The following is a 45,172-nucleotide window of genomic DNA, read 5'->3' on the forward strand; positions in this document are numbered from 1 at the left end:
TGTTCTGGCCATGGTGCATGGTCACCGGGTTCGGACCGGTGACCATGCAGGCTGGCCGGGCAAGTGTTCACGATGTTCTGAGACATAAACTGTTCACGATGTCCTGGGCTGGGACAGCCGGCTCTAAGCGGCCGCAACGCTCACGAGTCAGTTATTGGCGATGAACTGTCCGGCGAAGGTCCGCCCTTGGGAAATCGCGTTGTCGTGGCTTTCGATCGGCGATACCTGGGAGTTCTTGAAAACGATGTAGGTTACCGGGCCCGACGTGCCGCCGGTCGACGGATCAGGGTCGATGCCCAGCGACTGGGCCGTCGCATAGGACGCCTCGCCGATACTGTCGTCCGGGCCTTCGTCACCGAAGACGGCGTATTCGACGTGGCCGTTGTAAATCACCGCGAGCACATCGCCGCCTTGAAGACCGGCATCCTGGTAGTTCCACCGACTGCTGGGCAACGGGATAACTACATAAGGCAACTGAGCCGCGTTCAAAGCTTGTCCGTCAGACTGATGGAAAGACGTGTCATTGTAGAAGCAGCAGTCAGTGTTCTCATTGCATTGCGTGGTCCGCTGACCATCGCAATCGACAGCCATCCCTGAGGTCCAGAAGTAGGCACCAGCAGCACCGCAGATCGGTGTCTGGCCGCCGTTCTTGTCCGAGTAGGTACCGTTGGACACCTGGTTGCACTGCGCGGTCTTGGCCAGGAGTGCGGCCGCCGACGGATCACCATCATCCGCTTGGGGCTGAACCTGGGCGACGTGCTCGGAATGCGGCCGAGCCGAAGCCTGGATGGGCGCAAGCAATGAACTCATAGCCACGAGTGCGACCACGAGCGCCTTTATCATCCTCATGCCTTACCTCCGATGGGATAAAAAAACAGCATCGACAGAACTGCGACACTCGCGGTGACGGAGGCTCAGAATGAGAACCGAAATGGGGACCGCGGTCAGGAATGCCAACAGTGACTAGCGCTGCACCTCATTCCACTAATGCACCTAGCGCATGTCGCATTTGGGTGTGACGTGGATCTCAGTTCGCCTCTTAGTTTAAGACGTGAAGACTCAGCGCGTCAACAGGTGATCTTCACCCGTATCTGAGCGTCGTTCACGTTCCCTCGGGGCCACCCTTGCGGCGTTGAACGCCACAAGGGTGGAACGTAAGGGTGTCCGGTGGTTGGTCGGTTGAGGTGATGGGTTCGGCTTTACTGCACCAAGGACCGGGGCGAGTTGGTGCATGCGCAAGGGGTTCGAGGGCCTGTCGCGTCGTGTTGTTGTGACTGGTGTCGCTGATGTGGCAGGTGTGACGTTGTGACGTGTCGTGTAGGCCACCTTCACGGCATAAGGCGCACTCAACTAGGCCTTGACACCGTCTCTGCCCCGCCGAAAGTGCCTTCAGGAGCCCCAACAGCTCAGACGCGACTGGCCTTCAGCTCTGCTACCAGCACCCACTCGCCCCGGTCCTTGCTGCTCTGGACAGAACCGACCACCCCGAACCCTTAAGTTCCAGGCATTGGCGTTTGAGCACCTAAGGTGGCCTAATGGGGTCTTTTGCGGCTGCCCAGGTGAGGTCGGGGCTCAGGCGGTGAGGGTGGAGAGGTAGGCACGCCAGGAGGGGGCGGGGAGGGTTAGGGCGCCTGCGGCGGGGGATTTTGAGTCTCGGATGGCGACGACGGAGTCGGTGAGGGCGACCTCGACACAGTCGCCGTTGGAACCTTCGCCGCCGCTGTAGGTGCTCTTTCGCCAGTTCGGGACGAAGGCGACCTCGACGCAGTCACCGTTTTCGCCAGAGCCGCCGCTGTAACTGCTCTTACGCCAGTGGGCGTTGGTCAGGTCCACGAAACTCGCCTCTTCCGGCTCGGTGTCTACATCCCGGAGATCAGTGCGAGGGAGTCCTGCTCGTCCAGCGCGACCTCGGCGAGATGCTCAAAAAGCAGCGTAGCAGCGCGGACCTCTTGCTCCTTTTCGATTTGCATCGAGCCGAAGCCGTACTCGACGTACGCGAGATCAACCTCGGCCGGTTCCGGGAAACTCACCACGATGAAGTTGCTGTACAGGCCATCATGCGAACCGACGTCTTGGGGAATCACCTGAACGGCGAGGTTCGGCAGGGAAGCCAGCTCGACGATGTGCTCGCGTTGCTGGCGGTCGCAAGTCTCCCGGTGCAGCACTGTTTCGTCGATGATGGCGTGCACGATCAACGGGCGTTCTTCGAAAAGCCGCTGCTTCCGGCGCAGGCGAACAGCGATCTGGTTCTCGAGTCGTTCGGCGCTGAGCGACTGTCGTGCAGCGTCGAAGGTGGCACGCATGTACGCCTCGGTTTGCAGCAAGCCGGGGACGAAACCCAGTTGGTAGGTCCGCACTGCCGAGGCGTCCGCCTCCACGGGCACAAACCCGCGGTCGTCCAAACCAAAAGCGTGCCACCAGCCTTTTTCCTTGGCGTAGTCGAACATCCGGACGTACGGTTCGTAGTCCGAGGTGATCACGCCGCAGCGGTCCAGCAGGGCCAGGAAGTCGTTAGACCCGGGGATGTAGCCCTGCTCGACCCGGCTCATCTTCGACTTCGAGAAGCGCAGGGGTCGACCCATCGCCTCCTGGCTCATGCCGATGCCCTCGCGCAGGCGGCGCAGTGTCCGGCCCAGCTGCCGCCGTCGGTAGTTCGGCCCGCTCTGCTCTGCCATCTCACTCCTCGCCACCACTTGATCACGAATGGTAAGCCGGGACCCGCCGAGCTGGGACTCCCAGTTCGGACCCGGAAGGCCCGTGAGTCGGCCGGTCACCCTGCGTCAATGGATCTTTGGGGCTATCCGCACGAACTCGAATATCGCCGCGAGGAGCGAAAGGGGTTCCGCGAGCACGAATACACCGAACTCGTCGACGACATGGGTTTCGTCTTCGAGCACCGCTCGGAGCTGTGGAAGAACTGGACCGTGCGCTATACGACCGCGTGCGCCCAGGACTTCCTGCAGCGCAAACACGCGCCGCGCGGGACGTTCGTGGTCAGCCTGTATCGGCTGTTCCCCGGCGAGCGCCGGCATGTGGTGACGATCCGGTTGAAGTGGCCGGGAAAAGTGGTCCGCGGTCAGACTTCGGTGCGGCTGGACGACGAAAAAGTCCCCTTCAGCTCGTCCTCCCCCGACAGAAGGACGAGCTGAAGGGGACACGGTCCCCCGACCTATTCGTCGGCGAGCGGTTCCGCACGCACCCGATTCAACGCGGGCGTGCAGACCGACGCCGCGAGGACAGCGACCCCGATGCCGAGCACGATCGGCGCCAGCACCCACGGGCTGAGCACGATCGGGCCTTCGTTCGCGGTGCTGAACAACCCGACACCGACAAGTACCCCAACCACGCCGGCTCCAATCGTCGCGACCAGCGCCGGCAACGCCGCCTCCATCCGCAACGCTCGTGCCAGCACCTTTACCGGCGTTCCCGCCGCGATCAGCGCGCCGAACGTCCGGCGCCGGTCCATCACCGAGCCCGCGGTCGCCACCGCCGCGCTGCAACCGGCGAGTACCGCTGCCGCGATCAACCCGATCACGGTTACCCGGCGAAGGTCGTCCAGCTGGGTCTGGTGGTTGCCGAGGTGCAGGTCGCGGCTCGACACCTCGGTCCCGCCGGAGGCGGCGACCAGCGCGGTGCGAACGGTCTCGTAGTTCGCCGGCGTCGTCGGCACGGCGACGGTGACGTTCGTCGTCGGTGAGTTCAGCACGCTGGCCGGTACCGCCGCCGGGTCGATGATCAAGGAACCGCTGAGGTCCTGGTCGGTCGCGATGATCGGCCGGACGACCGTCCCCGCGGCCAGCGGCGCGCCCGGGTCATCGTAGGTCGGTTTCACCTGCGTTCCGGCCAAATCGATCTGCTCGGTGCTGTAGACCGCAGGCCCTGGCCGGCATGTACCGGTCAACCTGAACCTGGTCAGCTGGTTGATCTGGGCGCAGTCCAGCACTAGCGCCGACCCGCCGTAGGTGGCGCCCTGACCGGCCGCACCGGAGGTGGCCAGCAGGACACCCGGGACCGAGACGCTCTTCTGCGAAATGCCGTACTTCGCCAGCGCCGCATCGGTCTTGGTGGCGATCTGCGCCGCCTTGTCCGGCGACGACACGGTGTAAAGCACGGAATCCTGGAACGACCGGCCGCCGCCCGAAAGCGATTCGAAACTCGGCAACAGCGTCAGCGCCATCGAACCGGCGAACACGGCGAGCACCACCCCTGCGGATGCCCGATACGCGCCCTTCGGATCGTCACGCAACCGACGTCCCGCCAGCAGCCCGGCCGGTTTGCGCCAGACCCGGACGAACGTCCCGCCGACCGCGGAAGTAACCCACGGACCGACCAAGGCCGCCGACGCGACGAGCATCGCGAGGCCGAGAAGAACCGGGCCGGGGCCACCGGACCTGCCGTTCGTGACCGCGTAGAGGAAGACCAGCCCGGCCACCGGCAGCGACAGCAAACGCCACCAGTGCAACGGTTTGCGGGCGTGCGAGGCCACCGCGCCCAGCGGCGTCTTCAGCACCCGGCGCAGACCGAACGCCGCGGCCAGCACAACCAGTACCGGCACCGCGATCACCAGCGTGATCGTCAACCCCAACGGCGGCGAGAAGTCGCTCGCCTGCCAGGTCCCCCCGGCCCAGGGCACGAACGTGGCGAGGCCGTGCAGCACGGGACTGATCAGCAACCCGACCACCGCACCGACGATCGCGGACACCGATGTCTCTGCCGCGACCATCCCGGTGACCTGGCCGGGAGTCGCGCCGGCCAGCCGGATCGCAGCGAGGCGGCGTTCCCGCCGAGCGGCGGTCAACCGCGCGGAGGAGGCGACGAGCACCAGGCTCGGCACCATCAGCACCACGATGCCGACGCCGGACAGCAGGACCAGCTCGGGATCGATCTGGCCAGGCCCGGACGCGAACCCCGGTGCCGGTACCGAGTTCTTCGGCATGTCGGCCGCGTTGTGACCGACCACAACGACGAGTTGCTCCGGGAAGCTCAGCGCGTCTTCGGTGAGCGAACCGACCAGCTTCGGTCCGAACCGGTCGGCCAACTGCCCCGCCGGGACGCTGTGCATGAGCTTGCCGAGGTCCGGCGAAACCAGCGTCTCGCCCGCCGCCGGCAGCTTCGGCATCCCGGTGGGTAGCAACACCGAGTCCGGGTTGCCCAGCGCGGCGACGTCGATCCGGGTGATCTTTTTGCCGTTGAAGTAGTCCGTGCTGCTGTCGAGCAGCACCTTCGAGGGGGCGCCCCCGTCCATCGCGTGGAAGGCGTTCTGCCAAACCGCCCGTTCGGCGCGGATCCCAGTCGCGAACGGCAGGCTCACCAGCAGCAGCACGAGCCCGGTCGCCACCGCGACCCCGACCGCGGTGAGGATCGCGGACGTCCTGGTTCGGCGGTCGATCCGGAGTACGCGCCAGGCCAGTTGGAGCGCGTTCATGCGGCGAGCCTGGTGGCGATCAGCCCGTCGCGGATGGCGACGGTCCTCGGCATCGACTCGGCGAGGTCGCGGTCGTGGGTCACCACGATCACCGCGGCGCCGGACTCCGAAGCGGCCCCGAGGAGCGCGTTCATCGTGTCCTGCCCGGTCCGCGTGTCGAGCGCACCGGTCGGCTCATCGGCGAAGATCACCTTCGGCTGGTGGGTCAGCGCCCGCGCGATCGCGACACGCTGCGCCTCACCGCCGGACAACTCGCCGGGGCGTCGGCTTTCCTTGCCCTCGAGGCCGAGCCGCGTGAGCCACTCCCTGCCGCGCGACAACGCCTCCTTGCGGCCGGTGCCCCCGAGCAGCAGCGGCAACGCGACGTTCTCCTCGGCCGTCAGCTCGGCGACGAGCATGCCGGACTGGAAGACGAACCCGAACTCGGTACGCCGTAGCTCACTGCGCTTCTTCTCCCCGAGCTGGTCGATCCGCTGTCCGCCAAGGAGGATCTCCCCGGCGTCCGCCCGCAGGATGCCCGCGAGGACGTGCAGCAGCGAGGTCTTGCCGGAGCCCGACGGACCGACGATCGCCACGGCGTCCCCGGCCATGATGTCGATGTCGACCCCGGCCAACGCGTGCTGGGTGCCGTAACGCTTCACCAGGCCGCGCCCGGAAAGCACCGGGGTGCCGGCGGTCGGTACAGCGTTCTGCGAGCGGTATTGCCGCGGATCCACGAGTTCTCCCTCTGGTTCTGGCTTGCTGTTGGGAAGGAGCCTCGCCGAAACAGGTGGGTGTCCACTTCGGGCAGACGGCCAGGCCTGGGGCCGCCGGTATCGGCCGATCGGCCGACCCGCCGTGGCCGACCGGCCAAGGTGCGAATGCCCGCGGATCCTCTAACGTCGTCTTGTGATGGACCGAGATGCGCTACTCGCCAAGGTGACCGTCCTTTGGCGACGCTTCGGGCCGCCAGGGGTGATCCTGCTCGCCGCGTTGCTGTGCGACGTGGGAATCGTGCTCGGAGCAGCCTTCGATTCGGTCGGCCCCAAGGGCATCGACCTGCTGTTGCTGCCCGGAATCGCGTCGATGGCCGCCTGTGCGGTCTGGGCCAGGACCCGGCCGGCGGTTGCCGCGTTCGCCGGCGCGGGCTCGTTGATCTTCTTCAGCATCCTGATCCGGTACTTCGACGTGCCGGCCTATTCGACGATGCTCGCCAACACCACCTTCACCGAAGTGGTCGGCGGCTGCGAACTCGTCTACTACGCCGTACGGCGAGTACGACCCGGCGTGGCGTTCGCCGCCGTGTGTTCGCTGGTCGTCGGCGCTCTCGTCGCCGTCGGCGGCCGGTCATACCACGCCCAACCGGGCTCCAGCAGCTTCGGCCAGTCGCTGATCTACGGCGTGTTGATGCTGTTCGCGGCGGTGCTCATCGGCTTGTACGGCCGGCGCCCCGACACCGAGCAGAAGACGAACGGGCTGCTGGAGCTCGTCCGCGACCAATGGCTGCTCATCGGCGGCTTGGCGTTCATGCTGTTCCTTGAACTCGCGTCCGGGCTCAACGACGGGCTGCGCGGGGTCCCGATCATTTTCTGCTCGATCGCCGCGGCCGGGTTGGCGGTGCTGGCCGGCCGCTATCCGGTCCGCGCGTCGCTGGGTATCGCCGCGGTGATGGCGTTCGGCGGACTGGTCGCCGCGGTGCTGGGCACCAGGAATTTTCCGCAGGTGGCGCCCACTCAGGTCCTCGCCGGGATGGCGGCGGTGACCTACCTCATCCGGTCCGCCGTGCCGGCCCGTGCCTGGGCGTGTATCGGCGTGATGTCCGCGGTCGTCGCGGTCGACACCGTGGTGGGCTCGTATCGGCAGTCCTACAGCGGTGGCCTCGCGGAGATCAAGCAGTCGTTCATCGGGGCTGTCCTGCTGCTCGGCATCTCGGTCGCGCTCGGCCTGTTCCTGCGTTCGCGGGAGTCGGAGCGGAAGACGGTCGTCAAGTCGGCGGTGACCGACGCCCAGACCTCCGAACGGATGGCACTGGCGCGCGAACTGCACGACGTCGTCGCCCACCACGTCACCGGCATCGTGGTGCAGGCGCAAGCCGCGCAGATGATGGGCGGCAAGGACCCGCAGATCGCGCTGGACGCGTTGGCGCGGATCGAAACCGCGGGCGGGGAAGCGCTCACGGCCATGCGGCGGCTGGTGCGCAGCATGCGGGGCGACGCGCCGGCCGGCAGCAGCGAGTTCAGCGAGCAGGCCACCACGGACCTCGCCGCGGACCTGCGGCGGCTGGTCGACGGGGTGAACAACGGCGTGCCGACGACGTTGGAGCTCAACCTGCCGGACGACCTGCCCCAGGAGGTCGGGCGTTCGGCGCTGCGGCTCGTCCAGGAGTCGCTCACGAACATCGGCAAACACGCGGCGGGCGTGCGCATGGCGACCGTGCTCGCCGAGGTCACCGGCAACGAACTACACCTGCTCGTCACCGATGACGGACAGGAAGAACGCCGGACCGCCACTGACGCCGGTGCCCGGCGCGAGGGCGGCTACGGTCTGATCGGCATGCGCGAGCGCGTCGAACTGCTGCACGGCAGGCTGTTCGCCGGACGCGGATACGACGGCGGCTGGCGTGTCGAAGCTTGGCTGCCCGTGGAGGGGGACGAATGACGATCCGGGTGCTGATCGCGGACGATCAGGAGATGGTGCGGACCGGGTTCCGGATGATCCTCGACGCGCAGGACGACATCGAGGTCGTCGCCGATGTCGCGGACGGGATCTCCGCGGTCGGCAAGGCGCGGGAGCTGCGGCCGGACGTCTGCTTGCTCGACATCCGCATGCCCGGGCTCGACGGGCTCGAGGTGACCCGCCAGCTGGCCGGGCCGGACGTGACCGATCCGCTGAAGGTCGTCGTCGTCACGACGTTCGACCTCGACGAGTACGTCCACGCCGCGCTGCGCAACGGCGCGAGCGGGTTCCTGCTCAAGGACGCCGGGCCGGCGTTGCTGATCGAAGCGGTGCGCGCGGCGGAACGCGGCGACGCGCTGGTGTCGCCGCAGGTGACCGTCCGGCTGCTCAAGCACTTCAACGGTGGTTCGGTGAAACGGAACGTCGCGCCGCCGAACGACCCGTTGACAGCGCGTGAACTCGACGTCGTCAGGGCCGCCGCGCGCGGGCTGACCAACACCGAGATCGGCACGGAACTGTTCCTGTCGCTGTCGACGGTGAAAACGCATCTGGCGTCTGTCCAGGGCAAGATCAACGCGCGAAACCGGGTCGAGATCGCGGCCTGGGCGTGGCAGAGCGGAGTCATGGACTGAGTCGTGGAGAGGGTCCGTAAGATCCTTCCATGTCTCGTCGTTACCGCGCCGCCGTCGTCCTGCCCGCCGATCCAGCCTGCTCGCTTCTGCGTGACGCGGTGGTCGACGTCGACGACAACGGCCGGATCACCTTCTGTGGAACAGCCTCCGACGCGGGCGACCCCGGTGATGCCCTGGTCACGGACCTGTCCGGCATCTTGCTGCCCGGTCTGGTGAACACCCACGCGCACAGCCCGATGGTGCTGCTGCGCGGGATGGGCGGCGACCTGCCGCTGCTGCGCTGGCTGCAGGAGATCATCTGGCCGGTCGAGGCGCGGATGGTGGCCGAAGACGTCCGCACCGGCATGCTGCTGGGGTCGATAGAGATGCTGCGGCACGGCATCACGACCAGCGCGGAGATGTACTTCCACGCCGAGCAGGTCGCCGAAGCGGTGCTGACCACCGGCGCGCGGGCGATCCTCGCGCCGCCGCTGATGGACCTGCCGGGGATGAACTGGCGCACGATGCTGAGCGACATCGACCGCTGGATCGACGCCGACGGACTGCGGTTCGGTCCGAGCGACCGGATCGAGCTGGGCTACGGCCCGCACGCGGCGTACACGCTGCCGGTCGAGGCGCTGCGGATGACGGCCGAGTCGGCCGCCGCGCGCGGCGCGCTCGTGCAGATCCACGTCGCCGAGGCGGCGGCGGAAGACACGAAACAGCGTGCCGAGCACGGTTCGGTGCCGAAGCTGCTGGACGAGGTCGGCATGCTCGCCGGGCGCACCCTCGCCGCGCACGCGGTGCATCTGTCCGACGAGGACATCGCGTTGTTCGCGGCGCGGGGGACCGGTGTCGCGCACTGCCCCGGATCGAACTCGAAGCTCGCGTCCGGCATCGCGCGGCTGGCCGAGCTGCGGGCGGCGTCGGTCGCGGTCGGCCTTGGCACGGACGGGCCGGCCAGCAACGACGACCTCGACCTGTGGGAGGAGATCCAGCTCTCCGCGATGCTCAGTCGGCTGGCGACGAAGGACTCGACCGTGCTGACCGCGGCCGACGCGTTCCTGCTCGCCACCCGCGGCGGTGCGGAGGCGCTGGGCCGCGACGACATCGGTGTGCTCGAAGCCGGCCGCTGGGCGGACATGGTGCACGTCGACCTCGACGACCCGGCGTTCGCGACCGGGCTGGACGTGTCGGACGAGCAGCTGTTGTCGAACCTCGTGTGGGCGGCGGGCTCGCGGCGCGTGCGAGACGTGTGGGTCGCGGGTGAGCAGGTCGTCGGCGACGGTGAATCGCTGCGCGTCGACCGCGCGAAGGCCCAGGCCGGCGTCGCCGAAGCCGCCGCCCGCCTCCGCCGCGGCTAACCCCTCCAAACAGCAACTCGCCGTCGAGTTGCGATCGTTGGTCATCCCAACTACCGCAACTCGACGGCGAGTTGCGAGGGCTAGGACGTGCGGCGGGGGCGGAGGATGACTTCCGTGAGGTGGGCGTCGGGGCTGGCGGAGACGGCGGCCAGGACGGCCATCGCCACCGAGTCGGGCCGCAGGAAGCGCTCGGCGACGTAGTCCCCGCCCTCGTCGGCGACGAGGGCGCGCTGCATCTCCGTGTCGGTCCGGCCGGGGAACACCGAGGTCACGCGCACGCCGTTGGACTCCTCTTCGGCCCGAAGCGCGTCCGCGAACGCGCGAGCCGCGAACTTGCTCGCCGAGTACGGTCCCCAGCCCGCGCTCGCGGCCAGGCCGGCCCCGGAGTTGATCACCACGACGTGCCCCTTCGCCGCACGCAGCGCCGGCAGCAGGATGCTCGTCAGCTCGGCTACCGCGACGACGTTGACCTCGAAGTTCTTCCGCCACGCCGACGCGTCGGCCTCCTCGATCGTGCCCAGTTCGGCGACTCCGGCGGAGTGAACGAGCACGTCGAGTGCACCGACCTTGGCCGCGGCCGCGGCGAGCGCGTCCGGGTCGGTGAGGTCGACCGGCCACGGCTCGGTGCCGGGAAGCTTCGCGGCGACCCGGGCGAGCGCATCGACGTCGCGCCCGCCGAGGAGAACCCGGTGTGTCGGTTCGAGCGCGTGCGCGATGGCGGCGCCGATCCCGCGCGAAGCACCGGTGACAAGGGCAGTGGGGAGATCCGTCATGGATCCACCGTAACTACCGGACGCCGATCCGGCCGACCAGCCCGAAGGGTCCCTTCTTCCACACGGCGACGATCGCCGGGCGTGGTTGCGAAGTGCCGCCGTCCGGCCAGTGCGACGTCGGATTCGCCGAGCTCGCCGCGTTTTCCCCGGGATGCTGGACCGCCACGAGCACCAGGTGCTCGGTCACGACGGGACCGCAGGTCTCAGCACCGACCGGCACCGTGAGGAACTGCTTGACGTGCCCTCGATCCGGGCCTTCGACGGGCACGGAGAACAGGCCGTCGTTGGCGCCGAGGGCGTTGCCGTCGGTTGCGATCCAGAGGTTTCCGCGGCCGTCGAACGCGACGTTGTCCGGGCACGAAATCGGGCTGACCTGCTCCTTAGGGAAGCCGCCGAAGTAGGTGTCCGCGGTCGCCGGATCTCCGCAGACGAGCAGCAGCCGCCAGCGGAACCTGGTCGACGCCGAATCGCCGTGATCCTCGTCCCACTCCAGGATGTGGCCGTTTTTGTTGTTCTTGCGGGGATTCACCTCGTCGATGCCCGCCTTGCCGAGCGCGCCGCGGTCGGTGTTGTTCGTCAGCGCGGCGTAGATCCGGCCGTTCACCGGGTTCGGCTCGATGTCCTCGGGGCGGTCCATCTTCGTCGCGCCCGCCTTGTCAGCGGCGAGCCGGGTGAAGACGTAGACGTCCTCCGCGGTGAATCCGTCCACAAAGGACGTGTTGCCGCTCGCCAGCGGGATCCACTCGCCGGTGCCGTCGAACTCGCCGTCGGCCGGGAGCAAGCCGTCGAAGTCGGGGCTGTCACCGGTGAACTTGGCCACGTACAAGGTTCCGTCGTCGAGCAAGGCCGAGTTATGCCTGCGCGCCAACGCACTCTGGCCCGGCTTGTACTTGCCCTTGGAGACGTACTTGTAGATGTAGTCGAAGCGCTCGTCGTCACCGGAGTAGACGGCGACGCGGCCGTCCGCGGTGATCTTGACGTTCGCGGCCTCGTGCTTGAACCGGCCGAGCGCGGTGTGCTTGACGGGCGTGGACTTCGGGTCGTGCGGGTCGATCTCGACGACCCAGCCGAATCGGTTGGGTTCGTTGGGCTCCTGCGACACGTCCCAGCGCTTGTCGAACCGCTCCCACTTGCGCGTGCTGGCGCCGGTGCCGACGCCGTAGCGCTTCAGGCGCGCAGCCGTGGTCGGCTCGGTGACCTTGTCCGCGTTGGCGAAGTACTGGTGGAAGTTCTCTTCACCGGAAAGCACCGTGCCCCAAGGAGTTACGCCGCCCGAGCAGTTGTTCTGCGTGCCGCGGACCTGCCGGCCGGACGCGTCCGCCGAGGTCTGCAAGTACTTCGAACCCGCGGCCGGCCCGCGCATTTCGAACACGGTGTCGAGGGTGATGCGGCGGTTGAGCCGGCTGGGGACCGAGCGCAGCGCACCGAACAGCGGGTCGCGGACGGTCTGCACCACCGAAAGCCCGTGCGCGGCCCACGCGATCTTGACCTGTTCCTCGGTCGGGTTCGCCGGGTCGTACTGGTCGGCGGGGAAGAGGTGGACCTCGGTGGTGTACTCGTGGTTGACCACGAGCAGGTTCCGGGTGCCGAGCGCGTCCTGCGGGATCAGGCCGACGAAGTCGTTGTTGTACCCGAACTGCTTCGCCTGCGCGGCCGCGGTCTGGTGGTGGAAGTCGAACTTCGGCGCGCCCGCCTCGACGGCGTCACCCCAGCGGATGACGACGCTCTGGCCGTAGCCGTCCGGGGTCGTCACGGCGTCGAACTTGTTCGGTGACACGGCGTCGAAGTCGGTCCCGGCGGCCGGGCGCACCGGACGTTGGGCCGCGGTGGTCGCCGTCGCCGTTGTTGCCGCGGCGGCCGTCCCGGACAACGCGGCGAAACCACCGGCGGCCGCTGCCATCACGGCGCCGGCCCTCAGCGCCCCTCGGCGCGAGACGACGCCCTTGACGACATCGCCGAAGTACTCGTTGCCGGACTGGTTGGGCTCGGGGTGTGCACACGCGTTGCCGCAGCGGTACTCGCAGGTGAGCGGCGAACGGCCGCCGGAATGCGAAGCGAACAAGGGCAGCACAGGGCCTCCAGTGGTGTCAGTCGGGGAACGAACCGACACTAAACGCCCAAACAGCCGATAACCACACTTTCAGGTGAACATCGGGCAAATCCACCGCCTACACGTCAGGTCTCGGTGTCGAGCTCGAGGAGTCGGTGCAGGGCGGGCAACGCCGCGTCGATAGCCGCGCGGTCGGCGTCGTCGAGCAGGGACAGCCGCGCGCGCAGGAACTCCTCGCGCAGGACGATCAGCTCGTCGTAAAACTCGCGCCCCTGTGATGTCACCTCGACGAGCACCGCGCGGCCGTCGGCCGGGTCGGGCGCCTTGCTGACCAGCCCGAGCCGTCCGAGCCTGCTGACGACGTCGGTCATCGACGGCATGCGGACGCCTTCGAGCTCGGCCAGCGCGCTCATCCGCCGGGGTCCGCGCTTGACCAGCTCGGTCAGGACCGAACCTTGGGTCAGCGTGAGCTGGACTTGCGGCGTCTCGCGGCGAACCACGTAGTACAGCCGGAAGACCAGTGGTCGTAGTCGATGCGCCAGTTCCGCCACTCCGGTATTCACTTAGCCAGGCTAACATATTTAGTTAGCGTAGCGAAGTAATCTCGTCCACAGCTAACCTGTCGTCCATGGAAGCGGTGGTTTTTGACCTCGACGGGGTACTGGTCGATTCCGAGCGGATCTGGGACGAGGTTCGCCGGTCGGTCGTCGCCGAACACGGCGGCACGTGGACGGACGAGGCGACCCGGGCGCAGCAGGGGATGAGCACGCCGGAATGGGCGCGGTACCTCGTCGACTCACTGGGCGCGAAGCTGACACCGGACGAGATCGCCGAGGTCGTCATCTCGCGGATGTCCGAGCGCTACGCGAGCGGGCCGCCGGTGATCCCGGGCGCCGTCGACACCGTCCGAGCGGTGGCCGCGCGGTACCCGGTCGCGATCGCGAGCTCGTCACCGACCGTGTTGATCGAGTCGTTCCTGGCGGCGACGGAGTTGGCCGGGTTGGTACCCGTCGCGCTGTCGAGCGAGCGGGTCGCGGCCGGGAAACCTGCCCCGGACGTCTACCTCGAGGCGGCGCGGCGGCTGGGCGTCGACGCGGCGAAGTGTGCGGCCGTCGAGGACACGACCAACGGGCTGCGCTCGGCGCTGGCGGCCGGGATGACGGTGTACGCCGTGCCCAACCCTCACTTTCCGCCGAACCCCGGCGTCGTCGCGCAAGCCGCGGCCGTCCTCACCGCGATCACCGAGCTGCCGGGGGCGCTGGGCATCGACTGGTGAGTATTCCGGCCGGTTCTAAGCGGCCGGAACACTCACGAGTCTTTAGGCGTCGGGCTCGCCCTTGATGAACGCTTCGACGGAGTCGCGCGCGGTGGAGTCGTCGTACTGCTCTGGCGGCGACTTCATGAAGTACGACGACGCCGAGAGGATCGGGCCGCCGATGCCACGGTCGAGGGCGATCTTCGCCGCGCGCACGGCGTCGATGATGATGCCCGCGGAGTTCGGCGAGTCCCAGACCTCGAGCTTGTACTCGATGTTCAGCGGCACGTCACCGAACGCACGGCCCTCGAGCCGGACGTATGCCCACTTGCGGTCGTCGAGCCACTGCACGTAGTCCGACGGTCCGATGTGGATGTTGCGCTTGCCGAGGTCGCGGTCGATCTGCGAAGTGACCGACTGGGTCTTCGAGATCTTCTTCGACTCGAGGCGCTCCAGCTCCTTCATGTTCAGGAAGTCCATGTTCCCGCCCACGTTGAGCTGCATCGTGCGGTCGAGCTGGACACCGCGGTCCTCGAAGAGCTTCGCCAGCACGCGGTGCGTGATGGTGGCGCCCACCTGGGACTTGATGTCGTCGCCGACGATCGGGATGTTCGCGTCGGTGAACTTCTTCGCCCACACCGGGTCGGACGCGATGAACACCGGCAGCGCGTTGACGAACGCCACGCCGGCGTCGATCGCGCACTGCGCGTAGAACTTGTCGGCCACTTCCGAGCCGACCGGGAGGTACGCGACGAGCACGTCAACCTCGGCGGCGCGCAGGGCGGCGACGATGTCCACAGCGGCTTCTTCGGACTCTTCGATGGTCTCGCGGTAGAACTTGCCGAGACCGTCATGGGTGTGCCCGCGCTGCACGGTCACCCCGAGCGGCGGCACATCGGCGATCTTGATGGTGTTGTTCTCCGAGGCGAAAATGGCCTCGGAGAGGTCGTGTCCGACCTTCTTCGCGTCCACGTCGAACGCGGCGACGAACTCGATGTCACGGACGTGGTACTGGCCGAACTGCACATGCATCAAGCCGGGCACGCGGGCGCCGGCATCGGCGTCGCGGTAGTACTGGACGCCCTGGACCAGCGACGACGCGCAGTTCCCGACGCCAACGATGGCCACCCTCACGCTGCGGCGGTGCTCGCCCATGCCGGTGTCTCCTTCAATTCGTTTAAGTGTGTAGGTGCCGGCCGAACCCGCGAGTCAGTGCTCCTGCTCACGTTGCTCGGCTTGTTCGTGCGCGATCAGCTCGTTGAGCCACCGCACCTCCCGTTCGCTGGTCTCCAGCCCTAGCCGGTGCAGCTCGCGGGTGTACCGATCGATCTTTTCCTCGGCCCTGGACATCGCGGCGCGCAACCCTTCGCGGCGCTCCTCGACACGACGGCGCCGTCCTTCCAAAATGCGCATCCGGACATCCGCCGGGGTCTTCGAAAAGAAGGCCAGGTGGACACCGAATCCCTCGTCGTCCCACGTCTGCGGGCCGGCGTCACCGAGCAGCTCGGCGAAGTGCTCCTTGCCCTCGGCGGTGAGCTGGTAGACGCGCCTCCCGCGCCTGGCCCAGGTCTTGCCGGGGGCCCGAGCCGCCGTTTTCGGCTGCTCGGTGGACTCGACCTCGTCCAGTTCTTCGACGATGAACCCGGCCCGCAACAGCCTCCGCAGGGTCGGATACAGCGACCCGTAGGAGAACGCCCGGAACATCCCGAGCGTCTCGTGCAGACGTTTGCGCAGCACGTATCCGTGCATGGGGGCTTCGTGCAGCAGCCCCAGGATCGCGAACTCCAGCACAGTGCACCCCCTTCCGGGAACAAAAGGCGCTCCGGGGCGTTGCCCGTAGTGCCTGTCTGGCCTAACGCAACCTACCGGTCAACTATATCGCGCCGATACATCGAAGTGGCGTAAGTAACCTTTCGTGGGTTCGCGGAACTCTCGAAAATCACACCGGTGTTATTCGCCGGAGCGTGCCGAAACGACCCGGCTGCCCGGATTCGGCGGGGGTCCGAAATCCGGCGGGCCATGGTCTACACAGGTGAAACCCGTAGTCTGTTGTCGTGCGAAACCAGCGGCAGGTCGTGGACTACGCGTTGCAGCGCCGTGCGCTGCTCGCCGGCGTCCATTCCGGACGCGTCGGTACCGGCGACGTCTGCGATGCGACTCCGTACCTGCTCAAGGCCGCCGCGTTCCATGGCGAACCGACCGAGCAGGCCTGCCCGGTCTGCCGGAAAGAGGCGTTGACCCAGGTGTCCTGGGTCTACGGTGACGAGCTGAAGCACGTCGCCGGCTCGGCACGGGCCCAGGATGAACTCACCAGGATGGCGGAGCTGTTCTCCGAGTTCACCGTCTACGTCGTGGAGGTCTGTCGGACGTGTCACTGGAACCACTTGGTGCAGTCATACGTCCTGGGAACAGGAGACCCGCGCACGCGGGCCCGCCCGGCGAAAACCGCGGGCCAATGACGGCGGACGAAAAAACCACTGTTGACCACAGAGCGGCGCCCCCCGAAGCGCCGGTCTGGGAGGCTCATTCGTGACCGACGATCACAATCGCTCCTGGCCTGGCCAGGAGCCTGATGCCCATCGCCATGCCCAGTGGCCGAGCGAGGACGAACCCGGGCCGCAGTGGCCCAGCGACGACCCGCCGCGCCGGCCACCGCGCCCGCCGCAGGGTCCCCCACCCCAGCGGCCGCCCACGCCCCCGCGTGGCGCGCCGAGGGCGGAGTCGCCGCAGTGGCCGACCGGTGACGACGTGCCACCCCGGCGTCCGCCGCAGCAGACCCCGCCCGGCGGACTGCCGCGGCGTCCCGGTCCACCGCCGCCCGGCGGCCAGCCGCCGGTGCCTCAGCACGGCGGCACCTATCGGCCACCGCCGCCGCAGGCCCCACCGCCGCCCGGCCCGCCCCCGAGGCGGCCGCAGGTAGAGCAGCCGACCGGGATGGTCCGGCCGGTGCTCGGGCCGAACGACCGTGAACCGGACCTGATCACGCACCACACGCACAACGGCACCGGTCCCGACGACTTCGACTACGACGATCCGTACACCGGCGAGCAGGCCTCGTTCAACGAGTTCGGCCCCAACGACGGCTACGGCACCGAAGACGAGTACGACGAAAACGGCAAGAAGATCAAACCGCCGTTGACCCCGCTGCAGCGGAAGAGGCGGGTCTGGCGGCGTGTCCGACGGACCCTCTACGTGCTGTTCGGCCTGGGCGTCATCGTGCCGGTGGTCGGCTTCGCGATCATCTACTTCAACGTCGATGTGCCCTCGCCGCAGAGCGTGATCGCGGCGCAGAGCCAGCCGGTCACGTACTACTACAGCGACGGCTCGGTCCTCGGCAAGGACGTCCCCGCCGGAGGAAACCGGCAGACGCTGCAGGCGGGCCAGATCCCGGACCTGGTCAAGCACGCCGTCACCGCGACCGAGGACGCGTCGTTCGACACCAACTCCGGTTTCGACATCACCGGCATCCTGCGAGCGGTCTACAACCAGGCCACCGGCGGCGCGGGTGGTGGTTCGACGATCTCCCAGCAGTACATCAAGCAGGCGACCAAGAACGACTCCCCGACGCTGAGCCGTAAGGTCACCGAGCTCGCGAAGTCGTTCAAGATGAACCAGACCTACGACAAACAGGACATCATCACCGGGTACCTCAACATCATCTACTTCGGACGTGGGGCATACGGGATCCAGGCGGCGTCGCAGGCCTTCTACAAGAAGGACGTCAGCCAGCTCAACGCCTCGGAAGCGGCGTTGCTGGCCGGCTTGATCCAGCAGCCGGGCCGGTCGGAAAACCCGACGGTCGCCCACGACCGCTGGAACACCGCGATGGACCGGATGCAGAAGAACGGGTACATCACAGCGGCAGCACGGGCCTCGGCCACCTTCCCGACTGTGGTCCCGCTCGACCAGTTCAAGCAGCAGGCCGTCGGTGAGCCCGACGCACACATCAAGGACCGTGTCCTCGCCGAGCTCGCCACTCAGGGCTACGACCAGGACAAGCTGTACAGCGGCGGGTACAAGATCTACACCACGATCGACCCGAAGGCCCAGCAGCAAGCCGTGGACACGGTTCAGGCCCACATGCAGGGCCAGACCGACCCCAAAATCCTCAACGCGCTCGTCGCCATCAGCCCGACGACGGGCGGGGTATTGGCTTACTACGGCGGCCCGAACCTGACGACGAACTCGTCAGGTAACCAGATCAAGGCCGCTGACCGAGCCAACCAAGCCCGGAACCCGGGGTCGTCGATCAAGGCGTTCGACCTCACGGCGTACCTGAAACTGGGCAAGGGCCTGGGCGACACCTTCGATGGAACCTCACCTCGGTCGTTCCCCGGCGTCCCGAAACCGATCAAGAACGCCGGTGAAGCGGACAGTTGTTCCAAACAATGCACCGTGGCCACGGCCATGGAGCGTTCGACGAACACGGTCTTCTACGACATGGTCTACAACATCGTCGGTTACCCGAAGGTCGACCAGGCCGCCAAGGACGCCGGCGTGAAGACGAAGGACCAGGGCGGGCTGTCCATCATGGGTACGGACAACAACATCGCGCTCGGCGGTGGTAGCACGGTGGCCACCCCCGCGGACATGGCGGCGGCGTACTCGACCTTCGCCGGGAACGGTATCCGGCACGACGCACACTTTGTCGCCAAGTTGACCAACTCCCAGGACGAAGTCGCGTACACGGCGCCAGCGCAGGGGACCCCCGCTTTCGCCAGCGATCCGGCCTTGAGCGCACAGATCGCCGGAAACGTCACGACCGCGCTGGAACCTGTCATCAAGTTCTCCCATCTGCAGTGCCCGGCCAACCACGAATGCGCCGGCAAGACCGGAACCCAGCAGTACGAGTTCCAAGCGGGCAACCCCAAGTCGTGGGCCGACGCCAACGCCCAGACCTGGATGGTCGGGTACACGAACTCGGTGGCAGTGGCGGTCTGGGTCGGCGGCGACGGCAACATCGCGCTGCACGACAAAACCGGGAAACCCCTTTTCGGGTCCACCCTCGCCGGCCCGATCTGGCAGGATTTCATGGGCACATATCTGAAGGACAAACCCGCGGAGAAGTTCCCGCAGGTCGACCCGATCGGTACGGCGGCCGCTAATCCGGATGCGCCGTCGACCACTCCGACGACGCCGTCGACGCCGACCACCCCGTCAACGCCCACTACACCGTCGACGCCGACGACGCCCTCAACGCCGACGACCAGCGCCACGTCGTCGACGTCGTCGACGCGCCCGGGACCGTCGCTGCCGTTCGGCGGTCCACCCGCTGGCGGTGGCGGTGGCGGTGGCGGTAAGCCGCCAGGGCTACTGCCCAACGACCCGGCCGGATAGGGGAAAGGGCGCTTTCGGAGAACCGAAAGCGCCCTTTCTTCCTACACATGGGGCTACTCACACTATTCGCCTCCTACTCGTCAAGACTTGGTACTACGCTACAAAACTATGAATCAAGAAATCTCGACCTCACCCCAGACGGAGAAATAAAAACCCGAACCTGGACAGAGGAGTATTTTCGATGCTTGCTGTAGCACTTTTCATTCTCTTCTGGATATTCGTGGCGGCCATTGTGATCGCTTCGGCACCATGGCGACGGTGGAGTACTCGCGTGACGATACTGTCGATTCAGGTCCTCACCTCGATCGCGTTGCCACCGGCGCTCTCCAGCAGCAGCACAGGGTGGCAGGTCTGGGCCGTTGTGCTCGGTCCGGGTGCGGCCATCGCATTGGTCAGGCTTTTTCGAGCGTTGAACGGGTGGTACCTCGAACCGGCACGCTCGACGGGATCTTCACCGATCGCGAAGCAGTGACGGTTCGCCTGGCGAACCGGGCGGCGAAGTTCACCGTGATCGTGGCAGCGATCACCTATGACTGAATACGGGCTCGAAAGGGAGCGTAAACGTAAGCGGGATACCTTGCGCCGAGCACTCGTTCTAGTCTGCATGTTCGGCGTACTCGCCCTCAGGGCAGGCATAGTGGACGCCCTGCTCGGATTGATCGCGCTGCTGGTCGTGGGCTTCAGCGTGTACCCGCTGATCGTCTGGTCTGGCCGCCGAGCCGAAGCGCGCAGGAGAGCGACCGGCGCTGCCCCGTCCTGGCCCGCGCAACTACCGGTGGTGGTCGCCAAGATGTGGGAGTGTCCTGCGAAGGTCTGCAGGATTGTTGACCCACACGTCGATTGCGAAGCCGTCGGCGCGGGTCAGGGTCAAACAGCCCTGGCTTCCCGGGCCCCAGATCTTGACGACCTCGGGAGACCACGTGAAAGTCTGCGCTGGGACCCGGAAAGTCCCAGCGAAAGAAAGGCACCGCACCGATAACTTGGGACCGATCGTCGGGCTTGCCGAAACCCATTAGCCGCAATTCATTTGACGTTGGGGTCACGTATGGCACGGACAAGCCGCGACTTGCGTACCGGCGGGAGCGTTTGCGGCGGCTGCGATGACGTCGTCGAGCATCTTCTGCCGGGTCGTCGGGTCGAGGTAGCGGCCGCGGGCGACGACGCCGTGGATGCGTTGGGTGTTGGCGATGTCCGCCAAGGGGTCTGCGTCGAGGATGACGAGATCGGCGCGTTTGCCGCGTTCGATGGTTCCAGCTATTGCTTCCAGGCCAAGGAACTTGGCGGGTTCCAGCGTTGACGCCTGGAGTGCTTGCATTGGCGTCAATCCGGCCTGGACAAGTAGCTGTAGTTCGTCGTGGACGGCGAATCCGGGGAAGACCTCGGGAGTGCCGGTGTCGGTTCCCGTCATGATCGGCACGCCGGCACGCGCCATTTCGCCGACGATCGCGAGCCGGTAGTCGAACATCGCCGCCCACTGCGCATCGTCCTCGGGCTTGCGATCGTTGAGGTACAGCTCCTGGATGACGTAGTCCTGAGTGTTCCAGTAGTCCTTCGACAGGTACTTCCGGCGCGGGTCGTTCGGGGTGAGTTCCCTGGCGCGGTCCAGTGCCTTGTGCATGACCAGAGTCGGAACCTGGCGGGTGCCGCGGGCGGCGAACTTCGCGAACAGTTGCCGCGCCTTGACTCGGCTCTCACTGTGCACGGCTTCCCATTCGAGCGGGTGGATCGCGGCGAACCAGCCAGCGTAGTCGCCTTCGCCGAGGCGGATCTTCGCGATCTTCGCGCGGATGTCGGCTTCCTTGCGGGAAATGCCGAAGGGGGTCCAAAAGAGGTGCTCCACGCTGCGCTGACCGAGATCCACGGCCTCGGCGATGGGCACGTTGTCCGGGCAGTGCCCGACAAACGGAATCCGCTGGCGCCGCGCTTCGTCCGCGATGCCGTACAGCGCATCCTTCGGCACCCGCGAGTAGACCTTGATGAAGTCCGCGCCCTCAGCCTTGAGGGTGCGGACGGCTGCGCGTCCGTCATCCTCAGTGGTGACCTCGACGACCGAGAGAAGGTTCGGGTCCCACAGCGACGGCGAACCGTCGACGATCCGGCTCCCGATGACCCACCGCGGACCGAGCAGCGTGCCGGCGTCGATGCGCTTGCGCCAGTCGTAGTTCTTCTGCGTCCCCGACATTTCGCGGACCGTCGTGACGCCGTTGGCGAGGTAGAGCGCCGGACTCGTCTGGTCGGTGTCGCTGTGGACGTGCATATCGCTGAGGCCGGGAATGAGGTACTTGCCGCGCAGATCGACCACGGTCATGCCCGCCGGGATCCGGACGTCGCTCGACCGGCCGAGCTGCGTGATGCGGTCGCCTTGAACAAGGACAGTCTGGTCCGGCCTCGGCCGGGCGCCCGTCACGTCGACGACGGTCATGTGGGTGAAGGCGGTACCGGACGTCGTGGAGGGAGCGGGAGCCGCGGAGGCGACAGCCGGGAAAGTGAGCCCGGCGACGCCGGCCGCGAGGCCGGTGACAAGTGCGGTGCGGCGGGTGAATTGTGTAGCCATGCCGGAAATTCTGGCCGCCGCGCGCCGTCACGTCAGTAGTGTGTACCCCCGGAACAGTTTCACAGCACAACTACCCGACGCTCGGCGCCGGACTTGTGCGCGGCCTCGATGACGCGGAGCGTCTCGACGGCGCTGGCCGGGTCGACGGGGAACTCACCCTCGCCGCGCAGCGCGTCACGGACCTCGATGTAGAACTGCTCATAGCGACCGGTTTCGGTCGGCACGGTCTCGACATCTTCGTTGACACCGAGGACACCGGCGTCGGACTCGGGCTCGATGCCCCAGCCGTCGTCGCCGGGTCGCTTGCCGTCCTTGATCTGGGGCTCCTGCACGTCCAGGCCATATTTCGTGAACGTCCCGCCGGTGCCGAGCACCCGGAACCGCGGGTTGCGCGTGCCGGCGAGCGCGGACGCCCACAGCTGCGAACGCACCCCGTTGACGTGGTGCAGCGCGACGAACGTGTCGTCGTCGACGGAGACGCCTTCACGCCGTCGATCGAGCTCCGCGTAGACCTCGGCAACCGGCCCGAACAGTTGCAGGGCCTGGTCGACGATGTGCGCGCCGAGGTCGTAGAGCAGCCCGCCCGCTTCGGCCGGGTCGCCGAACTCGCGCCAGTTGTCCTTCGGCTTCGGCACCCAGCGGTCGTAACGCGACTCGAAGCGGAAGACGTCGCCGAGCTTGCCGGAGTCGAGCACCTTGAGGACGGTCAGGAAGTCCGAGTCGAAACGCCGGTTCTGGAACACCGTGAGCCCGACGCCGGCGTCCTTCGCGGCACTCACGACTGTCTCGGCCTCGGCCGCAGTCGGCGCGAACGGCTTGTCCACCACGACCGGCAGGCCGTGTGAGATCGCCTGCAGGGCCAGCGGCACGTGGGTGCGGTTGGGCGTGCTGACCACGACGAGGTCGAGGGAATCCGCCAGCGCGAACAGCGCGTCCGCGTCGGCGACGATCTCAGCCAACGGGTGCTCGGCGTGCGCCTGGGCGGCGCGCTCGGGATTCGCGCTGACGATCGCGGCGACCGACAGCCCCGGGGTCGCGTCCACGAGCGGAGCGTGGAAGACGCGTCCGCCGATGCCGTAACCGAGGATTCCGACTCGCAAGTCCGCAGTACTCATGCCGTTAATTAAACAACACTGTTGCCTAATTGGCCAGGCGTGCGACGATGGGCACATGACCGAGTCTGGGGTGAATCTACGCGCGCTACGCAAACACAATCGAGCGCTGCTGCTCACCGAGATCCGGCGCGCCGGCGGGCTGAGCCGCGTCGAGTTGGCCGACCGCAGCGGACTGACCGCGCAGGCCGTGTCGAAGATCGTGCCGGAGCTCATCGACGCCGGGTTGCTCGACGAGGAACGCCAGTTCGACGGCAACGTCGGCAAACCACGAACCCAGCTCCGGATCAGACCCGGCGCCCGCTACGCGCTGGGTGTCCAACTCGACCGCGACGAGGTCCACGTCGTACTCACCGATCTCCTCGGCTCGGTGCTGTCCAAAACGACGTCGAGGTTGGATCGCGGGTTCAGCCCCGACGACGCGATGTCCGCGATCGCCGACGGCGTGGACCAGCTGACGTCGTACCTGGACCGGGCGAAGCTGCTCGGGCTCGGGGTCGGCGCGCTCGGGCCGCTCGACCACCACACCGGCGTCGTCCACCACGCCACCGGCCTGGCCGGCTGGCACGAGGTGTCGCTGCGCGGCAGGCTCGCCGCGCGCACCGGGCTCGCGGTGATCGTCGACAAAGACACCAACACCGCGGCCTTCGCCCACCAGTGGCATGCGGCCCGGAGCCCGGTGACCACGGCGTTGGTGCTGGTGGGGACCGGTATCGGCGTCGGGCTGCTCGTCGACGGCAAGCTCTACCGAGGGCCGCGGACCAACGCCGGCGAATTCGGGCACACCACGCTGTGGTTCGAGGGTCCGCTCTGCAAGTGCGGCCGCCGAGGCTGCGTTGAAGTGATGCACAATTCCGCCTCCACTCCCGAGGAAGCCGCGCGCCTGCTCGGCATCGGCCTCGCGGACCTCGTGCAGGTCCTCGACCTGGAGCGGATCGTGCTGGCCGGGCGGTCGATCCGCGCCGCTCCCGAGCTGTACACCTCGACCATCGCGGCCCAGCTCGCCCAGCAGCTGCCGGTGCCACACTGGCAGCGGATCACGGTCGAGGTCAGCGATCTCGGCGACGATCTGGTGGCCATCGGCGCGGCCGCGGAAGTACTCGCCGCGTTCTACGCGGACCCGAGATGACAACCGGCTCACCTCACACGGGATAACATCCGCGCGTGTCCAGCCCCATCGAGCAGACCACCGCGCCGGATCCCGAACTGGCGCCCCTCGCGCTCGACGCCTCCGCACGCGTCATCCCGAGCTGGGAAGATCCGTTCGCCGAAGCCGTCACGAGACCGCTCGGCGGAGCACTCGGGGAGCACGCGGCCGTCGGCAGACACTGGTTTTGGTCCCCGGTGCGTGTCGGACTGCTGCTCGCCGTCATCGCGCTGATGCTCAGCTGGTTCGGCAAAGGCTCGTGTATTCAGCAGTACCAGGACGGCTCCGGCGCGAACCAGCTCGACTGGCGAGCCGGACGCCCGTACGTCGCGATGTGTTACACCGACATCGTCCCGCTGTACTCGGCCGAGAAGCTCAGCGACGCCGGCGCCTTCCCGTACGCGACGTCGTGGATCGACAACCCGGGCACGGCGAACGCGCGCGTCCGGTACATGGAGTACCCGGTGTTGACCGGGGTGTTTCAGTGGGCCAACGCGAAGCTGACGAACGTCTGGCTGTCGTTGTCGAACTCGGGCTGGCTGCCGACCGGCCTGCCGGTGGCGATCTACTTCGACATCACCGCGGTCTGGCTGGCACTGGCCTGGGTGGTCACGGTCTGGGCGACGTCGAGAACGCATCGGCGAAGGCCCTGGGACGCGCTACTCGTGGCGATCTCACCCATCGTGCTGGTGCACGCCTTCACGAACTTCGACGCCATCGCGACCGCGTTCACCGCAACCGGACTGCTCGCCTGGGCACGCAAGAAACCGGTGCTCGCCGGGGTTCTGCTCGGCATAGGCGGCGCGGCGAAGCTGTATCCACTGTTCCTTCTCCTGCCTCTACTCGTGCTCTGTCTGAGAGCGGGGAAGATGCGGGTCTGGTCATACACGGCCGTCAGCGCGGTCGGCACCTGGGCAGTGATCAACCTGCCGTTCGCGCTGTTCCTGCGGACCGGGTGGGAGGAGTTCTTCCGCCTCAACACCAGCCGGCCGATGGACCCCGACTCGCTGTACAACGTGTTCTCGTACTTCAGCGGCTGGACGGGCTTCGACGGTGTCCTGCTGCGCGGTCAGACGCCGACCTGGCTGAACATCGTCACCGGCGGGTTGTTCATCGTCCTCTGCGCGGGCATCGGTTACGTCGCGTTGACCGCGGCTCGGCGGCCACGGCTCGGGCAGCTGTGCTTCCTGATCGTCGCGGCTTTCCTGCTGACCAGCAAGGTGTGGAGCCCGCAGTACTCGCTGTGGCTGGTGCCGCTTGCCGCGCTGGCGATCCCGCGGTGGCGTCCTCTGCTCGCGTGGATGGTCATCGACGCGCTGGTGTGGGCGCCGCGGATGTTCTACTACCTCGGCGTCGACCACAAGGGGCTGCCGGAGGGCTGGTTCCTCGGCACGGTCGTCGTCCGGGACCTGGCCGTGATCGCGCTGTGTGTGCTGATCATTCGCGAGATCTACCGGCCGGCGACCGACCTGGTGCGTGTCGCGGGTGACGACGACCCGGCGGGCGGGTTCCTCGACGGCGCCCCGGACCGGTTCGTCCTCGGCGCCCGGGCACGTGGCCCAGCTCGAGCACGCGACGTGACGGTTTCGTAGCGACGTCGCCGTACCGAGTCAGTCTGTGTGCGGCAGGTAGGGCAGGTGGGGTCAGAGGTGCTCGCGTAGGTAGGCGATGTCGGCGGCCTGGCCGTCGCCGGGGGTTTCGACGATGACGGGCGCGCCTGCCTCGGCCGCGACGGCGACGAGCACCTCGGGGTCGATCGTCCCGTCGCCGCCGACGACGTTGGCGTGCCTGTCCCGTGTGGAGCCGAACTCGTCACGCGAGTTGTTCAGGTGCACGAGGTCGATCCGGCCGGTGATGGCCTTGACCCGCGAGACGGCCTCGGCGAGATCCCAGCCCGCGGCGAACGCGTGGCAGGTGTCCAGGCAGAAGCCGGCGCCGAACTCGCCGACCTGATCCCAGAGCCGCGCGATCATGTCGAGCTCGCGGGCCATCGCGCTGTCGCCTCCGGCGGTGTTCTCGATCAGGATCGGCACCTCGAAACCGCCCTGCTCGACCTGCCGCTCGAACAGTTTTCGCCAGTTCGCGAGGCCTTCCTCGACGGCTTCGCCCTGCCGGACGTGCCCCCCGTGCACGATCAGCCCTTTCGCCCCGACCGCGGCCGCGCCGGCGGCGTGCTGCGCGACGCCCTTGCGGGACGGAATGCGGATCCGGTTGTTCAGCGACGCGACGTTGATCAGGTACGGCGAGTGGATGAACACGTCCAGCCCCGAGCCCAGCAGCTCCTCGGTCTGGGGGTGCGGAGGCGGTTTCTTCCACCCCTGCGGATCGGACAGGAAGAACTGGACGGCCGCCGCTTCGCGCTCGCGTGCCGCCGCCAGCGGGTCGTCGTCCCGGACATGGGCGCCTATCTGCATGGGAGCACGGTACCGCCGCTCCCGTGCCGGGGCGGTGACGCTCGTGGAGTACCGTGAGCGCGTTCCGTGAGCCACGTTAGGCCGAATGCCGCTATCTGACGTGAAAACCAGACACAGCAGCCGAATGCCGGAGGGCGAACCGATGGGGAAACACGCAAGAAGGTTCTGCGCGATCGGGTTCCTGCTCGCGGCCTCGGCCGCGCTCGTGCTCCCGGCGAGCGCCTCCGCCGACGAAACCCTTTCCGGCAGCTGCTCGACAACGCTGCAGGGCGCCCGTTCCGACGGACTCGTCCTCGACCTCGGCGCGCCGCTCAACCTGCCCGGCAAGCTCACCATCGGCCTTGATTCGGCCGGCGGCGCACGCCAGGACAGCGCCTCGCCGGCGCTTTCGCTGCCGGTCGGTGACACCGTCCGCGCGCTCGGCCTCGGCGGCGCCCCGCTGGTCGGTGGCACATGCGACGCCGCCCAAGGCCTGGTCAACGGCGTCGGCGACACCACGCAGAAGCTGCTGGGCGGCAAGACGAGAACCCCGCCGATCTACCCGGGACCGGGCAAGCCGACCCCGCCGACCGGCCCGGGCGGATCCTCGCCCGCACCAGGCGGAACAGGTCCCGGCAGCAACGATGTCATTCCCGCGGGTAACACGGTCCTGGGTTCCATCACCGGCGCCCTGTTGCCCACGACGCTGACCACGGCAGGACCCCTCGTGGTGGGCCTCGCCGCACCCGCGCCTGGGCTCGTCAAGGTGGACCCGGCGCCGGCCGTCGTCTCCGACAAGTCCACCAACGTGCAGGCACTGCCGACGGCAAACGCGCCGGAGCGGCTTCCGCTGATCCTCGCGGTGCTGCTGCTGGCCGTCGTCGCGGCCGCGCTCATCCGGACGTGGATGCGCCGCAAGCCCGCCTGACCGCTCATTACCCATAGTCACCGCCAGTGACGCCCGTTCCACTCGAATGCCTTTCGGTTTCCAGTGGGCGGGCGTCACTGCTGTCCGTTACCGTCGTTATCCCAGGAAGACGAACACGGTCGAGCCACGCGGGGAAGGTCTTCAGGCATGCAGGGTCGGACACGCAGGGCGACCGCGATCGGCGCCGCAGCCTTCGCTCTCGCCGGCTCGGCCGCACTGGCCCTGCCCGGCACCGCCTCGGCGGCGGACACCGTAACCGCGACGTGTGGCAGCTCGGTCACCGCGAAGCCTGGTGACCACATCATCGTCAGCACCATCCTTGGACCTGTGGACTTCGGCGCAATCGGCCAAGTCTCTGCGACGTTGTCCAACGTGATCGGCGGAGTTCTCGGCACCCTCTGCAACGTGACCGTGAACGTGGTCAACACCGTCGTTGCCCCGGTGCCGGTCATCGGCGCGCCTGCCGCCAGCGCCGTCAATGGCGTAGTGGCGGGCACCACAAAGGGACTTTCCGACGCGGCAGCCAACGGCGCCAACTCTTTATCGAGCCAGCCCGCGAAGCAGCAGCCACCGGCAGGCGGTTCACCGCTGTCTCCGACGGGTGGTTCACCGGCCGGGAACACCCCTGTCGGCGGGCAAGCCCCAGGCAGCATGCCCATTCCCGACTCGAATTCCCCCGTGCTCGCCAACGGATTCGGCGGCCTGGGCAGTCTGCCGCTCAACTTCTCCACCGGTTACGCGCCGATGCGGGACTACAGCACCATCCCGATGGCGATGGCCGGCGTCTACGCGCCTTCACCGGGATTGCGGTACGGCGGCCAGATTCCGGGCTACGCGCCGGAATTCGGTCTTCCCGGAACGGGCGGCACGAACCAGGACAGCTCCGGTATCCAAAATGCGGGACAGGCCCAAGCGCTGCCCGCCGGTGACGGCACGGCGCCCGGCGTCGGATTACCCGTGCTCATCGCGGTTTTATCACTCTCCGGAGTCAGTGCGGGGCTTGTCCGCACCTGGGTACTACGCCGAACGGCCGCTTCTTATTAGGCCGACCGCCTAGTATCTTTCCGAGGACACAGTCGTTCTTACTTGTTGTACGCAAATCCCAGTCAGTACCCCAAGCCGCAGTACCCAAAGCTCTTTCCATGGTCCATGCCGATCAGCTCCCCAACCCCCGGAGGACAGCGCTCGTGCGGATACACCCCACCTGGCAGATCACCCGCAAGGCGCTCACCGCCACCGCGATCGCGGCCATGATCACCGGGGGCGCATTCCTGTCCAGTGGCACGGCGTCGGCGAGCACGTTGCTGGCGAGCAGCTGCGCCGGCTCGGTCAGCGGCAACATGGGCGACCAGATCGCCGTTCAGGGGTCCAGCCTGGCCGACACCGTGACGCAGGCCGCGAAGGTGAAGGAGATCTTCCTGCACCTCAACGGCGTCAACCCGGACGGACTGGGCAAGGCGATCGCGGCCAAGGGCGCGTTGATCATCGGCACCATCCCCAACGCCTCCGGCGGGGGCATCGGCGGCGACGTCGTCGCGGCGACCGTCGTCCAGGCGCTGCAGACCGACGGCAACCTCGGCTGGGTCGGCGGAGACAAGCAGGCCGTGCTCGACTCGATCCGGGCCTCGGTCACCAAGTCCTGCGGGCTGACCGCCCTCGCGCTGAACTACACCTCGCCGACGACGACCACCTCCGGCGACTACAACCTCGCGCCCGGGTCGAGCACGGCACTGCCCGGCAGCCTGCTCCCCGGTAGCAACGGCTCCGCTCCCCAGCGCGACTACAGCGGCATCCCGACGGCCTCGATTCCGAGCTTCGCGGTGCCGCCGGGCGTCCGCTACCCCGCCAGTGGCGCGGTCCCCGGGCAGCCTTCGCCGGAGTACGGCCTCCCCAGTGACGGCGGCGCCACCGAGCAACAGGCCGACATCCGCAACGCGGGCAACGCCGACGCGCTGGCCGCCCCCGACTCGTCCACCGGCGGGGTACAGCTGCCGATGCTGCTGGCCGTGATGGCGCTCGCCGGCGTCACCGCCGCGCTGGTGCGGACCTGGGTCCTGCGCCGCGTTTCGTAGCACTCGGCGGAGGCGCCGCGGGCCTCGAAACCCCCGGCAGCTAGACTGACCTGGACAAACCCTCCTGTCACGGACAGTCCGTGACCGCGAGCCCATAGGAGGTGAGTGGTTGTGTCACGCCATTACGAGGTAATGGTCATCCTCGATCCCACGCTCGACGAGCGCACAGTCGCCCCGACGCTGGACACGTTCCTGAACGTGATCCGCACGTCCGGCGGCAGCGTTGAAAAGGTCGATGTCTGGGGCCGTCGGCGGCTCTCGTTCGAAATCAAGAAGCACGCGGAAGGCATCTACGCGCTGCTCGACCTGAACTCCACGTCGGATGCCGTCAAGGAGCTCGACCGCCAGCTTTCGCTGCAGGAGACGGTGCTGCGCACGAAGGTCATGCGCCGCGAGGTCCCGAAGCCGGGCGCCCGCGTCCTTCGCCGCCCGCCGGTGAAGCCCGCCAAGACCGCAGCAGCCAAGGCCTGAGGGGGCGACGATGGCTGGAGACACGATCATCACGGTGATCGGCAACCTGACGTCGGATCCCGAACTGCGCTTCACCCCGTCCGGCGCCGCGGTGGCGAACTTCACCGTGGCATCCACCCCCCGCACGCTCGACAAGGCGTCCGGTGAGTGGAAGGACGGCGAGGCGCTCTTCCTGCGCTGCAACATCTGGCGGCAAGCGGCCGAGAACGTGGCCGAGTCGCTGACCAGGGGTGCGCGCGTAGTCGTGCAGGGCCGGCTCAAGCAGCGCTCCTTCGAGACCAAGGAAGGCGAGAAGCGCACCGTCGTCGAGCTCGAAGTAGACGAAATCGGTCCTTCGCTGAAGTACGCCACCGCCAAGGTCAACAAGGTCAGTCGTGGCGGCGGGGGTGGCGGCGGCTTCGGCGGCGGCTCGTCCTCCGGCGGTGGCGGCAGCGCTCCTTCCGACGACCCGTGGGGCTCGGCGCCCGCAGCTGCCAGCAGTGGTGGCGGCGGCGGATTCGCCGACGAGCCCCCCTTCTAGGACTCCTCGCCGGCCGTTCGCGGCCGCTGGAATCCGCACCCCGTGACGAAAGCAACCACAGAGTTATCCCAGGAGTGAATTGTGGCTAAGCCACCCATTCGCAAACCGAAGAAGAAGGTTTGCGTGTTCTGCAAGGCCGTGAAAAAGGGCCGCCCGGAGACGATCGACTACAAGGACACCAACCTGCTGCGCAAGTACATCTCGGACCGCGGGAAGATCCGCGCCCGTCGTGTCACCGGCAACTGCAGCCAGCACCAGCGTGACATCGCCATCGCGGTCAAGAACTCCCGCGAGATGGCACTGCTTCCCTACACCTCGACCGCTCGATAAGGAGGTACGTCCGATGGCGAAGATCATTCTCACCACTGACGTGGCCAACCTGGGCGGCCCCGGCGACATCGTCGAGGTCAAGGACGGCTACGCGCGCAACTACCTGCTGCCCCGCGGCTACGCCATGCAGGCGAGCAAGGGCGCGGAGAAGAACGTCCAGACGATCCGCCGTGCGCAGGAGGGTCGCCGTGTTCGCGACCTCGACCACGCCAAGGAGATCAAGGCGACGCTCGAGGGCCTCGGCGCCATCGAGCTGTCCGCCAAGGCGGGCGACGGCTCGAAGAAGCTGTTCGGCTCGATCACCACGAACGACGTCGTCGCGGCCATCAAGGCCGCCGGTGGACCGCTGCTCGACAAGCGGGTCATCGAGCTTCGCGAGCACATCAAGACCGTGGGCAAGCACTCGGTCAGCGCCCGTCTGCACCCCGACGTCCGCGTCGACGTGCGGCTCGAGGTCAAGGCCAAGTAGTACCCCGCACCAACCCCAGAGCGGGGACGGCTCCTCCACCGGAGCCGTCCCCGCTCTGTTTTTTCCCCGAGGCGGAAAGCGCCGGGAGCTGCCAGCGGATCGAACATCCGGTGAACTGCGTCGATACGACGGAAGGCCACTTGCTGACCGAGCAGGTACCGGGAAGTGGCGAACCGCTGATCGCCCTCACCCCGGACGACCAGCCGTTACTCGGCGAGCGGTTACAGAGCGCACAGGGCAGGCTGGCCGGTTCCTAGTTTCACCGGTCTTTCAGCCTAGCGGGTGGTCGCTCTACGCTCCGTAGCATTCATCCACAGGTAGGGCCGGAAAGCCGCCCGACACCTATTCGCGACACGCCGAACGGGCGAGCGGGTGCGACACGCCGGGCGCGGAAAAACAAAGTTCTCCACAGCTTGCCCACAGGGTCTGACCAGGCCTTTTCCGAACACCAGTAAAGGTTGTCCCCAGGTTGTGCACAGCCTGGCGCCAGCCTGTGACTCGTTACCCTCGATCATCCCCAGGTTGTCCACAGGACCGTCCCCAAGCGGGTTTGCACTGGTCCTTCCGGGGGACATACGGTGCCCCGTCGGGCCGGTACTCACGGTGGCGAAACGGTTGTCCGCGGTGGCCCAAGGGAGTGCGCCGGGAGGTAGCTGGGGACCACTCGGGGAGCATCCGGCATAATCGAACTGATGTTCGCATCATGAGGAGGTGTCTGTACAGGTGGCGCTCACCGACGACCGCGGTCCCGCCTTCGCGTCGTCCGATCCGGGCCCGGCCGATCCCGGGCCGCGCGGCGAATACGACCGGCAGCCGCCGCAGGACCTCGCCGCCGAGCAGTCCGTGCTCGGCGGGATGCTCCTGTCCAAGGACGCGATCGCCGACGTCATCGAGGCGCTGGGGCCCGACGACTTCTACCGGCCCGCGCACCAGGCCGTGTACGACGTCGTCCTCGATCTGTACGGCCGCGGCGAGCCCGCCGACCCGATCACGGTGTCCGCCGAGCTCGAGCGCCGAGGCGAGCTCGGCCGGATCGGCGGCGCGCCGTACCTGCACACGCTGATCGCCGCGGTACCGACGGCCGCGAATGCCGGTTACTACGCCGAGATCGTGTCGGAGAAGGCCGTGCTGCGCCGGCTGGTCGAAGCGGGCACACGCATCGTCCAGTACGGCTACGGGGCCAACGCGACCGACGGCGCCAACATCGACGAGGTCGTCGACCGCGCGCAGGCGGCGATCTACGACGTCACCGAGCGGCGCACCAGCGAGGACTACTCGGTACTCGAAGACCTGCTGCAGCCGACGATGGACGAGATCGACGCGATCGCGTCCCGCGGCGGTACCTCGAAGGGCATCCCGACCGGCTTCATCGACCTCGACGAAGTGACCAACGGGATGCACCCGGGTCAGATGATCATCGTCGCCGCCCGGCCCGGTGTCGGGAAGTCGACGCTGGGCCTGGACTTCATGCGGTCGTGCTCGATCAAGCACGGCCTGTCCAGTGTCATCTTCTCGCTGGAAATGAGCCGCACCGAGATCGTCATGCGCATGCTTTCGGCCGAAGCGAAGATCCGGCTGGCGGACATGCGCGGTGGCAAGATGTCCGACGAGGACTGGACGAAGCTCGCCCGGCGGATGAGCGAGATCTCCGAGGCGCCGCTGTTCATCGACGACTCGCCGAACATGACGATGATGGAGATCCGGGCCAAGGCGCGCCGGCTCAAGCAGCGCAACGACCTGCGGCTGGTGGTCGTCGACTACCTGCAGCTGATGAGCTCGGGCAAGCGCGTCGAGTCGCGGCAGCAGGAGGTCTCGGAGTTCTCCCGGCAGCTCAAGCTGCTGGCCAAGGAGATCGAAGTCCCGGTCATCGCGATCAGCCAGCTGAACCGTGGTCCCGAGCAGCGGACCGACAAACGCCCGATGCTGTCCGACCTTCGTGAGTCCGGCTCACTGGAGCAGGACGCGGACATCGTCCTGCTGATCAACCGCCCCGACGCCTGGGAACGCGACGACCCGCGTGCCGGCGAGGCGGACCTCATCCTGGCCAAGCACCGTGCCGGGCCGACGAGCACGATTGTCGTCGCCCACCAACTGCACTACAGCCGCTTCACCGACCTCGCCCAGACCTGACGGCCTCTGCGATCCGCAGAGCGGCCTGCGCGGGCGTGAGGTGCGTGGTGTCGACAACCTCGGCCTCGCGGTGTAGCCACGTGCGGGCCGCGTCGGCGTACGGGTCGAGGTATTTGAGACGGAATGAGGAGGGGCCGAGAAAGGTATCCCCGTTGAACCCGGCGACGATCGGTGAGCACATCCGGCCGAGGATCGACGCTGTGCAAAGAATCCGCGCGTCGTACTTTGGCCGGCTCGCTATAGGGGATACCCGCACAGCCTGCGCGTCCCCTCCGCTCATTGAACAGTCCGGCGGATGGACGCGAGAAGGCCGACTGGAGGGAGCTCGCCGGCGGCGATCCGGCGTTCCTCGGCTTGGCGGACGGCGTTGAGGGCATCAGCGACGCGGGTGGCCGGCTCGGCCCAGGCACCACCCCGGCCGTCGATCAAGCGCCACAGGATGGGCGTGGCCACCGTAGTCAGCTCGGAGCCGGTGCGGCTCAAGGCGGTGAGCATGGCGGAGCCTTGGTGGAGGAAGTCGTGGCCGGCGACCCAGGCGTCGAGAAGGTCACCGTCGGGGAGTTCGGTGTCGAGCAGGCCAGTGGCGACCAGCAGTGCCCGGTTGTCGTGGAGGAATTCGGCGGCGGCCTGGTCCACCCTTTCCCACGCGAACTCCTCGATGACGACCTGCCCACCCGGGGCGAGCAAGGTGACGGCATGGGCCACGAGGTCGTCCAAGTTCTCGGCGTGGTGCAGGGAACGGGTGAACAGCACGACGTCGTACTCACCGGAGACGTCGTGGACGTCGGCCTGGATGACGGTTACGCCGCGTTCGCGCGCCGCAGCGGCCATTTCGGCGTTGCGATCCACGCCGGTAACCGCGTAGCCCAGGTCCGCCAGAGCGACGGCCAGGGCACCACGGCCGCACCCGGCCTCCAGGATCCGAGCTGGAGGAGCCGGCAACAGCGGCTTCAGGTGGGCAAGGACATGCGGCACGGCAACGGTGGAGACATCCATGCGGCGACCCTAGATCGCGTCTTGTCGATGAGCGACGGATTATCGGGTCGGCGGGCTTGACCGGATACACGCTCGTGTCCATGTCCGACGACGACCGCGACCGGCTCATCGATCAGTTCTGGCACGAGGTCTTCGACGACCTGAACGTCCACCCTGGCTACGCCGAGCTGCGACGTCAGATGACCCCGATCGACGCCGGCGACCGAACCAGCGCGGCAAGCCGGCGTTCCGGGCGCCGGGTCACTGAGCCGGTCAGAACCAGTGCAGACAGTGCGGGGTTCGCTCGGCGCGGAAGAGGGCGTCAGCGAGGGTGGCCGCGCCCGGGCGGTGGGCACGGATGTGTCCGGCACGCACGAGCGTGCTCGGGGCGGTGCCGCCGAGGTAGACCGAGCCCAGGTCGCGCACGTCCAGCGACAGGTCGGGTTCCCGGTCTGTCGGGACGCAGTCGGCCTTGGTGTCGCGAACGGTCAGCAGGTAGCGGCCGCGCTCGCCGAGGAACGGGTCGTCGACGTCGAGGACGAGCTCCCCGTCGGTGAACCAGCCACGCGCGGTCAGCGCACGCGGGACGTCCAGCAGCCGCACCCAGAGCCAGTCGGTGTCGTCGCTGACCTCACCGCCGCGGAAGTCCGCAAGCTGCCAGCGCAGCGGGTTCCCGGGCGGGAAGTGCTTGAACACGACGTCGGTGACCAGGTCGTGTCCGAACACGAACCGCGCCAGGGCCGTGAAGACGACGTCGTCGGCGGCGATCGTCTCGTCGACCGTCAAGGTGGATCCACCGAGCGAGTAGCCGGCGTACCCGTCCGGGACGCCGTCGACGTCTCGGTGGACGGCGATGTAACGCGGTGCCAGAGAGACCGGGGGATGCCCCGCGCCCAAAGCCCACCAGTGGTGCGGCCGGGACAGCGCGCCGGGTTGTGCGCGGCGGTACCGGTCGTAGATCTCTTCCAGGATCTCGCCGCACTCGGCACGCCGCAGCAGCTCGATTGAGCCAGCGACGGCGTCGACCGTTCCGCGCGCCCGGGGGAGGGCAAGCGCGGCCTGGTGTCGCGGCACCGTCAGCCGCTGCGTGTAAGTCGCCGGTCCATAGCCGAACCTGCCGTAGATCGGGGCCTCGGAGGCCAGCAGTACGGAGAGGAACTCCTCTCGGGCCCGCAGCTCGGCGAGCTGATGCCGCATCATCGCGCTGAGCACACCCTGGCGCCGGTGCGTAGGCAGGACGCCGACGGCGGTCACCCCGGCGGCCGGGGCGAGGATCTCACCAGGCAGGGTGAGCTCGAAAGAGCAAGCGGCGGCGGTGCCGACCGGCCGCCCGTCCGCCGTCGTGGCAAGCAGGCCGCGGTCCATTTCGAGCAATGCCCACCAGACCCGTTCGCCGTCGGCCGAGGATTCCGGGAATTGCCCGAACTCGGCATAGAGCGTGTCGACGAAGACATCGAGGTCCTGATCGGTCGTGGAACGGATCTTCATGACTGCGCTGGCTCCCCGGGATACCGGCACCACGACCCGTGGTGTCCCGCCACAGTGCAGCGTCGCCCCGTGGCGAAGGCAAGCGAATTACGGCCGCTACTCGGTCGTGGCTGGTTTGGGTGCGGCGCGGACGTGTGCGCGCTCGCCCTGTCTGCCGATGAGGCTGAGGAACTCGACGGGACCTGAGCTGGTGGCGCCGAACCAATGCGGGGTGCGGGTGTCGAACTCCGCTGCCTCCCCGGGTTTGAGGACGAGGTCGTGCTCACCGAGGACCAGGCGGAGCGTTCCGTCGAGTACGTAGACCCAGTCGTACCCCTCGTGCGTGCGCAGGCTGGGTGTCTCGCCGTCGTTCCCCGTGGGCAGCACGAACTTGTAGGCCTGGATGCCGCCCGGCCGCCGGGTCAGGGGCAGGATCGTCGAGCCGTCCTCGCAGGCAACCGGACGCAGGTTGAGGCGCGGGTCGCCCGTCGGTGGGGCGTCGACGAGTTCGTCGAGAGTGACCCCGTAAGCACGCGCGAGGGGCAGGAGTTGCTCGAGCGTCGGCCGACGAAGTCCTGCCTCGAGTCTGGACAGGGTGCTGGTCGAGATGCCGGTCTGCTCAGCCAACGCCGTGAGCGTGGTCTCGCGCTGCTGCCGGAGGCGCTTCAGCCTCGGCCCGACGGCGTCGAGTGCTCGGTCGATCGTTGCGTCCATCCCTCCATTTTGCCATTTGGCAAGATACTTTGCCAATCTGCCTAGTCTGGGCGCACCGTGGTTCTCGACACCGGATGAACGATTCAGGAGGACGCAGATGGCCGAGTTCGACAAGCCCTACTGGGAGAAGCACTGGCAGCAGGCACCCGGTGCGGGGAAAGCGCTGGGCCCCAATCCGCATCTGGCCAGCGAGACCGGCGGCCTGGCGCCGGGCACGGCGCTGGATGCCGGATGTGGTGACGGCGGCGAGGCAATCTGGCTCGCTTCCCAAGGATGGGACGTCACAGCAGCGGACATCTCTGCCGAAGCCCTCGCCCTCGCCGCCACTCGCGCAGTCTCGAAGAACGTGGAATGGGTCCGGGCCGACCTGACCGTCTGGGCACCCGCCACGCAGTTCGATCTGGTCGTGACGCACTACGCACACCCGTCGATACCGCAGCTGGCGTTCTACGACCGCATCTCCGGCTGGGTGGCGCCCGGCGGCACCCTGCTCATCGTCGGGCACCGGCACACCGCGGGATCGGCGGGACATGGGCACCACCCACCCGCCGAAGCATCGGCGACGGCCGCGGACATCACCGCGGGACTGGACACCGCCAAGTGGGAGATCGCCACCGCCGAAGAGCACGTCCGCACGCTGACCGCCCCGGACGGCCGCAGCCGGCCGCTGCACGACGTCGTCGTGCGTGCCACGCGACGGCAGTGAGCCCATCTGCTGCGGGCATGGGAGCGTTGTTCGACTACTTTGCCGCGCTGTCGGACGAGATGGCCGCCGGACCCATCGACGAGCTAGGCGGCCCTGCCGCAGGGCCGCAGCCCTTCAAGACGGTCTCGATCAAGGGCATGGATCCGGTGGTGTCACGCCGTGGCAGTCCGCGATGAAGGTGAGCGTGTCGTCGTAACGCTGACCGACGAACTTCAAGCAGCGCTTGCGAGCGCTGACGAGGCACGCCTTCGCGACGTAGCCCCGCCGTGGTCGCAGACCGACGAATTCCCGTCTTCGGCCGATCCGGATCACGCGACCAGTGTGCTGGGGGAACTCGCTGGGCTGGCCAGGACGGCGACCGAACGCGGCGAGCGCCTGTATTGCTGGATCTGCGTCTGAGGAGAAGGGTCGCCGGGTCGTGAGCGGACCTTTCCGCGCACGACCCGGCGACCGGCCTACTTGTAGGTGATGGTGATCGATCCGTTGGACGAGTTGAACGTCATCGTGCCGTGCACGAAGTCGTTGCGCCGCCCGCCGGTGACGCCGTACTCGTCACTGCTCGGGTAGCCCAGACGGCCTTGTTCCCAACCCAGCGAGGCCCACTTCGCGCGGATCGAACCGTAGATCGCGTGCGCACCCGTCGATGGCGTGTAGTAAAGCGACGCACCATCCGACCGGCTGAAGTGGTTGTAGCGCCCCACCCCGTCCGGCGTGGTCATCTCGTCCGTCGTCGGATAGCCCAACGGACCTGTTTCCCAACCCATCGACGCCCACTTGGACCGGATCACGCCATAGATCGCATGCGGCCCCGTCGTCGGCGTGTAATAGATCGACCCGCCATCCGGCCGGCCGAAATGGTTGTAGCGCCCCACCCCGTCCGGCGTGATCATCTCGTCCGTCGTCGGGTAGCCCAATGGGCTTTGTTCCCAACCCATCGACGCCCACTTCGACCGGATCGCGCCATAGATCGCGTGCGCACCCGTCGCCGGCGAGTCGTAGATCGACGCACCGTCCGACCGGTTGAAGTGGTTGTAGCGCCCGATACCGTCCGGCGTGCCCGTCTCATCCGTCGTCGGATAACCCAGCGGCCCGCCGGGACCGCCGAGCGCCTTGTAGTCCTTGTAGATGTCGCCGTGCACAGCGTGCGCGCCGGTGGTCGGCGTCCAGTAGATCGCGCCGCGGACGTAGTCCTGCGCCTTACCGCCGCCAGGGGTGTCGTAGACCGCGGTCAACGGGCTGAGCAGGTCCGGGTTGGCGGAGCCGCCGAGCTTGTTGTAGTAGTCACCGACCGGGTTCGCGTTACCGGTGAGGGTGACGGAGTGCACCCCGGTCCCGTCGTTCGGCGTGAACGGATACGTCGAGGTCGCGGGCATCACCGAGGTCGGGGTGAACGTGACCTTCTGCGTGTACGTCGCGTCGGGCTGCAGTTCGGTGCCCTCGTCGAGCGGGAGGTCGGTGTGGAACACCCCGACGGGCGGCGGCGCCTTGGAGATCCGCAGCGAAATCGTCCCGGTGTTGGAGAGGGTGAACGTCTTGGTCACCGACTGCCCGACCGGCACAGTGCCGAAGTCCAGCACCGGTGGGTCGATCGTGAGCTGGGCATGTCCTGTCAACGCGACGCCGTTGAGCGCAACGGAGACATTGCCCTGGTCACTGGTGAGCGAGAGCGTCCCCGACTCGGGGATGCCGGCTTCGCTACCGACTGTCGGCGCGTACTTGACCGGGATGGGCAGTGACGCGCCGGGCTGGATCACGGTCCCGGTGTCGGGCAGGCTCTTCGCGGTAAAGCTGCCGGTCGGCCCGGTGGCACCGGTGATCGTCACCGGCGTGGTGCCGGTGTTGGAGATGGTGACGCCGAGCTGCTTCGCCGCGCCCGTCGCGACCCGACCGAAGTCGAGCGAGGACGGAGACGACCCGAGCCCCGGCTGCGTGCCCGAGCCGACGACGTCGAGCGCGGCGTCCCCGTTGCCGGTGCTGAAGGTGACTGTCGCCGTCGCGCTACCCCAGGTGGCGGGTGTGAACGTGGCCGGGACGGACAGCTGCTGCCCCTTGACCAACGCCGTCGGCGCGGCAAGTGTCGCGGTGAACGGCGCGGCCACGGACACGCTGTTGAGCGTCAGGTCGCGGTTGGCGGTCACCGTGATGGTGCCGTTCTTCGTGGTGCCGACCGGAGTCGACCCGAAGTCCACCGGCTGGGTGGTGAGCACCGCGGTCGTCGGCCGGCCGAAGCCGTACAGGATCCCGTCGCGGTTGCCGACGTAGATTCGGCCGGCGTCGGTTCCGGGAACCGAGAACTTGCTGGCATGCGAGGGGATCGGCACCGAGTACCGCAACGTCAGAACCCCGTTGACCGGTACCGGGTCGTAGGCGCGCAGCTGGGCGTTGTCGCCGATGTTGTTCGAGGCGTAGACGACCCAGACCAGCGCCGAGCCGGAGGTGGTGCCGGTCGAGGTGATGACCGGGGAGCCCGAGGTGTAGCCGAAGTTGTCCTTCGAACCCCCGGCCGGGGTGAGCGACGGCGTCGCGCCGGCGCTCGAATACTTCAACGCCCGCAGCGGTGCTCCATTGTGGACGGTGTAGACGTAACCGCCGTCACCGCCCCAGAAACCCGGCCGACCCCAGACACCCTGGGTCCCGTCGACCGTGCCGAGCACGGCGTCCGTTCCACCGGGTCCCTGCCCCGCGCCACCGAGGTTATCGGCGTCGAGCAGGAAGATCTTGCCGTCCTTACCGACCTGCACGATCATGCGCGGGTGCGCGGCCGTGCCGAACTCCGGCGGGATCGCCATCGGACCGCCGGACCCGAGGTCCATGTCGTCCTGGTTCAGGCCGTCGCGGTTGGCCGGGCTGAAGAAGCTCTTCGCGGTAAGGGAGCCGTCGGCTTCCACGTTGAGGCGGACCACTGATTCGCCGAGAGTGGCCGGCGGGGTGTTACCGGGGCCGGGAGCGGGCGAGATGCCGTTGCCGGTGGCCACGATGATCCGGCCGGGGCCGTCGGAGAGCAGGCCCGCACCCGACTGCCAGATACCGGCTTCGCCTGCCGGGTCGGATTCGGTGGACCACAAGGTCGTCTGCTTACCGGTGGAACCGTTGACGCCGAGGATGTAGCCGACGTACGGCGTGAAGTCGCAGTGGCTCGCGAACCCGGCGTAGACCACACCGTCGAGCAGCAGGAGCCCCGGCCGCTGCATCGCCGTCTTCGGGATGAACGGCACGCCCGGGTTGTTGGTCGGGGAGCCCTTGATGGTGGTGGGGAAGCCGTTGAGCTCGACGCCGGTCTTGACATCGAGCGCGTGCAACCGCCAGGTGGGCGTGTCGGCGGTGGCACCGGCGTCGATCGACTTGGAGGTGAAGTAGACGGCGTTGTTGGCCGGGTTGTAGACCGACGTCGCGGTGCTGCCGACGGTCGGGGCCAGGTCACCGCAGTTGACGGTGGAGGCCTGCCACGGCGTGCCGAAGTTCTGGTGCCACTTGACCACGCCGGTGACCGGGTCGAGGCCGTAGGCGTCGTTCGTCTCGGTCGATGCCACGACGACACCGTTCGCGACGATCGGCTGGGCGTAAATCTGGCCGTTGAGCTGGGTCTTGAACAGCGGGCCGAAGTCGGTCGAGGTGACCTGTGACGGCGCCAGCCCCGCTTCGCTGGGATCCCAGCCGGTCCGCAACGAGTTGTAGCCGCTCGTCGGATCGTCCGCGTTCGCCGCAGCGGTTGAGAGAACCATCGAAGCGATCACCGTCAGTAAAACGACAGCACTAGATCGCCAACGAATTCTTCGCAAGATGCTCCCCCTGGGGCGCTAGCGCGCAGATGTTTGCTCTCCGCTTGCTTCCACAGTCGCCTTATCACCCATACGTGTTACCTCGATCGAGCAGATGCGAGGCATCTCTCCCTGGCCTGCCGGGAATACCGCGGCAGACAGCGACGTCGAGTACAGTAGTTGTTGAACTTTCAACAGGAAACGCGATGACCTTGGAGGACGCTATGGCCGCTCCCACCGCACCGACGCCCGTGCTGTACCTGAGCCATGGCGCTCCGCCGCTGGCCGACGACGCCACCTGGACCCGGCAGCTCGCCGAATGGTCCGGGTCGTTGGCCAAACCGAAGGCGGTCCTCGTGGTCTCCGCGCACTGGGAGGAGGCCCCGCTCACGCTCGGCGCCACCACGACGGTGCCGCTGATCTATGACTTCGGGGGCTTTCCGGAGCGCTACTACCAGGTGAAATACGCCGCGCCGGGCGCACCGGCGCTGGCCGAGAAGGTCCGAAAGCTACTGCATTCGCCCAAGACCCCGGTGCACAGTGCGCCGGAGCGCGGACTGGACCACGGCGCATACGTCCCGCTGGTGGAAATGTTCCCCGACGCCGACGTGCCGGTCCTGCAGGTTTCGATGCCGTCGCTCGACCCGCGCGAACTGTTCGACGTCGCCCGCAAGCTCGCGCCGCTGCGGGACGAGGGCGTGCTGATCATCGGCAGCGGGTTCTTCACCCACAACCTCAGCGCGATGAGGTATGTGCGGTCGACGGACGGGACCCCGCCGGGCTGGTCGAGCGAGTTCGACCACTGGGGCGACGAAGTCCTGCGTTCCGGCGACATCGACACGCTGCTCGACTTCCAGCGGAAGGCGCCGGCCGCCACGCTCGCACACCCGCGGATCGAGCACTTCGCGCCGCTGTTCGTTTCACTCGGCGCCAGCACCGAGGGCACCAGGCCGGAAACCGTCATCGACGGCTTCTGGTACGGCCTGGCGAAGCGCTCGCTGCAGTTTTCCTGAGGTAGCTCGTGAGTGGTCCGGCCGGTTCTAACCAGCGCGAACACTCACTAGACGTGACCACGCGCGTTGAGCCGTGCGGCCTGTCGTGTGAGGTGGTCGCGTTCGGGGAGGTTGGGCGCTGATCGGGCGGCTTCGGCGTAGAGCCGTGCCGCGGTCACGGGGTCGCCGTCGCGCTCGTGCAGGTACGCCGCAACAGCCGCGTAGCGGGGCAGGGCAGGGTCGAGACTCGTCAGGGCTGCCAGGCCGGCGCGGGGGCCGTCGGCCTCGCCGACCGCGACGGCCCGGTTGAGGCGGGCTACCGGACTGTCCGTGAGCCGCACTAACTCGTCGTACCACTCGACTATCTGCACCCAGTCCGTCTCCTCAGCCGTCTGTGCGTCGGCGTGGAGCGCGGCGACGGCGGCCTGGGCCTGAAACTCTCCCAGGTGGTCGCGGGCGAGGGCCGTCTGCAGTATGTCGACGCCCTCGGCGATCAGTCGGGTGTCCCACAGACCGCGGTCCTGCTCGGCGAGCGGCACGAGGCTGCCGTCGGGGCGGGTCCGTGCGGGGCGTCGCGCGTGGTGGAGCAGCATGAGCGCGAGCAGGCCCGCGACCTCCCCGTGCTCGATCTTCGCCGCCAGCTGGCGGGTGAGCCGGATCGCCTCGGCGGCGAGGTCGACGTCGCCGGAGTAGCCCTCGTTGAAGACGAGATAGAGCACGCGCAGCACCGTGGCGACGTCACCCGACTCAGTGAACCGGACGCCCGAGACGGTCCGCTTGGCCCGGCTGATGCGTTGGGCCATAGTCGCTTCCGGCACGAGATAGGCCTGCGCGATCTGCTTCGTGGTCAGACCGCCGACCGCGCGCAGCGTGAGCGCGACCGCCGAAGCCGGTGTCAACGACGGGTGCGCACACAGGAAGTACAGCTGCAACGTGTCGTCTGCCGTCTCGGCCAGACCGGGCGGCGGCTCGGCCTCGATGCGCTGTTCCCGATCCCGGCGCGCCGCCTCCGAGCGGTGCGCGTCGAGGAATTTGCGCCAGGCGACCGTGACCAGCCAGCCCTTCGGGTCGGCGGGCTGCTGGTCCGGCCAGGTCAGCGCGGCCTGGATGAGCGCCTCCTGCACGGCGTCCTCGGCGGTCGCGAAGTCGACTCCGCGATGCACGAGGACGCCGATCACCGCGGGCGTCAGCTCCCGCAACAGCAGTTCGTCCATCACCTGCCGGGTCCGGTCATTCGGTGACCGTCGCCGGTGCGCCGTAGGACGGGCGCACCTCGAGCCACTCGTGGATCGGCTTCCCGTTCGCACCCGGAGCCGCGGACAACTCGCCCGCCAACTCGATCGCCCGCTCATAGGTGTCGACGTCGATCAGCATCCAGCCGGCGATCAGATCCTTGGTCTCCGCGAACGGTCCGTCGGTGATCGGCGGCCGCCCCTCGCCGTCGTAGCGGACGAACGTGCCCCCCGGCGAGAGCGCCTGCTCGCTGACGAACACGCCGGTGCCCTCGAGTCGCGTCGCGAAGTCCCGCATGTACTGGATGTGCGCCGTAACCTCCTCCGGCGTCCACTGATCCATCGGCACGTCGTTGACCGACGCCGGTGCGCCCCGGTAGTGCTTGAGCAGCAGGTACTTGGCCATCATGTTCTCCTTGGTGCGGTACGGCCCAGTCTGGCCGTGTCACTTCGGGGACGGAGCCGCGGGCAGGTTCTCGACATCCCGCGGCGACATTTTCTGGCGTATTTCGAAAACTCGGTGCCGAACAGGCGTTACTGCACCAATCCTCGGCGCACCAGCAGCGGCTGGATCTCCGGAGCCCGGCCGCGGAAGGACTCGTAGGCTGCGAGCGGGTCGACCGATCCGCCGCGTGCGAGCAGACCACGGCGGAACTGTTCGCCCTTCTCGCGGATCGGCGCGGCGTCGTCTTCGAACCACTCCACCGTATCGGCGTCGAGCACCTCACTCCAGATGTAGGAGTAGTACCCGGCCCCGTATCCGCCCGCGAAGATGTGCGCGAAGTATCCGGTGCGGTAGCGCGGCGGAATCGCCGAGAGGGCGAGCCCGGCCTTGTGCAGCGCCGACTCCTCGAACAGTTCGGCGTCGATATCGGGGGTCTGGTCGGCGGTGATGCGGTGCCACGCCCAATCCAGCAGGGTCGCACCGAGGTATTCGACGGTCCGGAAGCCCTCACCGAATCGTTCTGCCGCGGTGCGCTTTTCGAGCAGTTCGGCCGGGATCGGCTCGCCGGTCTCCACGTGGCGGGCGTAGTTCGCCAGGATTTCCGGACGGGCCGCCCACATTTCATTGACCTGGGACGGGAACTCCACGAAGTCGCGCGGCACCGACGTTCCGGCGACGAATGGGTACTGGACGTCCGAGAACAGTCCGTGCAGGGCGTGCCCGAACTCGTGGAAGAGCGTGCGAACGTTATCCCAGGTCAGCAGTGCGGGTTCACCTTTGGGCGGTTTCACGATGTTGAGGTTGTTGACGACCACCGCTCGCGTGCCCAAAAGTCCGGACTGCCCGACGAGTTCGTTCATCCACGCGCCGCCACGCTTGGACGGGCGGGCGAAGAAATCGCCGAGGAACAGTCCCAGCCCGCTGCCGTCGGTGTCGAAGACCTCGAGGACGCGGACCTCGGGGTGATATCCGACCAGATCGTCGCGTTCCTGGAAAGTGATGCCGTAAACCTGCTGTGCGGCGAAGAAGACGCCATCGCGCAGCACACGTTCCAGCTCGAGGTAGGGGCGCAGTGCGTCCGCGTCGACCGAGAAGCGTTCGGCGCGAAGCTTTTCCGACCAGAACTGCCAATCCCAGGATTGCAGTTCGGATTCCGCGCCGGTGGTATCGGCCGCCCGCATGGCGGCGGTCAGCTCGGCGGCTTCGCGTTCGGCGTTGGCGACGGCGGGGCCGATCAGCCGGGACAGCATGTCTTCCACGGCCTCGGTGGTTTTCGCGGTCTGGTCC

General features: G+C 67.6%; 44 protein-coding genes. 23 read left to right on the forward strand and 21 right to left on the reverse strand.

Going from position 1 to position 45,172, the window contains the following annotated elements; all coding sequences use genetic code 11:
- Window positions 1-147 precede the first annotated feature (147 nt).
- The 3 genes from JWQ81_RS40355 to JWQ81_RS40365 form a co-directional block, all read right to left on the reverse strand.
- Entirely contained in the window at window positions 148-849 is a 702-nt protein-coding gene (locus JWQ81_RS40355) for a glycoside hydrolase family 75 protein (RefSeq protein ID WP_297550314.1), read from the reverse strand.
- Window positions 850-1,572: 723 nt separating this feature from the next.
- Window positions 1,573-1,833, reverse strand: coding sequence for a DUF397 domain-containing protein (locus JWQ81_RS40360; RefSeq protein WP_297550316.1), 261 nt, complete (start codon window positions 1,831-1,833; stop codon window positions 1,573-1,575).
- Window positions 1,834-1,859: 26 nt separating this feature from the next.
- Window positions 1,860-2,675 carry a helix-turn-helix transcriptional regulator gene (locus JWQ81_RS40365; protein WP_297550318.1) on the reverse strand — a complete coding sequence of 272 codons (816 nt, stop codon included), beginning with the start codon at window positions 2,673-2,675 and terminating at the stop codon, window positions 1,860-1,862.
- Window positions 2,676-2,783: 108 nt separating this feature from the next.
- Here JWQ81_RS40365 and JWQ81_RS40370 point away from each other — a divergent pair, with 108 nt between their 5' ends.
- The gene (locus JWQ81_RS40370) at window positions 2,784-3,149 is read left to right on the forward strand and encodes a hypothetical protein (protein WP_297550320.1); all 366 of its coding nucleotides are present in this window, start codon (window positions 2,784-2,786) and stop codon (window positions 3,147-3,149) included.
- Window positions 3,150-3,169: 20 nt separating this feature from the next.
- Here JWQ81_RS40370 and JWQ81_RS40375 read toward each other — a convergent pair whose 3' ends face one another.
- Together JWQ81_RS40375 and JWQ81_RS40380 are read right to left on the reverse strand one after the other, a co-directional pair.
- A complete protein-coding gene (locus tag JWQ81_RS40375) occupies window positions 3,170-5,425 on the reverse strand; it encodes an ABC transporter permease (protein WP_297550321.1) in 2,256 nt (751 codons plus the stop codon).
- A complete protein-coding gene (locus tag JWQ81_RS40380; RefSeq protein WP_297550392.1) occupies window positions 5,422-6,087 on the reverse strand; it encodes an ABC transporter ATP-binding protein in 666 nt (221 codons plus the stop codon). The genes JWQ81_RS40375 and JWQ81_RS40380 overlap by 4 nt, the downstream gene beginning before the upstream one ends.
- Window positions 6,088-6,316: 229 nt before the next feature.
- On the opposite strand from JWQ81_RS40380, the gene JWQ81_RS40385 reads away from it, so the two are divergent.
- From JWQ81_RS40385 to JWQ81_RS40395, 3 genes are read left to right on the forward strand one after another with little or no spacing between them, the layout of a single operon-like run.
- Window positions 6,317-8,062, forward strand: a complete 1,746-nt coding sequence (locus tag JWQ81_RS40385; RefSeq protein ID WP_297550394.1) for a histidine kinase — start codon at window positions 6,317-6,319, stop codon at window positions 8,060-8,062.
- Window positions 8,059-8,712: a response regulator transcription factor gene (locus JWQ81_RS40390; protein WP_297550323.1), complete on the forward strand. Its 654-nt coding sequence runs from the start codon at window positions 8,059-8,061 to the stop codon at window positions 8,710-8,712. The genes JWQ81_RS40385 and JWQ81_RS40390 overlap by 4 nt, the downstream gene beginning before the upstream one ends.
- Before the next feature lie 29 nt (window positions 8,713-8,741).
- On the forward strand, window positions 8,742-10,055 hold the full coding sequence (locus JWQ81_RS40395; RefSeq protein WP_297550326.1) for an amidohydrolase: 1,314 nt from the start codon (window positions 8,742-8,744) through the stop codon (window positions 10,053-10,055).
- A gap of 80 nt (window positions 10,056-10,135) precedes the next feature.
- Here the strand turns inward: JWQ81_RS40395 and JWQ81_RS40400 are convergent, their stop codons facing one another.
- From JWQ81_RS40400 to JWQ81_RS40410, 3 genes are all read right to left on the reverse strand, one after another.
- A complete protein-coding gene (locus JWQ81_RS40400) occupies window positions 10,136-10,828 on the reverse strand; it encodes an SDR family oxidoreductase (RefSeq protein ID WP_297550327.1) in 693 nt (230 codons plus the stop codon).
- A 13-nt stretch (window positions 10,829-10,841) separates the two neighbouring features.
- Window positions 10,842-12,899, reverse strand: coding sequence for a PhoX family phosphatase (locus tag JWQ81_RS40405; protein WP_297550329.1), 2,058 nt, complete (start codon window positions 12,897-12,899; stop codon window positions 10,842-10,844).
- A gap of 104 nt (window positions 12,900-13,003) precedes the next feature.
- Window positions 13,004-13,441, reverse strand: coding sequence for a MarR family transcriptional regulator (locus JWQ81_RS40410; RefSeq protein ID WP_297550331.1), 438 nt, complete (start codon window positions 13,439-13,441; stop codon window positions 13,004-13,006).
- A gap of 65 nt (window positions 13,442-13,506) precedes the next feature.
- Here JWQ81_RS40410 and JWQ81_RS40415 point away from each other — a divergent pair, with 65 nt between their 5' ends.
- A complete protein-coding gene (locus JWQ81_RS40415; protein WP_297550333.1) occupies window positions 13,507-14,154 on the forward strand; it encodes an HAD family phosphatase in 648 nt (215 codons plus the stop codon).
- Between the two features lie 42 nt (window positions 14,155-14,196).
- On the opposite strand, the gene JWQ81_RS40420 is transcribed toward JWQ81_RS40415, so the two are convergent.
- Window positions 14,197-15,288, reverse strand: coding sequence for an inositol-3-phosphate synthase (locus JWQ81_RS40420; protein ID WP_297550335.1), 1,092 nt, complete (start codon window positions 15,286-15,288; stop codon window positions 14,197-14,199).
- A gap of 54 nt (window positions 15,289-15,342) precedes the next feature.
- Entirely contained in the window at window positions 15,343-15,924 is a 582-nt protein-coding gene (locus JWQ81_RS40425) for a PadR family transcriptional regulator (protein ID WP_297550337.1), read from the reverse strand.
- Window positions 15,925-16,187: 263 nt separating this feature from the next.
- Between JWQ81_RS40425 and JWQ81_RS40430 the strand changes: the two genes are divergently transcribed.
- The 3 genes from JWQ81_RS40430 (at window position 16,188) to JWQ81_RS40440 (ending at window position 20,007) form a co-directional block, all read left to right on the forward strand.
- Window positions 16,188-16,592, forward strand: a complete 405-nt coding sequence (locus tag JWQ81_RS40430; protein WP_297550339.1) for a DUF5318 domain-containing protein — start codon at window positions 16,188-16,190, stop codon at window positions 16,590-16,592.
- A 70-nt stretch (window positions 16,593-16,662) separates the two neighbouring features.
- Window positions 16,663-19,470 (forward strand): transglycosylase domain-containing protein, encoded by a 2,808-nt coding sequence (locus tag JWQ81_RS40435; protein ID WP_297550341.1) that lies wholly within the window; start codon window positions 16,663-16,665, stop codon window positions 19,468-19,470.
- 249 nt (window positions 19,471-19,719) lie between these two features.
- Window positions 19,720-20,007, forward strand: coding sequence for a hypothetical protein (locus JWQ81_RS40440; protein WP_297550343.1), 288 nt, complete (start codon window positions 19,720-19,722; stop codon window positions 20,005-20,007).
- A 502-nt stretch (window positions 20,008-20,509) separates the two neighbouring features.
- Here the strand turns inward: JWQ81_RS40440 and JWQ81_RS40445 are convergent.
- Window positions 20,510-22,024, reverse strand: coding sequence for an amidohydrolase family protein (locus JWQ81_RS40445; protein ID WP_297550345.1), 1,515 nt, complete (start codon window positions 22,022-22,024; stop codon window positions 20,510-20,512).
- 59 nt (window positions 22,025-22,083) lie between these two features.
- A complete protein-coding gene (locus JWQ81_RS40450; RefSeq protein WP_297550347.1) occupies window positions 22,084-23,139 on the reverse strand; it encodes a Gfo/Idh/MocA family oxidoreductase in 1,056 nt (351 codons plus the stop codon).
- Window positions 23,140-23,194: 55 nt separating this feature from the next.
- Between JWQ81_RS40450 and JWQ81_RS40455 the strand changes: the two genes are divergently transcribed.
- Both JWQ81_RS40455 and JWQ81_RS40460 read left to right on the forward strand, forming a co-directional pair.
- The gene (locus tag JWQ81_RS40455; RefSeq protein ID WP_297550349.1) at window positions 23,195-24,265 is read left to right on the forward strand and encodes an ROK family transcriptional regulator; all 1,071 of its coding nucleotides are present in this window, start codon (window positions 23,195-23,197) and stop codon (window positions 24,263-24,265) included.
- Between the two features lie 35 nt (window positions 24,266-24,300).
- Entirely contained in the window at window positions 24,301-25,875 is a 1,575-nt protein-coding gene (locus JWQ81_RS40460) for a glycosyltransferase 87 family protein (RefSeq protein WP_297550351.1), read from the forward strand.
- 51 nt (window positions 25,876-25,926) lie between these two features.
- Here JWQ81_RS40460 and JWQ81_RS40465 read toward each other — a convergent pair whose 3' ends face one another.
- Complete coding sequence (locus JWQ81_RS40465; protein ID WP_297550352.1) at window positions 25,927-26,697, reverse strand: deoxyribonuclease IV; 771 nt, start codon at window positions 26,695-26,697, stop codon at window positions 25,927-25,929.
- A 142-nt stretch (window positions 26,698-26,839) separates the two neighbouring features.
- Between JWQ81_RS40465 and JWQ81_RS40470 the strand changes: the two genes are divergently transcribed.
- The 9 genes from JWQ81_RS40470 (at window position 26,840) to dnaB (ending at window position 33,596) form a co-directional block, all read left to right on the forward strand.
- Window positions 26,840-27,604: a hypothetical protein gene (locus JWQ81_RS40470; protein ID WP_297550354.1), complete on the forward strand. Its 765-nt coding sequence runs from the start codon at window positions 26,840-26,842 to the stop codon at window positions 27,602-27,604.
- Window positions 27,605-27,751: 147 nt separating this feature from the next.
- The gene (locus tag JWQ81_RS40475) at window positions 27,752-28,648 is read left to right on the forward strand and encodes a hypothetical protein (protein ID WP_297550356.1); all 897 of its coding nucleotides are present in this window, start codon (window positions 27,752-27,754) and stop codon (window positions 28,646-28,648) included.
- A gap of 143 nt (window positions 28,649-28,791) precedes the next feature.
- Window positions 28,792-29,676 (forward strand): hypothetical protein, encoded by an 885-nt coding sequence (locus JWQ81_RS40480; RefSeq protein WP_297550358.1) that lies wholly within the window; start codon window positions 28,792-28,794, stop codon window positions 29,674-29,676.
- 111 nt (window positions 29,677-29,787) lie between these two features.
- Window positions 29,788-30,147, forward strand: coding sequence for a 30S ribosomal protein S6 (rpsF, locus tag JWQ81_RS40485; RefSeq protein ID WP_297550360.1), 360 nt, complete (start codon window positions 29,788-29,790; stop codon window positions 30,145-30,147).
- 10 nt (window positions 30,148-30,157) lie between these two features.
- Entirely contained in the window at window positions 30,158-30,667 is a 510-nt protein-coding gene (locus JWQ81_RS40490) for a single-stranded DNA-binding protein (protein WP_297550362.1), read from the forward strand.
- 81 nt (window positions 30,668-30,748) lie between these two features.
- Window positions 30,749-30,997 carry a 30S ribosomal protein S18 gene (gene rpsR, locus JWQ81_RS40495; RefSeq protein ID WP_297550364.1) on the forward strand — a complete coding sequence of 83 codons (249 nt, stop codon included), beginning with the start codon at window positions 30,749-30,751 and terminating at the stop codon, window positions 30,995-30,997.
- 13 nt (window positions 30,998-31,010) lie between these two features.
- Complete coding sequence (gene rplI / locus JWQ81_RS40500; protein ID WP_297550365.1) at window positions 31,011-31,466, forward strand: 50S ribosomal protein L9; 456 nt, start codon at window positions 31,011-31,013, stop codon at window positions 31,464-31,466.
- Window positions 31,467-31,576: 110 nt separating this feature from the next.
- Window positions 31,577-31,723, forward strand: coding sequence for a hypothetical protein (locus JWQ81_RS40505; protein WP_297550367.1), 147 nt, complete (start codon window positions 31,577-31,579; stop codon window positions 31,721-31,723).
- A gap of 466 nt (window positions 31,724-32,189) precedes the next feature.
- Window positions 32,190-33,596: a replicative DNA helicase gene (gene dnaB / locus JWQ81_RS40510; protein ID WP_297550396.1), complete on the forward strand. Its 1,407-nt coding sequence runs from the start codon at window positions 32,190-32,192 to the stop codon at window positions 33,594-33,596.
- Here the strand turns inward: dnaB and JWQ81_RS40515 are convergent.
- The 4 genes from JWQ81_RS40515 to JWQ81_RS40530 all read right to left on the reverse strand — a co-directional run bounded on the left by JWQ81_RS40515 (window position 33,574) and on the right by JWQ81_RS40530 (window position 36,752).
- Complete coding sequence (locus JWQ81_RS40515; protein WP_297550369.1) at window positions 33,574-33,777, reverse strand: hypothetical protein; 204 nt, start codon at window positions 33,775-33,777, stop codon at window positions 33,574-33,576. The genes dnaB and JWQ81_RS40515 overlap by 23 nt on opposite strands.
- A gap of 95 nt (window positions 33,778-33,872) precedes the next feature.
- On the reverse strand, window positions 33,873-34,592 hold the full coding sequence (locus JWQ81_RS40520) for a class I SAM-dependent methyltransferase (RefSeq protein WP_297550371.1): 720 nt from the start codon (window positions 34,590-34,592) through the stop codon (window positions 33,873-33,875).
- A gap of 252 nt (window positions 34,593-34,844) precedes the next feature.
- Complete coding sequence (locus JWQ81_RS40525; protein ID WP_297550372.1) at window positions 34,845-36,059, reverse strand: GNAT family N-acetyltransferase; 1,215 nt, start codon at window positions 36,057-36,059, stop codon at window positions 34,845-34,847.
- Between the two features lie 96 nt (window positions 36,060-36,155).
- Window positions 36,156-36,752 (reverse strand): helix-turn-helix domain-containing protein, encoded by a 597-nt coding sequence (locus JWQ81_RS40530; protein ID WP_297550374.1) that lies wholly within the window; start codon window positions 36,750-36,752, stop codon window positions 36,156-36,158.
- 97 nt (window positions 36,753-36,849) lie between these two features.
- Here JWQ81_RS40530 and JWQ81_RS40535 point away from each other — a divergent pair, with 97 nt between their 5' ends.
- From JWQ81_RS40535 to JWQ81_RS40545, 3 genes are read left to right on the forward strand one after another with little or no spacing between them, the layout of a single operon-like run.
- Window positions 36,850-37,458: a bifunctional 2-polyprenyl-6-hydroxyphenol methylase/3-demethylubiquinol 3-O-methyltransferase UbiG gene (locus JWQ81_RS40535; protein WP_297550376.1), complete on the forward strand. Its 609-nt coding sequence runs from the start codon at window positions 36,850-36,852 to the stop codon at window positions 37,456-37,458.
- Window positions 37,459-37,475: 17 nt separating this feature from the next.
- The gene (locus JWQ81_RS40540) at window positions 37,476-37,634 is read left to right on the forward strand and encodes a hypothetical protein (protein WP_297550378.1); all 159 of its coding nucleotides are present in this window, start codon (window positions 37,476-37,478) and stop codon (window positions 37,632-37,634) included.
- Window positions 37,618-37,857 carry a hypothetical protein gene (locus tag JWQ81_RS40545; protein ID WP_297550380.1) on the forward strand — a complete coding sequence of 80 codons (240 nt, stop codon included), beginning with the start codon at window positions 37,618-37,620 and terminating at the stop codon, window positions 37,855-37,857. The genes JWQ81_RS40540 and JWQ81_RS40545 overlap by 17 nt, the downstream gene beginning before the upstream one ends.
- 56 nt (window positions 37,858-37,913) lie before the next feature.
- Here JWQ81_RS40545 and JWQ81_RS40550 read toward each other — a convergent pair whose 3' ends face one another.
- Entirely contained in the window at window positions 37,914-41,180 is a 3,267-nt protein-coding gene (locus tag JWQ81_RS40550) for a choice-of-anchor D domain-containing protein (RefSeq protein ID WP_297550382.1), read from the reverse strand.
- Window positions 41,181-41,422: 242 nt separating this feature from the next.
- Between JWQ81_RS40550 and JWQ81_RS40555 the strand changes: the two genes are divergently transcribed.
- Entirely contained in the window at window positions 41,423-42,229 is an 807-nt protein-coding gene (locus JWQ81_RS40555; protein WP_297550384.1) for a class III extradiol ring-cleavage dioxygenase, read from the forward strand.
- Between the two features lie 47 nt (window positions 42,230-42,276).
- Here the strand turns inward: JWQ81_RS40555 and JWQ81_RS40560 are convergent, their stop codons facing one another.
- From JWQ81_RS40560 to JWQ81_RS40570, 3 genes are all read right to left on the reverse strand, one after another.
- Window positions 42,277-43,422 (reverse strand): DUF6596 domain-containing protein, encoded by a 1,146-nt coding sequence (locus JWQ81_RS40560; RefSeq protein WP_297550386.1) that lies wholly within the window; start codon window positions 43,420-43,422, stop codon window positions 42,277-42,279.
- A 16-nt stretch (window positions 43,423-43,438) separates the two neighbouring features.
- Window positions 43,439-43,846 (reverse strand): YciI family protein, encoded by a 408-nt coding sequence (locus tag JWQ81_RS40565; protein ID WP_297550388.1) that lies wholly within the window; start codon window positions 43,844-43,846, stop codon window positions 43,439-43,441.
- Window positions 43,847-43,974: 128 nt separating this feature from the next.
- On the reverse strand, window positions 43,975-45,172 hold a 1,198-nt coding region (locus JWQ81_RS40570), incomplete at its 5' end, for a M3 family metallopeptidase (protein ID WP_297550390.1).

The organism is Amycolatopsis sp., assembly GCF_025464955.1.
Taxonomy (GTDB): Bacteria; Actinomycetota; Actinomycetes; order Mycobacteriales; family Pseudonocardiaceae; genus Amycolatopsis.

Coding starts and splice junctions, on each gene's coding strand:
- JWQ81_RS40355 (WP_297550314.1), bottom strand. CDS start 849: ATGAGGATGATAAAGGCGCTCGTGGTCGCACTCGTGGCTATGAGTTCA.
- JWQ81_RS40365 (WP_297550318.1), bottom strand. CDS start 2,675: ATGGCAGAGCAGAGCGGGCCGAACTACCGACGGCGGCAGCTGGGCCGG.
- JWQ81_RS40370 (WP_297550320.1), top strand. CDS start 2,784: ATGGATCTTTGGGGCTATCCGCACGAACTCGAATATCGCCGCGAGGAG.
- JWQ81_RS40375 (WP_297550321.1), bottom strand. CDS start 5,425: ATGAACGCGCTCCAACTGGCCTGGCGCGTACTCCGGATCGACCGCCGA.
- JWQ81_RS40385 (WP_297550394.1), top strand. CDS start 6,317: ATGGACCGAGATGCGCTACTCGCCAAGGTGACCGTCCTTTGGCGACGC.
- JWQ81_RS40390 (WP_297550323.1), top strand. CDS start 8,059: ATGACGATCCGGGTGCTGATCGCGGACGATCAGGAGATGGTGCGGACC.
- JWQ81_RS40395 (WP_297550326.1), top strand. CDS start 8,742: ATGTCTCGTCGTTACCGCGCCGCCGTCGTCCTGCCCGCCGATCCAGCC.
- JWQ81_RS40400 (WP_297550327.1), bottom strand. CDS start 10,828: ATGACGGATCTCCCCACTGCCCTTGTCACCGGTGCTTCGCGCGGGATC.
- JWQ81_RS40415 (WP_297550333.1), top strand. CDS start 13,507: ATGGAAGCGGTGGTTTTTGACCTCGACGGGGTACTGGTCGATTCCGAG.
- JWQ81_RS40420 (WP_297550335.1), bottom strand. CDS start 15,288: ATGGGCGAGCACCGCCGCAGCGTGAGGGTGGCCATCGTTGGCGTCGGG.
- JWQ81_RS40440 (WP_297550343.1), top strand. CDS start 19,720: ATGGCGACGGTGGAGTACTCGCGTGACGATACTGTCGATTCAGGTCCT.
- JWQ81_RS40445 (WP_297550345.1), bottom strand. CDS start 22,024: ATGGCTACACAATTCACCCGCCGCACCGCACTTGTCACCGGCCTCGCG.
- JWQ81_RS40450 (WP_297550347.1), bottom strand. CDS start 23,139: ATGAGTACTGCGGACTTGCGAGTCGGAATCCTCGGTTACGGCATCGGC.
- JWQ81_RS40455 (WP_297550349.1), top strand. CDS start 23,195: ATGACCGAGTCTGGGGTGAATCTACGCGCGCTACGCAAACACAATCGA.
- JWQ81_RS40465 (WP_297550352.1), bottom strand. CDS start 26,697: ATGCAGATAGGCGCCCATGTCCGGGACGACGACCCGCTGGCGGCGGCA.
- JWQ81_RS40470 (WP_297550354.1), top strand. CDS start 26,840: ATGGGGAAACACGCAAGAAGGTTCTGCGCGATCGGGTTCCTGCTCGCG.
- JWQ81_RS40475 (WP_297550356.1), top strand. CDS start 27,752: ATGCAGGGTCGGACACGCAGGGCGACCGCGATCGGCGCCGCAGCCTTC.
- JWQ81_RS40490 (WP_297550362.1), top strand. CDS start 30,158: ATGGCTGGAGACACGATCATCACGGTGATCGGCAACCTGACGTCGGAT.
- rplI (WP_297550365.1), top strand. CDS start 31,011: ATGGCGAAGATCATTCTCACCACTGACGTGGCCAACCTGGGCGGCCCC.
- JWQ81_RS40515 (WP_297550369.1), bottom strand. CDS start 33,777: ATGTGCTCACCGATCGTCGCCGGGTTCAACGGGGATACCTTTCTCGGC.
- JWQ81_RS40520 (WP_297550371.1), bottom strand. CDS start 34,592: ATGGATGTCTCCACCGTTGCCGTGCCGCATGTCCTTGCCCACCTGAAG.
- JWQ81_RS40525 (WP_297550372.1), bottom strand. CDS start 36,059: ATGAAGATCCGTTCCACGACCGATCAGGACCTCGATGTCTTCGTCGAC.
- JWQ81_RS40530 (WP_297550374.1), bottom strand. CDS start 36,752: ATGGACGCAACGATCGACCGAGCACTCGACGCCGTCGGGCCGAGGCTG.
- JWQ81_RS40535 (WP_297550376.1), top strand. CDS start 36,850: ATGGCCGAGTTCGACAAGCCCTACTGGGAGAAGCACTGGCAGCAGGCA.
- JWQ81_RS40540 (WP_297550378.1), top strand. CDS start 37,476: ATGGGAGCGTTGTTCGACTACTTTGCCGCGCTGTCGGACGAGATGGCC.
- JWQ81_RS40550 (WP_297550382.1), bottom strand. CDS start 41,180: ATGGTTCTCTCAACCGCTGCGGCGAACGCGGACGATCCGACGAGCGGC.
- JWQ81_RS40555 (WP_297550384.1), top strand. CDS start 41,423: ATGACCTTGGAGGACGCTATGGCCGCTCCCACCGCACCGACGCCCGTG.
- JWQ81_RS40560 (WP_297550386.1), bottom strand. CDS start 43,422: ATGGACGAACTGCTGTTGCGGGAGCTGACGCCCGCGGTGATCGGCGTC.
- JWQ81_RS40565 (WP_297550388.1), bottom strand. CDS start 43,846: ATGGCCAAGTACCTGCTGCTCAAGCACTACCGGGGCGCACCGGCGTCG.